Source organism: Chromobacterium sp. LK1 (assembly GCF_001043555.1).
GTDB lineage: Bacteria > Pseudomonadota > Gammaproteobacteria > Burkholderiales > Chromobacteriaceae > Chromobacterium > Chromobacterium aquaticum.
Genome location: NZ_LDUI01000009.1, coordinates 1 through 55,532 on the forward strand (window position 1 = coordinate 1; position 55,532 = coordinate 55,532).

56 protein-coding genes and 1 tRNA gene (1 of these 57 running past the window's edge) are annotated in these 55,532 nt (G+C 64.8%); 26 read left to right on the top strand and 31 right to left on the bottom strand.

Going from position 1 to position 55,532, the window contains the following annotated elements:
- Positions 1-123: 123 nt before the first annotated feature.
- The 6 genes from VI26_RS05240 to purM all read right to left on the bottom strand — a co-directional run bounded on the left by VI26_RS05240 (position 124) and on the right by purM (position 5,891).
- The gene (locus VI26_RS05240; protein ID WP_053074239.1) at positions 124-1,503 is read right to left on the bottom strand and encodes a chloride channel protein; all 1,380 of its coding nucleotides are present in this window, start codon (positions 1,501-1,503) and stop codon (positions 124-126) included.
- Positions 1,504-1,614: 111 nt separating this feature from the next.
- Complete coding sequence (locus tag VI26_RS05245; protein WP_048408761.1) at positions 1,615-2,865, bottom strand: RsmB/NOP family class I SAM-dependent RNA methyltransferase; 1,251 nt, start codon at positions 2,863-2,865, stop codon at positions 1,615-1,617.
- Complete coding sequence (locus VI26_RS05250) at positions 2,861-4,027, bottom strand: DUF3108 domain-containing protein (protein WP_048408711.1); 1,167 nt, start codon at positions 4,025-4,027, stop codon at positions 2,861-2,863. The genes VI26_RS05245 and VI26_RS05250 overlap by 5 nt, the downstream gene beginning before the upstream one ends.
- Positions 4,028-4,031: 4 nt before the next feature.
- On the bottom strand, positions 4,032-4,661 hold the full coding sequence (gene purN / locus VI26_RS05255) for a phosphoribosylglycinamide formyltransferase (RefSeq protein ID WP_048408712.1): 630 nt from the start codon (positions 4,659-4,661) through the stop codon (positions 4,032-4,034).
- Entirely contained in the window at positions 4,658-4,840 is a 183-nt protein-coding gene (locus VI26_RS05260; RefSeq protein ID WP_048408713.1) for a hypothetical protein, read from the bottom strand. Before VI26_RS05260 ends, purN begins: the two co-directional genes overlap by 4 nt.
- A 13-nt stretch (positions 4,841-4,853) precedes the next feature.
- Positions 4,854-5,891 carry a phosphoribosylformylglycinamidine cyclo-ligase gene (gene purM, locus VI26_RS05265; protein WP_048408714.1) on the bottom strand — a complete coding sequence of 346 codons (1,038 nt, stop codon included), beginning with the start codon at positions 5,889-5,891 and terminating at the stop codon, positions 4,854-4,856.
- 85 nt (positions 5,892-5,976) lie between these two features.
- On the opposite strand from purM, the gene VI26_RS05270 reads away from it, so the two are divergent.
- The 10 genes from VI26_RS05270 to VI26_RS05315 all read left to right on the top strand — a co-directional run bounded on the left by VI26_RS05270 (position 5,977) and on the right by VI26_RS05315 (position 13,390).
- Positions 5,977-7,071 carry an AI-2E family transporter gene (locus VI26_RS05270; RefSeq protein WP_048408715.1) on the top strand — a complete coding sequence of 365 codons (1,095 nt, stop codon included), beginning with the start codon at positions 5,977-5,979 and terminating at the stop codon, positions 7,069-7,071.
- 10 nt (positions 7,072-7,081) lie between these two features.
- Positions 7,082-7,756 (top strand): DnaA regulatory inactivator Hda, encoded by a 675-nt coding sequence (gene hda, locus VI26_RS05275; RefSeq protein ID WP_043591991.1) that lies wholly within the window; start codon positions 7,082-7,084, stop codon positions 7,754-7,756.
- Entirely contained in the window at positions 7,753-8,442 is a 690-nt protein-coding gene (locus tag VI26_RS05280; protein ID WP_048408716.1) for an HAD family phosphatase, read from the top strand. Before hda ends, VI26_RS05280 begins: the two co-directional genes overlap by 4 nt.
- A 386-nt stretch (positions 8,443-8,828) precedes the next feature.
- Positions 8,829-9,443, top strand: a complete 615-nt coding sequence (locus VI26_RS05285; RefSeq protein ID WP_048408717.1) for a MotA/TolQ/ExbB proton channel family protein — start codon at positions 8,829-8,831, stop codon at positions 9,441-9,443.
- Positions 9,444-9,445: 2 nt separating this feature from the next.
- Positions 9,446-9,859 (top strand): biopolymer transporter ExbD, encoded by a 414-nt coding sequence (locus VI26_RS05290; protein ID WP_048408718.1) that lies wholly within the window; start codon positions 9,446-9,448, stop codon positions 9,857-9,859.
- A 4-nt stretch (positions 9,860-9,863) separates the two neighbouring features.
- The gene (lpxK, locus tag VI26_RS05295; RefSeq protein WP_048408719.1) at positions 9,864-10,886 is read left to right on the top strand and encodes a tetraacyldisaccharide 4'-kinase; all 1,023 of its coding nucleotides are present in this window, start codon (positions 9,864-9,866) and stop codon (positions 10,884-10,886) included.
- Positions 10,876-11,058: a Trm112 family protein gene (locus VI26_RS05300; RefSeq protein WP_048408720.1), complete on the top strand. Its 183-nt coding sequence runs from the start codon at positions 10,876-10,878 to the stop codon at positions 11,056-11,058. Before lpxK ends, VI26_RS05300 begins: the two co-directional genes overlap by 11 nt.
- Positions 11,055-11,828 (top strand): 3-deoxy-manno-octulosonate cytidylyltransferase, encoded by a 774-nt coding sequence (gene kdsB / locus VI26_RS05305; protein WP_048408721.1) that lies wholly within the window; start codon positions 11,055-11,057, stop codon positions 11,826-11,828. The genes VI26_RS05300 and kdsB overlap by 4 nt, the downstream gene beginning before the upstream one ends.
- A gap of 67 nt (positions 11,829-11,895) precedes the next feature.
- Complete coding sequence (gene adk, locus VI26_RS05310) at positions 11,896-12,552, top strand: adenylate kinase (protein WP_048408722.1); 657 nt, start codon at positions 11,896-11,898, stop codon at positions 12,550-12,552.
- A 220-nt stretch (positions 12,553-12,772) separates the two neighbouring features.
- Positions 12,773-13,390, top strand: a complete 618-nt coding sequence (locus VI26_RS05315; protein WP_019100472.1) for a hemolysin III family protein — start codon at positions 12,773-12,775, stop codon at positions 13,388-13,390.
- A 102-nt stretch (positions 13,391-13,492) separates the two neighbouring features.
- On the opposite strand, the gene VI26_RS05320 is transcribed toward VI26_RS05315, so the two are convergent.
- The 15 genes from VI26_RS05320 to VI26_RS05390 all read right to left on the bottom strand — a co-directional run bounded on the left by VI26_RS05320 (position 13,493) and on the right by VI26_RS05390 (position 27,729).
- Positions 13,493-15,082 carry a DUF3369 domain-containing protein gene (locus tag VI26_RS05320; RefSeq protein ID WP_048408723.1) on the bottom strand — a complete coding sequence of 530 codons (1,590 nt, stop codon included), beginning with the start codon at positions 15,080-15,082 and terminating at the stop codon, positions 13,493-13,495.
- Positions 15,079-16,623 carry a sensor histidine kinase gene (locus tag VI26_RS05325; protein WP_048408724.1) on the bottom strand — a complete coding sequence of 515 codons (1,545 nt, stop codon included), beginning with the start codon at positions 16,621-16,623 and terminating at the stop codon, positions 15,079-15,081. The genes VI26_RS05320 and VI26_RS05325 overlap by 4 nt, the downstream gene beginning before the upstream one ends.
- Positions 16,624-16,742: 119 nt before the next feature.
- Positions 16,743-17,663 carry a DMT family transporter gene (locus VI26_RS05330; protein WP_048408725.1) on the bottom strand — a complete coding sequence of 307 codons (921 nt, stop codon included), beginning with the start codon at positions 17,661-17,663 and terminating at the stop codon, positions 16,743-16,745.
- A 196-nt stretch (positions 17,664-17,859) separates the two neighbouring features.
- Positions 17,860-19,350 carry a bifunctional ADP-dependent NAD(P)H-hydrate dehydratase/NAD(P)H-hydrate epimerase gene (locus VI26_RS05335; protein WP_048408726.1) on the bottom strand — a complete coding sequence of 497 codons (1,491 nt, stop codon included), beginning with the start codon at positions 19,348-19,350 and terminating at the stop codon, positions 17,860-17,862.
- A gap of 196 nt (positions 19,351-19,546) precedes the next feature.
- Positions 19,547-20,182: a flavin prenyltransferase UbiX gene (locus tag VI26_RS05340; RefSeq protein ID WP_048408727.1), complete on the bottom strand. Its 636-nt coding sequence runs from the start codon at positions 20,180-20,182 to the stop codon at positions 19,547-19,549.
- Positions 20,183-20,201: 19 nt separating this feature from the next.
- On the bottom strand, positions 20,202-21,044 hold the full coding sequence (rapZ, locus tag VI26_RS05345; protein WP_048408728.1) for an RNase adapter RapZ: 843 nt from the start codon (positions 21,042-21,044) through the stop codon (positions 20,202-20,204).
- Complete coding sequence (gene hprK, locus VI26_RS05350; RefSeq protein WP_019104261.1) at positions 21,025-21,981, bottom strand: HPr(Ser) kinase/phosphatase; 957 nt, start codon at positions 21,979-21,981, stop codon at positions 21,025-21,027. Before hprK ends, rapZ begins: the two co-directional genes overlap by 20 nt.
- On the bottom strand, positions 21,974-22,435 hold the full coding sequence (gene ptsN, locus VI26_RS05355) for a PTS IIA-like nitrogen regulatory protein PtsN (protein ID WP_048408729.1): 462 nt from the start codon (positions 22,433-22,435) through the stop codon (positions 21,974-21,976). Before ptsN ends, hprK begins: the two co-directional genes overlap by 8 nt.
- A gap of 121 nt (positions 22,436-22,556) precedes the next feature.
- Positions 22,557-22,871, bottom strand: a complete 315-nt coding sequence (hpf, locus tag VI26_RS05360) for a ribosome hibernation-promoting factor, HPF/YfiA family (RefSeq protein ID WP_019104259.1) — start codon at positions 22,869-22,871, stop codon at positions 22,557-22,559.
- Between the two features lie 67 nt (positions 22,872-22,938).
- Positions 22,939-24,363, bottom strand: a complete 1,425-nt coding sequence (locus VI26_RS05365; RefSeq protein ID WP_048408730.1) for an RNA polymerase factor sigma-54 — start codon at positions 24,361-24,363, stop codon at positions 22,939-22,941.
- A 3-nt stretch (positions 24,364-24,366) separates the two neighbouring features.
- Complete coding sequence (lptB, locus tag VI26_RS05370) at positions 24,367-25,095, bottom strand: LPS export ABC transporter ATP-binding protein (RefSeq protein WP_048408731.1); 729 nt, start codon at positions 25,093-25,095, stop codon at positions 24,367-24,369.
- Positions 25,092-25,643, bottom strand: coding sequence for a lipopolysaccharide transport periplasmic protein LptA (gene lptA, locus VI26_RS05375; protein ID WP_048408732.1), 552 nt, complete (start codon positions 25,641-25,643; stop codon positions 25,092-25,094). The genes lptB and lptA overlap by 4 nt, the downstream gene beginning before the upstream one ends.
- Positions 25,633-26,202: an LPS export ABC transporter periplasmic protein LptC gene (lptC, locus tag VI26_RS05380; RefSeq protein WP_048408733.1), complete on the bottom strand. Its 570-nt coding sequence runs from the start codon at positions 26,200-26,202 to the stop codon at positions 25,633-25,635. Before lptC ends, lptA begins: the two co-directional genes overlap by 11 nt.
- The gene (gene kdsC / locus VI26_RS05385) at positions 26,199-26,723 is read right to left on the bottom strand and encodes a 3-deoxy-manno-octulosonate-8-phosphatase KdsC (RefSeq protein ID WP_048408734.1); all 525 of its coding nucleotides are present in this window, start codon (positions 26,721-26,723) and stop codon (positions 26,199-26,201) included. The genes lptC and kdsC overlap by 4 nt, the downstream gene beginning before the upstream one ends.
- A 25-nt stretch (positions 26,724-26,748) precedes the next feature.
- Positions 26,749-27,729, bottom strand: coding sequence for a KpsF/GutQ family sugar-phosphate isomerase (locus tag VI26_RS05390; protein ID WP_048408735.1), 981 nt, complete (start codon positions 27,727-27,729; stop codon positions 26,749-26,751).
- Positions 27,730-27,848: 119 nt separating this feature from the next.
- Here VI26_RS05390 and VI26_RS05395 point away from each other — a divergent pair, with 119 nt between their 5' ends.
- Positions 27,849-29,822, top strand: coding sequence for a cation:proton antiporter (locus VI26_RS05395; RefSeq protein ID WP_048408736.1), 1,974 nt, complete (start codon positions 27,849-27,851; stop codon positions 29,820-29,822).
- A gap of 77 nt (positions 29,823-29,899) precedes the next feature.
- Here VI26_RS05395 and VI26_RS05400 read toward each other — a convergent pair whose 3' ends face one another.
- The 4 genes from VI26_RS05400 to VI26_RS05415 all read right to left on the bottom strand — a co-directional run bounded on the left by VI26_RS05400 (position 29,900) and on the right by VI26_RS05415 (position 34,277).
- Positions 29,900-32,050, bottom strand: a complete 2,151-nt coding sequence (locus tag VI26_RS05400) for an AsmA family protein (protein ID WP_048408737.1) — start codon at positions 32,048-32,050, stop codon at positions 29,900-29,902.
- Positions 32,051-32,114: 64 nt separating this feature from the next.
- Positions 32,115-32,188, bottom strand: a tRNA-Gly gene (locus tag VI26_RS05405).
- 111 nt (positions 32,189-32,299) lie between these two features.
- A complete protein-coding gene (locus tag VI26_RS05410) occupies positions 32,300-32,779 on the bottom strand; it encodes an SRPBCC family protein (RefSeq protein ID WP_048408738.1) in 480 nt (159 codons plus the stop codon).
- A 43-nt stretch (positions 32,780-32,822) separates the two neighbouring features.
- Positions 32,823-34,277, bottom strand: coding sequence for a PLP-dependent aminotransferase family protein (locus VI26_RS05415; RefSeq protein ID WP_048408739.1), 1,455 nt, complete (start codon positions 34,275-34,277; stop codon positions 32,823-32,825).
- 117 nt (positions 34,278-34,394) lie between these two features.
- Between VI26_RS05415 and VI26_RS05420 the strand changes: the two genes are divergently transcribed.
- The gene (locus VI26_RS05420; RefSeq protein WP_053074240.1) at positions 34,395-35,459 is read left to right on the top strand and encodes an FAD-binding oxidoreductase; all 1,065 of its coding nucleotides are present in this window, start codon (positions 34,395-34,397) and stop codon (positions 35,457-35,459) included.
- Between the two features lie 37 nt (positions 35,460-35,496).
- Positions 35,497-36,189 (top strand): M24 family metallopeptidase, encoded by a 693-nt coding sequence (locus VI26_RS05425; RefSeq protein ID WP_048408740.1) that lies wholly within the window; start codon positions 35,497-35,499, stop codon positions 36,187-36,189.
- Positions 36,190-36,207: 18 nt separating this feature from the next.
- Here the strand turns inward: VI26_RS05425 and VI26_RS05430 are convergent, their stop codons facing one another.
- Positions 36,208-36,684, bottom strand: a complete 477-nt coding sequence (locus tag VI26_RS05430; protein ID WP_048408741.1) for a nuclear transport factor 2 family protein — start codon at positions 36,682-36,684, stop codon at positions 36,208-36,210.
- A gap of 189 nt (positions 36,685-36,873) precedes the next feature.
- Here VI26_RS05430 and treR point away from each other — a divergent pair, with 189 nt between their 5' ends.
- From treR to VI26_RS05465, 7 genes are all read left to right on the top strand, one after another.
- Entirely contained in the window at positions 36,874-37,581 is a 708-nt protein-coding gene (gene treR / locus VI26_RS05435) for a trehalose operon repressor (RefSeq protein ID WP_048408742.1), read from the top strand.
- Between the two features lie 278 nt (positions 37,582-37,859).
- Positions 37,860-39,308 (top strand): PTS system trehalose-specific EIIBC component, encoded by a 1,449-nt coding sequence (treP, locus tag VI26_RS05440; protein ID WP_048408743.1) that lies wholly within the window; start codon positions 37,860-37,862, stop codon positions 39,306-39,308.
- A complete protein-coding gene (treC, locus tag VI26_RS05445) occupies positions 39,308-40,960 on the top strand; it encodes an alpha,alpha-phosphotrehalase (protein WP_048408744.1) in 1,653 nt (550 codons plus the stop codon). Before treP ends, treC begins: the two co-directional genes overlap by 1 nt.
- 104 nt (positions 40,961-41,064) lie before the next feature.
- Positions 41,065-42,285 (top strand): carbohydrate porin, encoded by a 1,221-nt coding sequence (locus VI26_RS05450; protein ID WP_197081391.1) that lies wholly within the window; start codon positions 41,065-41,067, stop codon positions 42,283-42,285.
- Positions 42,286-42,409: 124 nt separating this feature from the next.
- Positions 42,410-43,201 (top strand): arylamine N-acetyltransferase, encoded by a 792-nt coding sequence (locus VI26_RS05455; protein WP_048408746.1) that lies wholly within the window; start codon positions 42,410-42,412, stop codon positions 43,199-43,201.
- A 73-nt stretch (positions 43,202-43,274) separates the two neighbouring features.
- On the top strand, positions 43,275-43,961 hold the full coding sequence (locus VI26_RS05460; protein ID WP_048408747.1) for a DUF1345 domain-containing protein: 687 nt from the start codon (positions 43,275-43,277) through the stop codon (positions 43,959-43,961).
- Positions 43,962-43,983: 22 nt separating this feature from the next.
- Positions 43,984-44,319 (top strand): YnfA family protein, encoded by a 336-nt coding sequence (locus tag VI26_RS05465; RefSeq protein WP_048408748.1) that lies wholly within the window; start codon positions 43,984-43,986, stop codon positions 44,317-44,319.
- 225 nt (positions 44,320-44,544) lie between these two features.
- On the opposite strand, the gene VI26_RS05470 is transcribed toward VI26_RS05465, so the two are convergent.
- From VI26_RS05470 to aceB, 4 genes are all read right to left on the bottom strand, one after another.
- A complete protein-coding gene (locus VI26_RS05470) occupies positions 44,545-45,156 on the bottom strand; it encodes a glutathione S-transferase (RefSeq protein WP_048408749.1) in 612 nt (203 codons plus the stop codon).
- 95 nt (positions 45,157-45,251) lie between these two features.
- A complete protein-coding gene (locus VI26_RS05475) occupies positions 45,252-45,941 on the bottom strand; it encodes an SIMPL domain-containing protein (RefSeq protein WP_048408750.1) in 690 nt (229 codons plus the stop codon).
- A 93-nt stretch (positions 45,942-46,034) separates the two neighbouring features.
- Entirely contained in the window at positions 46,035-47,198 is a 1,164-nt protein-coding gene (locus VI26_RS23130; protein ID WP_053074241.1) for a GGDEF domain-containing protein, read from the bottom strand.
- A 208-nt stretch (positions 47,199-47,406) separates the two neighbouring features.
- Complete coding sequence (gene aceB, locus VI26_RS05485; protein ID WP_048408751.1) at positions 47,407-49,002, bottom strand: malate synthase A; 1,596 nt, start codon at positions 49,000-49,002, stop codon at positions 47,407-47,409.
- A gap of 176 nt (positions 49,003-49,178) precedes the next feature.
- Between aceB and VI26_RS05490 the strand changes: the two genes are divergently transcribed.
- The 4 genes from VI26_RS05490 to VI26_RS05505 all read left to right on the top strand — a co-directional run bounded on the left by VI26_RS05490 (position 49,179) and on the right by VI26_RS05505 (position 52,868).
- Complete coding sequence (locus VI26_RS05490) at positions 49,179-50,069, top strand: LysR family transcriptional regulator (protein ID WP_048408752.1); 891 nt, start codon at positions 49,179-49,181, stop codon at positions 50,067-50,069.
- A gap of 4 nt (positions 50,070-50,073) precedes the next feature.
- Positions 50,074-50,538, top strand: a complete 465-nt coding sequence (locus VI26_RS05495) for a DUF4136 domain-containing protein (RefSeq protein WP_048408753.1) — start codon at positions 50,074-50,076, stop codon at positions 50,536-50,538.
- Between the two features lie 346 nt (positions 50,539-50,884).
- Positions 50,885-52,249 (top strand): amino acid permease, encoded by a 1,365-nt coding sequence (locus VI26_RS05500; RefSeq protein WP_269326035.1) that lies wholly within the window; start codon positions 50,885-50,887, stop codon positions 52,247-52,249.
- 94 nt (positions 52,250-52,343) lie between these two features.
- Positions 52,344-52,868: an O-acetyl-ADP-ribose deacetylase gene (locus VI26_RS05505; RefSeq protein WP_048408755.1), complete on the top strand. Its 525-nt coding sequence runs from the start codon at positions 52,344-52,346 to the stop codon at positions 52,866-52,868.
- On the opposite strand, the gene VI26_RS05510 is transcribed toward VI26_RS05505, so the two are convergent.
- Entirely contained in the window at positions 52,861-53,736 is an 876-nt protein-coding gene (locus tag VI26_RS05510; RefSeq protein ID WP_048408756.1) for an ion transporter, read from the bottom strand. The genes VI26_RS05505 and VI26_RS05510 overlap by 8 nt on opposite strands.
- 208 nt (positions 53,737-53,944) lie before the next feature.
- On the opposite strand from VI26_RS05510, the gene cysK reads away from it, so the two are divergent.
- Entirely contained in the window at positions 53,945-54,880 is a 936-nt protein-coding gene (gene cysK, locus VI26_RS05515) for a cysteine synthase A (protein WP_048408757.1), read from the top strand.
- Between the two features lie 85 nt (positions 54,881-54,965).
- Positions 54,966-55,532: the 5' portion of an ATP-binding protein gene (locus tag VI26_RS05520; RefSeq protein WP_048408758.1), read on the top strand. The gene runs 306 nt beyond the window's last position; 567 of the gene's 873 nt are visible here — the first part of the coding sequence; it begins with the start codon at positions 54,966-54,968; its stop codon lies off the right edge, out of view.

The following is a 55,532-nucleotide window of genomic DNA, read 5'->3' on the forward strand; positions in this document are numbered from 1 at the left end:
ATGCTCATGTACCACTTGTACATTCCGCTTCTTCAGCCGTTTTCGTCTTGTCTCGCCTTTGCTCACGAGACTTTGAACAGGCTCTGATAGCGGCGAAATACCCGAGCGTTTCAATGGGTTATTCTACTTTTCGTCCGCGCGCGGGTCAATTTGCTTGACCGCTTGCGGCTGGTTCGCGTGCCACTGGCGCAGGAAAATGTGTACCTGGCCGTCGTACAGCGCGCGGCGGGTGATCAGCCGCGACACATTGGACGCCAGCAGCGCGGTGGCCATCAGCGGAATGATCATTGCCGAGGAGTCGGTCATTTCCATCACGATGATGAAGCCGGTCATTGGTGCGCGGGTCATGCCGGCGAAAAAGCCCACCATGCCCAATAGCACGATCAAGGTTTGCGGCAGGAAGGGCAGCAGATTGGCCATGTTCAGGCCGAAGCCGGCGCCCACCGCCAGCGAGGGCGCGAACATGCCGCCGGGCACCGCGCTGATGAAGCTGATGAACATGCTGAGCAGCTTGAGCAGGCCGTAGCCCTGCATGCCGGCGCCGCTGCCCTCGATGATTTCGCGGGCGCGGAAATAGCCGGTGCCGAAGGTGATGCCGTCGCTGGCGATGCCTATCACCGCCAGCGCCAGGCCGCAGCCGGCGGCGAACAGCACTGGTTTTTGCAGGCGCCAGCCATGCAGCGGACCGGGCAGGCGCTGGGTCAGCGCCAGCATGATGCGGCAGCAGACGCCGCCAAGCAGGCCGCCGATGACGCCGCAGACTGGGATGGCCAGCCAGGACTGCTCCAGTTCCATATTCACCGACACCATGCCGAAATAGCTGTAATTGCCGAGGATGGCGGTGGCGGTGAGGCCGGACACGATCACGGAAAGCAGGATGGTGGAGCTGGCGCGCAAATCGAAAGTGCGGCCCATTTCCTCGATGGCGAACACGATGCCGGCCAGCGGCGCGTTGAAGGCGGCGGCCACGCCGGCGGCGCCGCCGGCCAGGATGAAGCTGCGCGCCGCGCCCTCGTGGCGCAGCGCCGCGTGGCGGTTCAGCGAATACTTGATCGCGGCGCCGACCTGCACGATGGGGCCTTCATAGCCGAAGGTGGCGCCGGAGCTGATGCCGATCAGGGTCAGCAGCATTTTGCCTATGGCGGCGCGTATGGTCAGGATGCGTTCGCGCAGCGCCTGCATGCCGCCTTCCAGCGCGGCGATGGATTGCGGGATGCCGCCGCCGGCGGAGCCTGGGAAATAATGGCGCATCAGCCAGATGGCCAGCGCCAGGCCGGCCGGGGTGATCAGCAGGCTCCAGTACGGCGAGTTGTCGTAGATGCGGGTGAAGATGGCGTGCGACAGATGGCTGCCGTTGGCGAAGACGCTGGCCATCAGGCCAATCAGAATGGCGGCGGTCCAGATCGGGATGTGGCGGCGCCACAGGACTGCGGACAAGTAGAGGTAACGCAGGCGGCGCTGGACGCGGCTGCGGACTTGTCTGGCAGTGGGAGAATCTGGCATGGAGCCGGCCTTTGCGGATGAATATGTGAGGTTTTGCTAATATTCAATGGTAAGGCGTATTGCCTGGAATGACAAACCCCGGCCGCATCAAGGGCCGGGGTTCTCGCATGCTCAGGCGGTTTTTTCCAGCACCGCGGCGAAGAAACCGTCGGTATTGTGCTGCTGCGGCTTCAGTTCCAGGTAGTCGCCCATTTGCAGCGGGATCTTCTGTTCCGCCAATACCTCGTCCATTTTCACCAGCTTGAACTCGGGATGGTCGGCCAGGAAGGCGGCGACGATATCCTGATTCTCCTGCGGCAGCAGGCTGCAAGTGGCGTAGACCAGGCGGCCGCCGGCGCGCACCAGCCGGCAGGCGGAGGCCAGGATGGACGCCTGCTTGGCGTTCAGCTCGGCCACGCTGTCCGGGCTCTGGCGGAATTTCAGGTCCGGGTTGCGGCGCAGCGTGCCCAGGCCGGAGCAGGGCGCGTCCACCAGCACGCGGTCGGCCTTGCCGGCCAGGCGCTTGACCTTGGTGTCGTTTTCCGAGGCCAGCAGCTGCGGATGGACATTGGACAGGCCGGAGCGCGCCTGGCGCGGCTTCAGCTTGGCCAAGCGCTTTTCCGAAACGTCGAAGGCGTACAAGCGGCCGCTGGAGGCCATCTGCGCGCCCAGCAGCAGGGTCTTGCCGCCGGCGCCGGCGCAGAAGTCGACGACCATTTCGCCGCGGCGAGCGCCGGTGATCAGGCCCAGCAGCTGGCTGCCTTCGTCCTGCACTTCGAACACGCCGGCCTTGAACAGCTCGTGCTTGGCCAGCGAGGGCTTGCCCTTAAGACGAATGCCCAGCGGCGAGTAGGGCGTGGCTTCGCATTCGAGGCCGTCGGCCTGCAGCCGGCCCAGCAATTCGTCGCGCTTCATTTTCATGGTGTTGACGCGCAGGTCCAGCGGCGCGCCTTCGGCCAGGCCCTTGCCCAGCGCGATCACTTGTTCCGGCGTCTGTTCGCCCAGGCGTTCTATCACCCACTGCGGCAGTTCGGCGTCCACTTCCAGGCTGGCCGGCAGCGTCTTGCCCTTGATCTGGCCCAGCCATTCCTTTTCGCCGGCGCTGGCGGCGTCGCCCAGTTCCTTGACGTTGAGCTTGTGGATCTTCAGCAGGGCCACCAGGGCCAGCCGGCGCGGGGTGGCCTTGTCCGGCGCGATCAGCGCGCGCAGCTGCAAGAGGCGGCGCAGCGCGCCGAAGGCGGTTTCGGCGATGATGTGACGGTCGTTGGCGCCCAGCTTGCTGTGTTCGCGGAAATAGGCCGACAGCACCGCGTCGGCCGGGCGGTCGAAGCGTATCATCTGGCCGATGACGGTTTCGATATGTTTCAGTTGATGGTGATTAATAGTCATTCTTGTGTTTTCTCGTGGGTTGCGGCGGCAGCTTCCATTGCGGCGCGCCGTTCACGTCGATGCGGAAAGCCCTGAGGTCGATCCGTTTATCCTTGTCGGTGCGCTTGATGCGCACCGGCAGATTGGAGAATTCCGGCGCCAGCCAGAATTCATTAATGTCGCCGTCGCCCTCGGCGCGGAACACGATGACCCGAATCTTGCCGGCGCCGGTGTCGTAAACGGCTTCGCCGCTGGGGCGCATCGGGTACTCGTACACTTTTTTGCCGGTGGTGATCTGGATGGGCGCGGGGCCCAGTTCACCGCCTTTCAGCCCCAGCTGGAAAGCCAGGCTGAACACGTCCTGTGCGCCGGGCTTCAGCTCCAGCAGTTTGTCGCTCTGGTCGCCGTAGCGCAGCTGACCCGCATTGTAGTCGAAATGCGCGGACTCTTTGGCTTGCTCGCCACGCCAGGCTTGCAGGCTGTCCGGCCGCAACCCGTTTTTTAGCTGGAAGCCACCCTCGGAAAGATAGCGCAGCTTCGGGCCGATGAAGGGGCTGGCGCTGATGTCCAGGCGGTAGCCGCCGTTGCCGCGGCTCCATTCCAGCGTGCCGGTGCCGGCCATGACCGAACCCCAGAACACTTGGTAGCCCAGTGTGGCCTGGCGCGGAAAGCCGCGCAGCGCGCCCTTGGGGTGAATGTAGCCGTCATCGGCGGCGGTTTCGGCCACCGGCGCGCTGGCCTCGTCCTTGTCGTTCACCGCCATCTCGTCCGCGACCGGCGCCGACGAGGCGATCTTGATGTCGGCGTCCGGCGCCGAAGCCTCGCGCTTGGCTTCCGCCTGCGGCGCGCTGCTGTCCTTGCTTGGCTGCGCCTGGGCGAGGATGGCCTCCGACGCCGCTAGCGGCGCCGATGCCTCCGCCTTCTTGGCGGCGGACTTGGGCTTGGCCGGCGCCGGCTTGGGCGTGGCCGGCCGCAGTTGCGCCACCGCGCCTTGCGGCTCCGGCTTGGCCGCCGGCTCATCGGCGTCCAGTGCCTGCATCTTGACGCTGATGCTGCGCAAGTCCTGATCCGGCGGCAGTTCCAGCTGCACTTCCGGCAGCAGGCCGGAACCCAGCACGCCAAGGTGAATGGCGAGCGACAGGGCCAGGGCCAGCAGGATCAGGCGACGGCTGCTCATGAACTCAGGGCGCGGGCGCCATCAGGCTGCCGGCAAGGGCGGCGCGGCTGGCGATCTTGCCGGCGACGATGTTCAGTTCCCCGGCGACGAAGCGGCGCACCGCGGCCGGGTAGAGCTGGTGTTCCAGTTGCAGCACGCGTTCGGCCAGGGTGTCGGCGCTGTCGCCGTCCAGCACTTCCACCACGCCCTGGGCGACGATGGGGCCGTGGTCCAGCTCGGCGGTGACGAAGTGCACGGTACAGCCGGCCACCTTGCAGCCCATCTCCAGCGCGCGCTGGTGGGTGTGGAGGCCGGTGAAGGCCGGCAGCAGGGACGGGTGCACGTTCAGCATGCGGCCTTCGTAGCGGCGGGTGAAGCCGGCGCTGAGAATGCGCATGAAGCCGGCAAGCACCACCAAGTCCGGCTGGTGGCTGTCTATCAGCTGCGCCAGCGCGGCGTCGAAGTCTTCGCGACTGGCGAAGGCCTTGTGGTCCAGCGCGGCGGTGGCGATGCCGCGCTCGGCCGCCCAGGCGAGCCCGGCGGCGTCGGGTCGGTTGGAGATCACCGCGGCGATGCGCGCGCCGGCGATCTTGGCGTCGACGATGGCCTGCATATTGGAGCCGCGGCCGGAAATCAGGATGACGATATTCTTCATGATGGAATCGACGGAGACGTTGCCAGATAGTGTTCCCAGTCGGCGGCATCGGTGATGCAGCGCAACTGCTGTTCGTGCCAGCCGCCGCCCAGGTCCAGGCAGCGGTCTAGCTCGGTCAGGATGACGGCCTCGCGATAAATGACAAACGCCGCCAGCAGGGCCAGCGGCGCCAGTAGCATCCAACGCAGCGCTTTAGGCGATCTGAGTTTGATGTTCGCCTCCATCGCGGGCGCGCACCGCGCCGATCCGGTACACGGTCTCGCCTTCGGCCTGCAGCAGCGCGGCGGCCTGTTCGGCGTGTTCCGCCGCCACGATCACCACCATGCCGATGCCGCAGTTGAAGGTGCGGTACATTTCCTGGCTGTCGACCTTGCCCTCTTGCTGCAGCCACTGGAACAGCTTGGGCTGCGGCCAGGCGGCGGCGTCGATCTGGGCGACGACATGTTCCGGCAGCACGCGCGGAGTGTTCTCGGTGATGCCGCCGCCGGTGATGTGGGCCATGCCCTTGACCGGCAGCGCCTGCATCAGCTTGAGCAGGGGCTTCACATAGATGCGGGTGGGCGCGATGATGGCGTCGCGCAGGCTGCGGCCGTCCTCGAACGGCGCGTCCAGCTCAGGCTGGGCGCGGTCTATGATCTTGCGCACCAGCGAGTAGCCGTTGGAGTGCACGCCGTTGGATTTCAGGCCCAGCACCACGTCGCCCGGGGCGATGTCGCGGCCGCTGATCACGGCGCTCTTCTCCACCACGCCGACGGCGAAACCCGCCAGATCGTATTCGCCGGTCGGGTACATGCCGGGCATTTCCGCGGTCTCGCCGCCGATCAGCGCGCAGCCGGCCTGTTCGCAACCAGCGGCGATGCCCTTGATCACGTCGGTGGCTTGAGGCACGTCCAGTTTGCCGCAGGCGAAGTAGTCGAGGAAGAACAGCGGTTCCGCCCCTTGCACCAGGATGTCGTTGACGCTCATTGCCACCAGGTCGATGCCCACGGTATCGTGACGATTCCAGTCGAAGGCCAGTTTCAGCTTGGTGCCGACGCCGTCGGTGCCGGAAACCAGCACCGGCTCCTTGTATTTCTTGGAAATCTCCACCAGTGCGCCGAAACCGCCGATGCCGCCGATCACCTCCGGGCGCATGGTGCGCTTGGCATAAGGCTTGATGTTCTCGACCAGCGCGTCGCCGGCATCAATGTCGACGCCGGCATCACGGTAACTGAGGGAAGTGGTGTTCAAGGTAAACTCGCTTTCTGCAAACTTGAAGTATTTTTACATCAAGCTTTCGCCGACGCGAAAGCAGCACATTTTAACTGAAGTCGAGATGAAACGCTCCCAAAACCGTCTGATTCCCTGGGTCATCGGCGCAACAGCGCTGCTGTTCGCCGGCTGGCTGCTGCAGCAGTTGGCGGCCGCGCTGACGCCGTTCGCGGTGGCCGCGGTGCTGGCCTATGTGCTCAATCCCGCGATGCGCTATCTGGCCGGCAAGGGCTTGCCGCGCGCCTTGGCCGCCGGCCTGCTGACGCTGGCCGGCATGGCCGCCACCATCGCCCTGTTGCTGGTGGTGGCGCCGATGCTGTTCAAGCAGACCCAGGGCCTGATCGACCGCCTGCCGGTGCTGGTCGATTTCGTCCAGGGACGGGTGCTGCCCTGGTTGCGCGCCGAGTTCTCCATCCAGCTGGAGCTGGACGTCGCCGGCTGGAAGCGCCTGCTGGCGGACAATGCCGGCGCCTTGAAGAGCGCGCTGTCTGCGGTGGCGCTGCGCGCGACCCAGAGCGGGGTCATGCTGGCCGGCCTGCTGTTCAATCTCTTGTTGCTGCCGGTGCTGCTGTTTTATTTCCTGCAGGACGGACCGCGCATGGCGGCGCTGCTGGCCCGGCTGGTGCCGCTGCGCTGGAGCGATCAGGTGGGCGGGCTGGCGCGCGAACTGGACCGGGTGCTGGGCGAGTTCCTGCGCGGCCAGCTGTCGGTGATGCTGATCATGGCCGTGATCTTCGCGTCCAGCCTGGCGCTTTTGGGCCTGGAGTCCGGCATCGCCATCGGCGTGGTGGCCGGCCTGCTGGTGTTCATCCCCTATCTGGGCACTTTTCTCGGCTTCGCGCTGGCAGGGCTGGCGGCGGTGCTGCAGTTCGACTCCGCCGGCGATGTGCTGCTGGTGCTGGCCGTGTTCGGCGCCGGGCAGTTGCTGGAGAGCCTGCTGATCACGCCCTGGCTTGTGGGGGAGCGGATAGGCCTGTCGCCGGTGGCGGTGATCTTTTCCCTACTCGCTTTCGGGCAGTTATTGGGCTTTGCCGGCCTGCTGCTGGCGCTGCCGATGGCGGCCGCAACCTTGGTGATCTGCCGCTTTCTGGCGCGCGCTTATTTCAACACTCGCTTTTATCAGCGTAAAATCAGGAATAGACATCAAAACCTAGTTTGATCGCCTTCACTTGGACCAGTTAATACTTGATTTGACGCCCACCCCCTTGCCGGCCTTCGACAACTTCCTGGCCGAACGCAATCGCGAGGTGATTACCGCGCTGACGGCCGAGGCCGGCGAGCGCTTCATCTATCTGTGGGGCGAGCCCGGCTGCGGCAAGACGCATCTGTTGCAGGCCTGGATCGCGCACGCCGAGCGGCTGGGCCGCGCGTCCATCTATCTGGACGGCAAGACCGAGCATCTGCCTGACTTCGCGCGCGAGGCCAGCTTCATCGCCGTCGACCATGTCGACGACCTGGCGCCGGACGACCAGATCACCCTGTTTTCCTTCTACAACTCGCTGAAAGAGAGCGGGGAGTCGCGGCTATTGATGGCCGGACGCCAGCCGCCTATGGCCTTGGCGGTGCGCGACGATCTGCGCACCCGGCTGGGCTGGGGCCTAGTGTTCGAGGTCAAGGCGCTGTCGGACGAGGACAAGCTGGCCGCCTTGCGCAGCCACGCCGCCAGCCGCCAGCTGTCGATTCCGGACGATGTCTACCGCTACCTGCTGACCCATTGGCGGCGTGACCTGTCCAGCCTGATCGGCATGATTGACATATTGGACCGCTATTCTCTGGCGATGCGGCGGCCTATCACCGTGCCGCTGGTGAAAAACGTTTTGCAAACCGCAAGCCCGGAACCATGACCCATACCTCTTCCCGACGCAATCTGGCGCTGTTCGACCTGGACCACACTCTGATCGCCGGCGATTCCGACTTCGAATGGCCGCGCTTCCTGATCCAGCGCGGCATTCTGGAACAGGCGCGCTACGATGAGCGCAATAATCACTTCTACGAGCAGTATCGACAGGGCACGCTGGACATCCACGAGTACCTGACGTTCGCGCTGGAACCCTTGAAGCGCTTCAGCCGCGCCGAACTGGACGCGCTGCACGCCGATTACCTGGAGCAGCACATCAAGCCCATCATCACCCGCAAGGCGCGCGAATTGCTGGCCGCGCACGCGGCCCAGGGCGACGAAATCATCATCATCACCGCCACCAACCGCTTCATCACCGGACCGATCGCGCGTGAACTGGGCGTGGAACATCTGATCGCCATCGAGCTGGAAGAAGAGGAAGATGGACGCTTCACCGGCCGCGTCAGCGGCGTGCCCAGCTTCCAGCAGGGCAAGATCACCCGTTTGCAGCAATGGCTGGATGAGCGCGGCCTGAGCATGGACAGCTACGAGCAGAGCTTTTTCTACAGTGATTCGCATAACGATCTGCCGCTGTTGAAGCTGGTGGATCAGCCGGTGGCGGTTGACCCGGACGACACCTTGCGCGCCCATGCCGAGCAACAGGGCTGGCGCGTGATTTCGCTGCGCGATTGAGCTCGGGCTTATCCACAGTCGTGGCGGAATAACCTTGTGGATAACTGTGTGGATTGCTTGCCCGGGCTTGGCTTTTGCTGGCGAAGGTTAAAAAAGCGGCAGTGACCAATCGTGGTCGCGGAATTGATAGATTTGCTTGAAAGCCTTGCCTGGCGCGGCTTTGACCGGGGCGGGCCTGAAATGGCTAGCGGTGGATTGCCGCAAAGATTCGAAAGTCTTTATAAAATACCGGCTTAGGCCGCTTTGTTGACAACTGTGCGCAACTTTCGCCGCTAAACGCCTGTTTGTGGCTGCCGTGGCCCGCGCGCGCAGCGGCGGCGGTTGCGGAGGCGGTGTCGAAACCGCTAAAGTTTGACGTTTGCCATCGTTTTTTGGAGAACTTCCTCGTGTGGTCAATCATTGAAGCGGCCGGCTGGCCGATCTGGACCATCATCACCGCCTCGGTGGTGTCGCTGGCGATCATCTTTGAACGGCTGTTCAGCCTGAGAAAAAGCGGCGTGGCGCCCGAGGGCCTGCTGGGCCAGGCCTTGCAGGAATACCGCCGCGCCGGCGCCAGCGATGAACTGCTGGGCAAGTTGCAGGCGCATTCGCCGCTGGGCCGCCTGTTCTGCGCCGGCCTGCGCAATGTCGGCGGCAATCGCGAAGTGATGAAAGAGGCGATAGAGGACGAGGGCCGCGTGGTGGCGCATCAGCTGGAGCGCTTCCTGACCACCTTGGGCACCATCGCCGCGATGGCGCCGCTATTGGGCCTGCTGGGCACGGTGATAGGCATGATCGAGATTTTCGGCTCGCAATCGCCGGCCGGCACCAATCCGCAAGCATTGGCACACGGCATTTCCGTCGCGCTGTACAACACCGCCTTCGGCCTGATCGTGGCGATTCCCAGTATGATGTTCTACCGCCATTTCCGCTCCAAGGTGGACGGCTTGCTGGTGGACATGGAATCGCAAGCAGTCAAGCTGGTGGAAGTGCTGCACGGCGAGCGCAAAAACGGGGGCTGAGCATGAATTTTCGCCGAGGCCGCAGCCGCGAAGAGCCGGAGATCAACTTCATCCCGCTGATCGACGTGCTGCTGGTGATCCTGATCTTCCTGATGGTCACCACCACCTATTCCAAGTTCGCCGAACTCAAGATCAATCTGCCGGCCGCCCAGGGCGAGCAGGCCAAGACCAAGTCGTCGGAAATCACCGTGGCGGTGTCCGCCAATGGCGAGATGGCGGTGGGCGAGGCCAAGCTGGCCGCCGGCGACAAGGCGGCGCTGCTGAACAAATTGAAGGACGAGGCGGCGGGCAAGAGCGATGTGATCGTCATCGTCAACGCCGACGCCAAGGCCACGCATCAATCGGTGGTGACGGTGATGGAGGCTGCGCGCGAGGCCGGCCTGAATCAGCTGACCTTCGCCACGCGCACGCAATAGCCGCATGCACTGGATAGAACGGCACTGGTATCGGCCGCGCTGGTGGCTGACAGCCCTTCTGGCTCCGCTGGAAGGGCTGTTTGTCCTGTTGGCGGCGGCCAGGCGGCTGGCTTACCGTCGCGGCTGGCTGAGCGCGGAGCGCCTGGCCGCGCCGGTGGTGGTGGTGGGCAATATCAATGTCGGCGGCGTCGGCAAGACGCCGTTGACGCTGAGCCTGCTGCGCGATTTGCAACAGCGCGGCGTCAAGGCGGGCGTGATCAGCCGCGGCTATGGCGGCAGCCACCGCCAGCCCACGCTGGTGCTGGCGGATAGTTCGCCGGAGGAGGTGGGCGACGAGCCCTTGTTGCTGGCCGCCAGCGGCGCGCCGGTGGTGGTGGGCCGTGACCGGGTCGCCGCCGGCCGCCATCTGCTGGCCTTGCATCCCGATTTGGAATTGATCCTGACCGACGATGGCCTGCAGCATTATCGCTTGCAGCGTGATCTGGAGATCGTGGTGCTGGACGGCGTGCGCGGCGGCGGCAACGGCCATCTGCTGCCGGCCGGCCCCTTGCGCGAGCCGTGGTCGCGGCTGGCCGCGGTCGGCGCGGTGGTGGTCAACGGCGGCGATGCGGTCGGCCTGAGCTTGCCGGCGGGGCCGCGGCGTTTCGCCATGCGTTTGCGCCCGGCGTCGCTGCAGCGCTTGGACCGGCCCGAGGAGACGCGGGCGGCGGCGGATTTCGCCGGCCTGAAGCTGGCGGCGATGGCCGGCATCGGCCACCCGCAGCGCTTTTTCGACACGCTGGCCGGCCTGGGCTTGCGGCCTGAGCTTTGCCTGGCCTGGCCCGACCACCATCAATTCAGCGCCGCCGACTTGCCGGCGGACGCGGAGGCGGTAATCGTCACCAGCAAGGACGCGGTCAAGCTGCGGCGGGTGATTCATGATGCAGCGCAGCGTGCTAGACTATGGGTTTTGCCGGTTCAGGCGGAGTTGGAGCCTGATCTGAGCGCTTGGATTCTGGATCGACTGAAGATAAGACATGGACGCTAAATTCCTGGACATCCTGGTGTGCCCGCTGTGCAAGGGCCCGCTGGTTTTCGACAAGGCCAAGCAGGAACTGGTCTGCAAGGGCGACCGCCTGGCCTACCCGATCAAGGACGGCATCCCGATGATGCTGGAAGCCGAGGCCCGCGAGCTGGCGCCGGAAGAAGAGATCAAATGAGTCGCGGCTTCTGCGTGGTGATCCCGGCGCGGCTGGCCTCCAGCCGGCTGCCGGGCAAGCCGCTAGCCGACATCGCCGGCAAGCCCATGGTGGCGCGCGTCGCCGCGCAGGCCGCCAACAGCGGCGCAAGCCGGGTGATCGTGGCCACCGACCACGCCGATGTGCTGGCCGCCTGTCGCGAACATGGCGTTGAGGCGGTGCTGACGCGCGCCGACCACGCCAGCGGTACCGACCGGCTGGCCGAAGTGGCGCAGACGCTAAACCTGGCCGACGATGAGATCGTGGTCAATGTCCAGGGCGACGAACCATTGATAGCGCCGGCGCTGATCGATCAGCTGGCCGCGCTCTTGGCCGTCGGCGACGCGCCGGTGGCGACCTTGGCGCATCCGTTTCACGATGCCGCCGATATGTTCAATCCCAACGTGGTCAAGGTAGTGCTGGACCACGCCGGCCGCGCGCTGTATTTCAGCCGCGCGCCGATTCCCTATGCCCGCGACGCGTTCGCACAGGATACGAGCGCGCTGCCCGCGGACCTACCGGTGCTGCGGCATATCGGCATGTACGCCTACCAGGCGGGTTTTCTGAAGACCTATAACCGTTTGGCCCCGGCGCCGCTGGAGCGTTTCGAAGCGCTGGAGCAGTTGCGGGTGTTGTGGCACGGCTTCGCCATCAAGGTGGCGGTGGTCGAGTCGGCGCCGCCGGCCGGCGTGGACACGCCGGAAGATCTGGAGCGAGTGCGCCGCTTGCTGGGCGCGGGACCCAAGCCATAAGCCGGACGCGCGCCGCGCGGCCCGGATTTCGATTTCAAAAACACATTAAATTGACGGAGCGATCTTCATGCGACTGATCCTGTTGGGGGCGCCTGGCGCCGGCAAAGGCACCCAGGCCAATTTCATCAAGGAAAAATTCGGCATCCCGCAAATCTCCACCGGCGACATGCTGCGCGCCGCGGTCAAGGCCGGCACGCCGCTGGGCCTGGAAGCCAAGGCGATCATGGACGCTGGCGGCCTGGTGCGCGACGACATCATCATCGGCCTGGTCAAGGAGCGCATCACCGACGCGGACTGTGCCAATGGCTTCCTGTTCGACGGCTTCCCGCGCACCATTCCGCAAGCCGAGGCGATGATCGCCGCCGGCGTGGACATCGATTACGTGGTGGAGATCGACGTGCCGGACGCGGCCATCATCGAGCGCATGGCCGGCCGTCGCGTGCACCTGGCCTCCGGCCGCACCTATCACATCAGCTTCAACCCGCCGAAAGTGGCCGGCAAGGACGATGTGACCGGCGAAGAACTGGTCCAGCGCGACGACGACCGCGAAGAAACCGTGAAGAAGCGCCTGGCGGTTTACCACGAACAGACCGCGGTGCTGGTGGGTTTCTACGGCGAACGCGCCGCCAGCGGCGACGCCAAGGCGCCGAAATACGTCAAGATCGACGGCACTCGCGCGGTGGATGTGGTGCGTGACGAGGTGCTGAAGGCGCTGGGCGCCTGAGGATGGAGCCGTTGACGATCCGTTGAGGAGTCGTCTCCAGAGGCTGGATTTTCGGTGTTGAAAGAAAGGCGGGCCCTGTGGCCCGCTTTTCTTTTGACGTGTAGAGAAAGGGCTGGCGCGGCGGCGGCAACAGGCGGACAATTGAACCCGGAGCCCGCGAGCGGCTCCAAAAGTTTTTGTGCGTCAAGCCGGCGCGATGCCGGCGCAAGGATAAAACCATATGTATCACGGGGAACGTTTCAACGGGATTTCCCATTTGATCGGCACCTTGCTGGCCATTACCGGCCTGGTGGTGCTGGTGACCATGGCCGCGCGCGAGGGCGACCCCTGGAAGGTGGTCAGCTTCAGCCTGTACGGCGCCACGCTGGTGGCCTTGTACCTGATCTCCACGCTGTATCACAGCTTCCGCGGCCGCGCCAAGGCGGTGCTGCAGAAGTGCGACCACTCGGCGATCTATCTATTGATCGCCGGCAGCTACACGCCGTTCGCGCTGGTGACCTTGCGCGGGGCCTGGGGCTGGAGCCTGTTCGGCGTCAGCTGGGGCCTGGCGGTGTTCGGCATCATCCAGGAACTGACGCTGGGGCGGCGCACCCGCTTGCTGTCGATGATTCTCTACGTGGTGATGGGCTGGCTGGTGCTGGTGGCCTTGCCGCCCTTGATCGAATCGCTGCCCAGCGGCGGCCTGTTCTGGCTGGCCTTGGGCGGGATTCTGTACAGCGTCGGCATTTATTGGTTTCTCAACGACGAGAAAATCCGCCACGGTCACGGCATCTGGCATTTGTTCGTGCTGGGCGGCAGCGTCTGCCAGTTTGTCAGCGTGTTGTTTTACGTGGCCTGAGCCGGAGCCGCAGTGCTGCGGCGGGTTGGAACTAATAGGGCGAAATCAGCTTGAAGCCAGCTGCTTTCGCCCTGTTTTATTGTGGCGTGGCTCCGCGCCCACTCACGCGTCCGGCAAATCCTGCAGCCGGCGTTCCTTGACCAGGGTTTCCAGCGCGCGCACCACTTCGGGATCGAACTGACTGCCGGAGCGGCCGGAAATGTATTCCATGGTGTCGTGCAGCGTCCACGGCTCCTTGTAGGGCCGCTTGTTCAGCAGGGCGTCGAACACGTCGACCACGGCGACGATGCGCGCCGACAGCGGAATTTCGTGCGCTTTCTGCTTCCTGGGGTAGCCGTTGCCGTCGAAGTGCTCGTGGTGGCCGCCGGCGATTTCCGAGCCCAGCGACAGATAACTCATGCCTTCCACCATGCTGGCCGATCTGGCTAGAATCTGCGCGCCTATGGTGGCGTGCTGCTCCATGATCACCCGCTCGTCCGGGTCCAGCCGGCCCGGCTTGAACAGGATGTGGTCCGGCGTGCCCACTTTGCCGACATCGTGCAGGATGCTGGCCATGCCCACCATGTCCATGAATTCCTTGCTCATCAGCTCCGGGTAGGCGCCGTTAGCGCGCATTTGTCCGGCGATGGCATCGGTCAGCCGCTGCACGCGCAGCACATGGTTGCCGGTGTCGGTGTCGCGGAATTCCGCCAGGTCGGCCAGCGCCACCACCGTGGCCTCTTGCGCGCTGCGCAGCTGGCTGTATAGATAGAGATTGTCGTAGGCGGCGGAAATGCGCTGGCAGAATACATCGAGCAGGTCGCGCTCCACTTCTTCCAGCGGCCACTGCGGCGTGAAGTGGATGATGAATTCGCGGCCATTGCGCGAGGAAATGTGGAGCACGTCGTAAGGGTGTTGGTAGATGCTGCGCTTCTCGGCGAAGGAGCGCAGGATGATTTGCTCCAGCACCGGGAAAGCGCTGAGATTGCCGCTCTGTCCCAGCGGCTCGTAGCTGCCGGAGGCGGCCAGGATTTCCAGCTCCGGCCGGCCGCTGCTGTTGTCGTTGCGCACGCACAGGATGCCGTCGGTGCCGATGTCCAGCAGCGCGCTGATCTGGCGCAGCACGCCGGAAGCGAATTCACGCAGCGAGTACAGTTGGTACAGATCGGAGGCGCTTTCCAGGATCTTGGACAGGCCCTGGCGGTTTTTCTCCAGCGACAGCAGGTTTTCGTAGGCGCGCAGCGAGGAGATGATGGTGGTGAACAGCTTTTGCACCGTCAGCTCGGTCTTGGTCTTGTAGTCGTTGATGTCGTAGTTGAGGATGACCTCCTGCTCCGGCGCCTGACCGGGCTGGCCAGTGCGCAGCACGATGCGCACCAGGCCGTTCTTCAGTTCCTGGCGGATCTGGTGCACCAGTTTCAGGCCTGCGTCCTCGCTTTCCATCACCACGTCCAGCATGATCAGCGCGATGTCCGGATGCTGGCGCATCACCTCGTAGGCTTCCTTTCCGGAGTAAGCGCTCAGCAGCTCCAGCGGCCTTTCCTTGTAGCGGATGTTGCGCAGCGCGATGCGAGTGGCGGTATGCACATCCTTCTCGTCGTCCACGATCAGGATTTTCCACGGATGGCGGCCATCGTTCACCGCGGTCGCGGGATCGGACGGAGCGTCATCGTCGAGCAGCCAGTCTTCTTCCTGGTTGGTGATGTCGCTCATATGATGTTCTCCTTGCTCTGATTGACCGGCGCGGAACAGGGCATGGTGATGGTGAAGGTGGTGCCCTTGTTGACTTCGCTGTGCACCTCGATCGACCCGCCCAGGCGTTGTCGCACGATGTTGTAGACGATGTTGAGCCCCAGGCCGCTGCCGCCGCTGCCGCGGCGGGTGGTGAAGAAGGGGTCGAATACCCGGCTCAGGTTTTCCGGCGGGATGCCCTTGCCGTCGTCGCTGAGCGTCAGTGTGATGTAATGCGGATTGTTGCGCCGGGCTTCGATGCTGATCTTGCCGCTGCTGCGGTTTTCGAAGCCGTGCACCAGGGAGTTGACCATCAGATTGGTGATCACCTGGGCGAAGGAGCCCGGATAGCTGTCCAGCAGGATGTCTTCCTCGCATTGCACGCTGATGGTGGTGTTGGCGTGCTTGAAGCGCGGCTTCAGGCTGGTGATCACTTCGTTCAGGTAGTCCTGCAGTTGGAAGCTGCGTCGCGCCTCGCTGGTCTGGTCCACCGCCACCTGCTTGAAGCTGTGGATCAGGTTGGCCGCGCGCTCGGCGTTGGACAGGATCAGGTCGCTGCATTCCTTGGCGGTGCCCAGATAGGCCTGGAAGTCGCTTTTCTTGACGGTGCCGCCGTCGACTTTTTCTATGATGTGGCTGGTGGCGGTGCCCAGGTGCGAGGCGGTGGTCAGCGTGATGCCGACCGGGGTGTTGATTTCGTGGGCGACGCCGGCCACCAGGCTGCCCAGCGAGGCCATCTTCTCGGTTTCCACCAGCGTCTGCTGCGCTTCCATCAACTGGCGGTAAGCTTCTTCCGCGCGGTCGCGCTCGGCGCGGGCGACGGCCTCGGCCTCGGTGCGCTTGGCCAGGTCGCCGGCGGTGCGGGCCACGATGCGGTTGAAGCCGTTGACGATGCCGCCGATCTCGTCGTCGGCGACGTGGGTGACTTGCGCGCCGCTGGCGTCCGGCGCGCGGATGGCGGTGTTCAAGGCCTGTTGCAGCCGCGCCAGCGGCAGGAACAGAAAGCGCTGCAGATTGAAGGACATGATCATGAAGATCAGCACGTCCAGCAGCAGGATCTGGGCGGACAATTCGATCAACTGGTCGCGCTGGTGCTTGGCCAGCGCCTGGCGCGACAGGTAGACGGTGGCGTTGCCCAGGCGCTCCTTGCCCTGATAGATGATGGGGATGTTCAGCATATCGTCGGAGTGCGGTTCCTCGGACGGCGGCATATCGCGCAGGCTGCCGTCGGCATCGTGGCTGCGGCCCAGGCTGAGCCCGGACTCCCCCTTGACGCTGATGGCGATGATGGATGGCCAACTCAATTCGCTGTCCAGCGTCAGCCTTACGTTCTCGTCGTCCAGTTGCCAGACGCTGTGCGGCAGCGACATCGCCAGCCTGGCCTTGACCGCTGCGCGCTGGGATTGGTAATCGGCCTCATTGCGCTCCTGGTTGTGCCAATAGGAAAACAGGCCCGTCGTCCCCAGAATGGCGGTGATCCAGGCCATCAGCCAGAACATCAATTTGGTTTTTATGCTTTTCATTGTGCTGACGGTTCCAAGTGCCCACACTGAATCCTAGGCAGTTCTGGCGCGAATACCAAATCCGCTTGCGGCGGCTAAGCGCGTGTTCGCAATCTTGCTCGCGCGGTGTTGAGCAGGTTCTAAGTACCGCCGTCCGCGCTCAAGGGCGTGGCGGATCGGGCGCGCGGCGCCAGCTTTTGCAGCGCCAAACCGCTCAGGATCAGGCCCAGGCCGATCAGGGTGGACGGCAGGATGGCTTCGCCGATGATGAAGTGGATCAGCGCCAGCGATAGCAGCGGCGACAGGAAAATCAGGTTGGCGATACGGGCGGTGCTGGGTGTCAGCTTCATCGCCGTCAGCCACAGGACGAAGGTGAAGCCCATCTCGAAGGCGCCGACATAGGCGGCGCCGGCCAGCCCCTGCCAGGCCACCGCGCCCAGCTGCCCGCTATAGGCGCACCAGGCCAGGCTCAGCGGCAAGGAGAAGGCGAAGTTCAGCGTCAGTCCGATGACGGGATCTCGCGCGTCGCGCGCGTTGAAGATCCAGTAAGCGGCCCACAGCAGGGTGGAGGCCAGCGCCAGCGCCACGCCCTGGCTATCGGAAAAATGCAGTTGCAGCAATTGGCCGCGAGTGCCTATCACCAGCACGCCCAGGTAGCAGACCAGCGCGGCGGCGATGTCGCGGCGCTGCAGCTTCTGCTTGAGCAGCGGCACCGCCAGCAGGCTCATGGTCAGCGCCCAGGTGTAATTGATGGCCTGGGCTTCCTGCGCCGGCAGCAGTGCATAGGCCTGGAACAGAATCAGATAGTACAGCGCCGGGTTGACCGCGCCGAAGATCAGCGAGCCGCGCCAGTGCCGGCGCAGCGCGGGCAGCAGCTCCGGCAGCCGGCCTTGCACGGCGAGCAGGCCCAGCAGGCAGAACAGGGAGGCGGCGCTGGCGTAGAGCACCAGTTGCGCCGGGCTGAGGTGGGCGAGGCTGATCTTGAACGCGCTGGCCACGGTGGACCAGGCGAGCACGGCGGCGAGACCGTAGGCATAGGCTTTCGATTGCGACTTCAACATGTTTCCCTTGGCGTGAACAGGCTCTGGACGGAGCGGCCCGCACGGCGTGATTTCACGGCCGGGCCGGCGCGATCCCATTCTAATGCAAACAGGGTGCGCCCGCGCGCGGGTGGGGGCGGGAATGAAAGGCTTGGAATCGGCGCGGCGCTGGGCGAGACGGTGGAGTGGATTCGCTCAGCGCCGCGGAGGGGGAGGGCTAGAGGGCCTGTTCCTGCGCGCCTTCCTGCAATAGCCGGTTCAGCATCAGGCTGGCGCGCCAGGCGGTGTCGGAGGCGGACAGGCCGATGGGGCCGCCGGTTTCCATTTCGAAATCGTCGCCGGCCAGGCCGTGGATGTGCACCGCCAGGCTGGCGGCTTCGAACGGCTCCATGTGCTGAGCCAGCAAGGCGGCGATGATGCCGGTCAGGACGTCGCCCTGGCCGGCCACCGCCAGCGCCGGGCCGCCGCTGGTGTTCAGATGATAGAAACCGTCCGGGCCGACGATCAGGCTGCCGGCGCCCTTGAGCACCACCACGCAGTTGAAGTGGTTGGCCAGCCGGCGCGCGGCCAGCAGCCTGTCCTTCTGCACCGCCTCGGTGCTTTGTCCCAGCAGGCGCGCGGCCTCCGCCGGGTGCGGAGTCAGCACGGTGCCGGCCTGGCGCTTGGCGATCAGCGCGGCGGCGGCATGGTCGTTGGCCAGCAGATTGAGCGCGTCGGCGTCCAGCACCAGCGCCTGCGGCCGCTGTATCGCTTCGCTCAGCAGGCGGCCGGCCGGTTCTTGCAGGCCCAGGCCGGGGCCGACGGCGAGCACGTCGGCGTCGGGCAGGGCGGCGGGATCATCCAGCGCGGAGATCATCAGTTCCGGCGCCACCGGATCCACGGCCAGCCGTCCATCCAGCGGGCAGACATGGACTTTGCCGGCGCCGCAGGCCAGCGCGCTGCGTCCGCTCAGCAGCGCCGCGCCCAGCATGCCCGGCGCGCCGCCGATCACGCAGACGGTGCCGAACAAGCCTTTGTGGCTGTTGCGCGGCCGCAGCAGCGCGCGGGCGTTCGGCTGGTTGATGCAGCCGTCCGCCGGCGGGATCAGCCGCGGCGGGCAGTCCAGCAGCTCCAGTTCCACATTGCCGGCCAGGTCGGCGCCGGCGGCACTGAACAGGCCGGGCTTCTGGCACAGAAAGGTCAGGGTGTGGCTGGCCTGTATCGAGGTGTTGGCCGGCACGCCGGAGTAGGCGTCCAGGCCGCTGGGGCAGTCCAGCGCCAGGATGGGGCTGCCCAATTGGTTGATGCGATCGATCAGCGTGGTCCATTCCAGATCGAAATCCCGGCTCAGGCCGACGCCGAACAGGCCGTCCACCACCAGTTGCGGCGCGCGGTAGTCGCGCGGCAGATCGAACATCACATGGCCTTGCGCCTGCTCCAGCTCGTGCAAGGCTTCCGAGGTGGCCGGGCTGGTGGGCTGGGTGGGCACCAGCACGTCGACGCGGAAGCGGCGGCGCATCAGTTCCAGCGCCGCGTACAGCGCGTCGCCGCCGTTATTGCCGGGACCGGCGCAGATCAGCAGCCGCGACGCGCTGGGCAGGTGGTGGCTGACCCAGTCGGCGGTGGCCATCGCCGCGCGCTGCATCAGATTGTAGCCGGCGTCGTTGGCCTGGCGCTCGAGTTGGCGCAGGGCGTCCAGGCTGAGAATGCTTTGGTCTTGTGTTGGCATCTCGATGCTCCTCCTTAGAACCTGTTCAAAGCCTGTTGCGCTTCGTGAGACGTGGCACGGTGAGTGCCACTTCGAAATGCTCATGTACCACGTGTACATTCGGCTTTCTCAGCGGCTTTCGCCTTGTCTCGCTCTTGCTCGCAAGATCGTGAACGGACTCTTAAAGACCGGGCCGCAAGCGGCGCGCGGTGGCTGGCTAGGGCGCCGTTGGGGTATTCGGGCTTGCTTCGCCCCAGCGCGGCGTCAATTGATTGTCGATGTGCAACTGGTCCAGGACGCGGGCCACGACGAAGTCGATCATGTCGTCCACGGTCTTGGGATTAGTATAGAAGCCTGGAGATGGTGGCAGGATGACAACGCCGAGACGCGCTAGCTTGAGCATGTTTTCCAGGTGGATGGCGGAGAACGGCGCCTCGCGCGGCACCAGCACCAGCTTGCGCTGTTCCTTGATGCTGACGTCGGCGGCGCGTTCGATCAGATTGTCGCTGCTGCCGTGGGCGATGGCGGCCAGCGTGCCCATCGAGCAGGGGCAGACCACCATGGCGTCGGCGGGGTTGGAGCCGGAGGCGACCGGCGCGAACCATTCTTCGCGGCCGAATACAGCCAGCTGGCCCTCGCGCGCGCCGCTGCGCCGCATCAGCCATTGCTGGGCCTCGGCCGGGCGCGACGGCAGGGTCAGATCCATTTCCTGCTTGGCCACGACTTGCGCGGCTTGCGAATACAGCACCCAGACGCGGATGCCGGCGGCGATCAGGCAGTCGATCAGCCGCAGCCCATAGGGTAGGCCGGAGGCGCCGGTCAGCGCGACGGTGACGGTCTTGATCGCACGCATGCGGGTCTCCTGTGAGCGCTCAGTTCTGGCGGTAGAGCTGGCGATGGCGCACCAATACCTGCTCGGCGGCGAATAGCCGCGACAATTGTTCGATGATGTAGACCGAGCGGTGCTGGCCGCCGGTGCAGCCTACGGCTATGGTCAGATAGCTGCGGTTTTCCATGCTGAAACAGGGCAGCCATTTGGCCACCATCTGCTGGATGTCGGTCACCATCTGCTGCACGGCCGGGGTGTGCTGGAAGAAGTCGATGATGGGCTGATCGCGACCGGTGAACGGGCGTAGCTGAGGGTCGTAATAGGGATTGGGCAGGCAGCGCACGTCGAACACGAAATCGGCGTCCTGCGGCAGGCCGTGCTTGAAGCCGAAGGATTCGAAGATCAGCGTTAGTCGGCTGCTGTCGGCGTCGACCAGTTCGCGCACCCAGCTGCGCAAGGCGTTGGCGGACAGCTCGCTGGTGTCGATGCGGGTGCCCAGCTCCATGATCTCGGCCAGCATCTCCTGTTCCAGGCCTATGCTTTCCTCCACCGTGACGTCGGCGCCGGACAGCGGGTGGCGGCGGCGGGTTTCGGAGAAGCGCTTGACCAGGGTGGCGGCGGTGGCTTCCAGGAACAGCAGACGCACGTCCACGCCCTGTGCCTTCAGCTTTTCCATTTCCGCCGGCAGCGCGCCCAGCGACGGACCGGAGCGGGTGTCCACGCTGATGGCGATCTGCTCATAGCCGTAGTCGGCGTACAGCGACATCGCCTCGTGCAGCATGGTGGCAGGCAGATTGTCCACGCAGTAGAAGCCGGCGTCTTCCAGCGCGCGTAGCGCCACCGACTTGCCGGAGCCGGACAGGCCGCTAATCAATATCAGGCGCATTTTCCTGGTCTCTGAGGAAGTTGGTGTGGCGTTCGATGAATTCGCGGGTGCTGTCGATGCCGCGCAGCTGCAGGATGTAGTTGCGCACCGCGGCCTCCACCAGCACCGCCAGGTTGCGGCCGGCGGCCACCGGCAGCACCACCTTGCGGATGGTGACGCCGATGATGTCCTGGGTTTCCGACTGGATATTCAGTCGGTCCAGCGCCTGCATCGCCTGGTCGTTGGCCTTGACCAGGTGGATGATCAGCCGCAGCACCTTCTTCGGCCGCACCGCGGTCTCGCCGAAGATGGTGCGGATATTGAGGATGCCCAGGCCGCGCACTTCCAGGAAGTCGCGCAGCAAGGGCGGGCAACGGCCTTCCAGCGTGTCCGGGCCGATGCGGTACAGCTCCACCGCGTCGTCGGCCACCATGCCGTGGCCGCGGGAAATCAGTTCCAGCGCCAATTCGCTCTTGCCCATCGCCGAATCGCCCATGATCAGCACGCCGATCTCGAACACGTCGAGAAACACGCCGTGCAGCACGGTGGACACCGCCAGCGCCCGCGCCAGATAGATGCGCAGCACATCCATCAGGTAGGGGCTTTCCAGCTTGGTGGTCATCAGCGGGACGTTGTGGGTGTGGCAGTAGTCGCGCAGCAGCTTGGGCACCGGCTGGTCGTTGGCCACCATCACCACCGACATGCTCTTGTGGAACAGCTGGTCCAGCGCGGTCTTGGCGGCGGATTGCTCCAGCCGGTTCAGATAGTCCACCTCGGCGAGGCCCAGCACCTGAACCCGGTTGGGGTGGATGAAATTGAGGTGGCCGACCAGCGCCTGCGTCGGGCGCTGCTCGTCGTTGCCTATCATATTGTCGGCGCCGCCGGTGCCCGCGACCCAGGTCAGGTTGAGCTTCTGCTGGTTTTCCTGGTACAGACGGCGGACGCTGATGCTAGGCATTGGGCACCCAATTATTGAGCAGCTGGTAGAGCTCGTCGCGCGCGGCGGTGCCCAGCATCTGCTCGCGCATCTGGCGGCTGGAGAATAGCTGGGCCAGTTCGGACAGCACTTGCAGATGCAGATCGGTCGCCTGTTCCGGCACCAGCAGCACGAACAGGCACTGCACCGGCTTGCCGTCGGGCGCGTCGAAGGGGATAGGGGTTTTCAGGCGAATGAACACGCCCATCGCGTCCTTCAGGCCGCGCGCGCGGCCGTGCGGAATCGCCACGCCCTGGCCCAGGCCAGTGGAGCCGAGTTTTTCGCGGGCGAACAGACAATCGAAGATTTCGCTGCGCGCGATGCCCCGGGTATTTTCAACCAAGAGGCCAACTTGCTCGAACACGCGTTTCTTGCTGGCGACATCGAGGTCGAGCAGCACGTGTTCGGGAGTCAGGATTTTGCCGATGAGGTTCATATTGGATTATGCATGCGGCTGAGAAAAACCCGGCAATTCTACGTTGCCTTGATAGTACTGAAAACGGGCAAGTGCAAAGAAAAGCGGGAACCCGCAGGCTCCCGCCTTCCAGATCAAGGAATTACAGGCTGGCTTCGGGGGCCGGAGCACGGTGTTCAGACTGCTTTTCCTTGTGTTTCAGCACTTGACGGTCCAGCTTGTCGATCAGCAGATCGATGGCGGCGTACATATCGGACTCGGTGGCTTCCACGTGGATGTCCTTGCCGGACAGATGCACGTTGACTTCAGCTTTTTGCACCAGTTTATCAACAGACAGAGTAACGGAAATGTCGATCACATGGTCGACATGTCGAGTAACGCGCTCCATTTTGGTTTCGACGTATTCGCGCAGGGCGGGAGTTACTTCCAGATGCAGTCCAGTTACTTTGAGGTTCATACCCTAGCTCCTTCTGGTGTTGACAGTCCGGTCGGGTCGGCCGGATCGCTGTATTCTGCCGCCGGGATCACAGCGTCTTGCGCTGGTTGACCGGCGGTATCTGCATGGCTTCACGATACTTGGCTATCGTGCGTCTGGCAACTTGTATTCCCTGCTTGGCCAGCGCTTCGACCAGGGCGCTGTCGGACAACGGTTTGCTTGGCGCTTCGGCGTCGATCAGGCTGCGGATATGGGCCTTGATCGCGGTGGCCGAGCACTCGCCGCCGCTGTCGGTTTCCAGTGAGCTGCCGAAGAAATACTTGAGCTCGAACAGCCCGCGCGGGCACAGCAGGTACTTTTGGGTGGTGACTCGGGAAACCGTGGATTCATGCAGGCCCAGCTCGTCCGCGATGTCGCGCAGAATCAGCGGGCGCATGGCCACTTCACCGTGTTCAAAGAACGATTGCTGCCTGTCAACGATAGCTTCCGCCACTTTCAGGATAGTGTCAAATCGCTGCTGGATGTTCTTCACCAGCCATTTTGCCTCCTGCAGCCGCGAGGACATTTCGCCGTTGCCGCCGCGGTTTTCCGCCAGCAAGCGCGCGTACATCTGGTTGACGCGCAAACGCGGCACGGCGCCGCCGTTGAGCGTCGCCACCCAGCGTCCCTTGCGTTTTTTGACCGAGACATCCGGAATCACGTACTGGGTGTCGCTGGCGCCGAAACCGGCGGTGGGGCGGGGGTTGAGGCGGGCGATCAGCGCCTGGGCTGCGCGCAGCGCGGCGTCGTCCACGCTCAGCAGTTTTTTCAGCCGGGTGTAGTCGCGGTTGCCGAGCAAGGCCAGGTGATCACGGACGATGGCCAGCGCCAGGCCGCGCTGCGGCTCGTCCGGGTCCAGCCGCTGCAGCTGCAGCGCCAGCGCTTCCGGCAGCGAGCGCGCGCCGACGCCGGGCGGATCGAACTGCTGCAGCAGGCGCAGGCCTATCATCAGCTCGTCGGTTTCGACTTCCAGCTCCAGCGGCAGATGGCTGGCGATGTCTTCCAGTTCCTGGCTCAGATAGCCGTCGTCGTCCAGTTCTTCGATCAGCAGCCGGACGATGGCGTGATCGCGCGTCGGCAGCGCCACCTCGCCCAGCTGCGCCAGCAGGTGTTCGCGCAGGCTGACCGGGCAGGGGACGTTGAGCATAGGGTCCAGCTCATCGTCGCCGTCGCCGCGGCGTGCGCCGCTGCCCCAGTCGCTCAGTTCACCGGCCTCGCCGCCGCGCTCGGCCTCGTCGCCGCCGCTTTCTTCGCGGCTTTCCGCCGGGCCGTCCTGCTCCTGACTGGCGGCGCTGTCCGGCGTCTCGCCCTGCGGCGCCTCGTCGCCGCGCTCAAGCAAGGGATTGTCCAGCAGGAAGCGTTCGACCTCGGTCTGCAGGTCGAGCGTGGACATCTGCAGCAGCTTGATCGACTGCTGCAGCTGCGGCGTCAGGGTCAGCTGCTGCGATACCTTGAGCTGAAGGGTCTGTTTCATCGCTTACAGGTGGAAGTGTTCGCCAAGATAGACTTCGCGCACCTTCTCGTTGTTGACCAGTTCTTCCGGCTCGCCGGAGGCGAGCACCGAGCCTTCGCTGATGATGTAGGCGCGGTCGCAGATGCGCAGGGTTTCGCGCACATTGTGGTCGGTGATCAGCACGCCGATGCCGCGCTCCTTCAGGAAGGAGATGATTTTCTGGATGTCGATCACCGCGATCGGGTCGACGCCGGCGAAGGGTTCGTCCAGCAGGATGAAGCGCGGCCGGGTGGCCAGCACGCGGGCGATCTCCACGCGGCGGCGCTCGCCGCCGGACAGCGATAGCGCGCTGCTGTCGCGCAGGTGGCCGATGTTGAGGTCGTCCAGCAGCAGGTCCAGCTCTTTTTCCAGTTCCTTGCCCTTGAGGCCGGACACTTCCAGGATGGCGGCGATGTTTTCCTCCACCGTCATGCGGCGGAAGATGGACGCTTCCTGCGGCAGATAGCCCAGGCCCAGCCGCGCGCGGTGGTGGATGGGATAGTGGGTGATCACCTGGTCGTCGAGGCGAATCTCGCCGTCGTCGGCGCCGATCAGGCCGACGATCATGTAGAAGCTGGTGGTCTTGCCGGCGCCGTTGGGGCCGAGCAGGCCCACCACTTCGCCGCTGGCGATTTCCAGCGCCACGTCCTTGACCACGGTGCGTTTCTTGAAGCGCTTGCGCAGGCGCTCTACCTTGAGCACGCTTGGCGTCATTTGGCGGCTCCGCTGGCGGGTTTGGCCGCGGCCGGCTGCGAGGCGGCGTTCTTGGGCTGCAGGATCACGGTGACGCGGCCCTTGTTGGGACCGGTGGCGGTGCCGCCGGTGACCTGGTAGGTCTCGTTCTGGGTGTTGTAGGTGATCACATTGCCCACCACCAGGTCGCCCTCGCGCTTGACGCGGGCATTGCCGGTCAGCACTGCGAGATTGGCGGCGCTGGTGTAGTCGAGGCGGCTGGACTGGCCTTCCACCCATTCGTTCTTGCCGTCCATCTTCTGGCGGAAGGTGACGATGCGGCCGGTGGCCACCAGGGTCTGGTTGCCTTGCTTGTCCTGGGTGGCGACGACTTTGTCGGCGTTCAGGCGCAGCGTGCCCTGGATCACCACCACATTGCCCTCGCAGGTGGACACGCCCTTGATCTGGTCCATGGTGCAGCCGTTGTCGCTGGTGATTTCCAGCGGCTTGGTGCGGTCGGCCTGCTCCGCGTGGGCGAAGGAGGCGGCCAGCGCCAGGCTGGCCAGCAGGAGACGGAACTTATTTTTCATAAACGATCTTGGTGTGAGACAGCAGGTTCAACAAGCCTGTCTGTTGCTGGTAAACGAAACCCACGGAATTGCCGTGCGACTTGCCATGATAGAACACGGTGGGCGCGGCGGAGCGGGCTATCTTTTTGGCGGTGTCGACATGCATGGCGCTGGTGACGACCTTGGTTTCCGGCTTGTCCGCCATCGGCGGCTGTATCATCACCGCCTTCTTGTCGAAATAGGCCTGCTGGGTCTTGTTGTTGTAGCGGCCGACATCGCCGGTCAGCTGGTATTGCAACACGCCCTGCTGGTACTGGTAGAGTTCGGGGTTTTCGAAGAAGGCGTCGTCCTTGCCCGGGTATTGCCACATGCGGGTGGCGATCAGCCGTTCGTTGAGCTTGCCTTGCGGGTCGAAGCGCGAGGCGGTCAGGTGCTCGGCCACGTATTCGGGCTTGTCCGGGTCCAGTTCGCGGCGATTGCTGTCCCAGCGCGACACCTGGTCCAGCCACACGGTCAACAGGCCGGTCAGGCCGACCAGCAACAGCGGGAACAGCCGGTGGGAGCGCAGCAGCCGGATCATGCCAGATACCTTGCCAGGATGGCGTCGAAGGTGCCTTGGGCTTGCATGATCAGTTCCGCCAGCTCGCGCACCGCGCCCTTGCCGCCGGAACTGCCGGTGACATAGTGGGCGCGCTGGCGCACCAGGGCCGGCGCTTCCGGCACCGCGACGGCCAGGCCGACGCGGGTGATGATGGGCAGGTCGATCAGGTCGTCGCCGATGAACGCGCATTCCTCGGGCTGTAGTTCCAGCCGCTCCAGCAACTCGTTCAACGCGACTTTCTTGTCATGCACGCCGCCATAGTAATGGTCGATCTGCAGCGCGCGGGCGCGGTGTTCCACGCAGCGGTCGGCGCGGCCGGAGATGATGGCCAACTGGACGCCGGTGGATTGCAGCAGGCGCAGGCCCAGGCCGTCCTGCACATTGAAGGATTTGCTTTCCTCGCCGTGGGCGTTGTAGTAGATGCGGCCGTCGGTCATCACGCCGTCCACGTCCATGATCAGCAGCTTGACCTTGCGGGCCTGCTCGAAAATGCTTTGCATGCTTGTCCTTGCTAATGTCGGCGACTCAGATCACGCCGGCCTTGAATAGATCGTGCAGATGCAGCGCGCCTATCAGCTTGTCGCCTTCATCTACGACCAGCAAGCTGGTGATCTTGTTCTGTTCCATCAGGAATACCGCCTCGGTGGCCAGTTTCTTCGGGCCTATGGTGCGCGGCGAGCGGCTCATCACCTGATCGATGCTCAGATCGTAAAGATTGGCGGAGCGCTCCAGCGTGCGGCGCAGGTCGCCGTCGGTGTAAACGCCCAGCAGGGTGTCGTCGTCGGCGCAGATGGCCAGCATGCCCAGGCGCTTGCGCGACAGCTCCAGCAGCGCGTCCTTCAGCGGGGTGCCCGGCGCCACCCGCGGCAATTCATCGCCGCTGTGCATGATGTCGGATACGTGGACCAGCAGCTTGCGCCCCAGGCTGCCGCCCGGGTGGGACAGCGCGAAATCGCCCTGGCCGAAGCCGCGCGCGTCCATCAGCGTCACCGCCAAGGCGTCGCCCAGCGCCATCTGCACCGTGGTGCTGGTGGTTGGGGCCAGGCCCAGCGGACAGGCTTCCTTCTCCACATGAGCGTCCAGATGGATGTCGGCCTCCTGCGCCATGGTGGAGCCTTCGCGGCCGGTCATGCAGATCAGGCGCACGCCCTTGCGTCGCAAGGCCGGCAGCAGCGCGATGATTTCGTCGCTCTCGCCGGAGTTGGACAGCGCCAGCACGATGTCCTGGGCGGTGATCATACCGAGGTCGCCGTGGGCGGCTTCGCCCGGGTGCACAAAGAAGGCCGGCGTGCCGGTGCTGGCCAGCGTGGCGGCGATCTTGCGCGCCACGTGGCCGGACTTGCCCATGCCGGTGATCACCAGGCGTCCGGCGCTGGCCAGGATCAGGTCCACGGCGGCGAGAAAATCGCCGTTCAGGCGGCGGGACAGCGTGGTGAGGGCTTCGGACTCGATCTGCAGGACTTCCCGGGCCAGTTGGAGCCGGGACGGAGCTTGTACTTTTTCCATAATTCGAAAGTATATCAAAGGTTATAATCGCTGAACGCAGGCTGGTGCATCTTTTGCTTGGCATGTGTTAAAAATTGCAGTCTTTTCCCTTTCTCTAGCTTCAGGAGCCCCGCCGCGCGATGCATTCGTCACTAGCCCCTATCGTCTTGGTTCTGCTGGCCGCGGTGCTGTCGGTGACCTTGTGCCGCAGCCTGAAAGTGCCGGCCATGCTCGGTTATCTGGTGGTGGGCTTTCTGACCGGCCCCGGCGTGATGAATCTGATCCCGCAAGGCGAGGAAACCGCCTTTCTCGGCGAAATCGGCATCGTTTTCATGATGTTCTCCATCGGCCTGGAGTTCTCCCTGCCCAAGCTGCGCGCGATGCGGCAGCTGGTGTTCGGCGTCGGCTTCGGCCAGGTGGCGGCCACCATGCTGCTGGTGGGCCTGGCGGTGGGCTGGCTCAGCGGTAGTCCGTTGACAGGCTTCGCCGTCGGCGGCGCGCTGGCGATGTCGTCCACCGCCATCGTCAGCAAGCTCTTGAACGAACGCCTGGAGTTGAACCAGGCCCACGGCCAGCTGGCCATCGGCGTGCTGCTGTTCCAGGACATCGCGGTGGTGCCCTTGCTGATCCTATTCCCGGCCTTCGCCGGCGGCAGCGATACCTTGTGGATGGACCTGGGCCTGGCGGCGCTGAAGGTGGTGGTGGTGCTGGCCTTGCTGCTGTTCTTCGGACAGCGCCTGCTGCGGCCGTGGTTCCATCTGGTGGCGCGCCAGCGCTCCGGCGAGCTGTTCATGATCAATGTGCTGCTGGTGACGCTGGGCGTGGCCTGGCTGACCGAGTTGTCCGGTCTGTCGCTGGCCTTGGGCGCCTTCGTCGCCGGCATGCTGATTTCGGAAACTGAATACCGCTATCAGGTGGAGGAGGACATCCGGCCGTTCCGCGACATCCTGCTGGGCTTCTTCTTCGTCACCGTCGGCATGAAGCTGGAACTGACGGTGCTGTTCGAGCGTTTCGGCGAAGTGCTGCTGATGCTGGCCCTGCTGCTGCCGATCAAGGTGGCGGTGGTGTTCGGCGTGGCGCGCGGCTTCCGCCACAAGTCCAATGAGTCCATGCGCGCCGCGCTGGCGCTGGCCCAGGGTGGCGAATTCGGCTTCGTGCTGCTGGCGCTGGCCCTTAACCTGCACCTGGTGCCGGCCGGCACCGCTCAGGCGGCGATCGCCGCGATTCTGATCTCGATGCTGATCGCGCCCTTCCTGATCCTGTACGGCGACAAGATCACCCGCCGCTTGATCAAGCAGGATTGGATGTTCCAGGCGCTGGACCTGCACCACATGCTGGTGGAGAGCATGTCCAAGAACGATCACGTGGTGATCTGCGGCTACGGCCGCAGCGGCCAGGCGCTGGCGCGCTTGCTGGAGGCGGAGGAGATTCCGTTCTTCGCGCTGGACATGGACCCGGAGCGGGTGCGCGAGGCCGGCGAGGCCGGAGATCCGGTGGTGTTCGGCGACGCCGGCAAGCACGAGGTGCTGGTGGCGGCCGGCTTGATGCGCGCCAAGGCGGTGGTGGTGACTTTCGCCGATACCCACGCGGCCTTGCGTATTTTGAGTTCGGTGGAGCATGCGCGGCCGGGGCTGCCGGTGATCGTGCGCACCGTGGACGATAGCGATATGGATCAGCTGCGCCACGCCGGAGCCGACGAGGTGGTGGCCGAGGTGATGGAGGGCAGCCTGATGCTGGCCTCGCAGGCGCTGTTGGTGGTCGGCGTGCCGCCGAGCCGGGTGGTGCGCCGCATCCGCGCGGTGCGCGAGGAGCGCTACGGTCTGTTCCGTGGCTTTTTCCGCGGCGCCAGCGACGAGGGCGAGGGCATGGACGAGGCGCTGGTGCCGCGGCTGCAGAGCGTTCAGGTCTGCACCGGCGCGGCGGCGGTGGGACAGCCTTTGGCCAGCCTGCATCTGCGGGATCTGGGCGTGGAATTGAAGGCGATCCGCCGCCAGCGGGTGCGGCGCACCGATTTCGACGACAGCTTCGAGGTGGAGCAGGGCGACGCGCTGGTGTTGCTGGGCACGCCGGAGCAGCTGGCGTTGGCCGAGTACCGGATTCTACAGGGGGAATAAGGTCCGGCGGGCGAACGTCGAACGGCCCTCGCGGCGTGAGCCGCGGGGGCCGTTCGTCTTGATGCTGTTGTCGGGCGTTAAGGCAGGATGGTGGTGATCTGCTTCTGCAACTGCTGCTTCAGCGCCTGCTGTTTTTCCACCTCGGTCTTCTTGCCCTTGACCATGGCGTTGAAGTCCAGCGCGTAGACCGGCGCGTTCAGCGGGCCGGTGATCTTCAGCGGCACGTTGACGCCCTTGAGGCGGGCGAAGGCCAGCGGGTTGGCCTGCACGTCCATGGTGTAGTCGACGATGCTCTGCTTCAGGTCTATCTTGCCGCCGCCGCCGACATTCATCAGTTGCGAGGCTAGTTTCAGGTCCTGGCTGCGCGCCACGCCCTTGTCCAGGCGGAAGCTGCTGGACAGTGTGGCGAAGGTGGTTTTCTGGTCGTTCTGCGCGGCGCTGTTCCACTCCTTCAGCTCGGCCGGCAGGTTCTTCAGCGCCGCCACCAGGTCGATGCCGGTCAGCGCGCCGTTGTTCAGGCTCATCTGCACATTGCCGCTCAGGGTGTTGCGTAGCTGAGCGAAGGATTTGCCGTCGGCGTTGATGTCTATCTTGCCGTTGCCCTTGCCGTCCAGGCGGCTGAAGTTGAACAGGTCCACCAGCAGGGGACGGATTTTCATGCCCTGCAGCGTCTGGTTCACCTTCAGCTGCGGCACGTCGCGGCGGCTGAGGCTGGCGTCGCCCTGCAAGCGGCCCTCGTAGATGTCGGCCGACATCTGGTCCAGTTCCAGTTCGCGAGGGTTGATGCGCACATTGCTGCTGATCTGCTTGACGCGGAAGCGCCCGACAGCCAGTTCGCCAATCGCCACCTTGCCGGTGAGGTCGAACAGGTCCAGCCAGTCCAACGGGATATCGCCGGTGTTCTGGAAGATGGCCACCGGATCGCCCTTGCTTTCCGGCAGGTAGCGGTTCAGGTCCAGCCGGCCCACCGATACCGTGGCCTCGTGGCGCGGCTTGATCAGGCCGTACTGGCTGACGGTGACCGCCAGGTCGGAACCGTCCATCTTGCCGGCGACGCGCAGATTGAAGCGCGGTTCGTCCAGATCGCCGTCGAGCGCGCCGTCCATGGTGGAGACCAGCTTGCCGCGCGGCAACAGCGGGGTGGTGATGGAGGAGGTCAGCGCCAAGGGCTGCATCCGCAATTGGTTCATGCCGGCCAGCGACAGCGGCGCGTTGAGCTTGACATTGACCTTGGTGGAGCCGGCAAGCCAGTTGAAATCGCCGTGCAGCTTGTCGGCGTACAGGCCGGCTTCGTTGAGCTTGAGGTTTTCCAGTGTGGCTTCCAGTTGGTACTGGCTGCGCGCGTAGCTGAGCTTGGCGCTCAACTGGCCGGAGGGCATGGTGAATTCGTCGAAGCTGGCGTTGATCTGCGGCAGGGTCAGATGGACTTCGCTGCTGGGGCGCTCGCTGCTGAAGGCGAGCGCCACATTGCTGCCGGTGGCTTGCAGCGTGGCGAAGTTGAGCTTGTACTGTCCGCTGATGGTGAGCTTGCTCTCGCCCAGGCCCGGCACCTGGGTCATCGCCACCGCGTCCAGTTCTTCCAGGCTGACCTGGTCGTCCTGGATGGACAGCGGGGTGTTGACCGCCAAGCGCACCGGGCGCGAACCCTGTTCCAGAATGGCCCCGGCGCTGAGGCTGGCGCCCCCCAGCAGGTTGTCGGCATCCAGGCTGATGCTGGCGACGCGGCTGTCGGTGCGGGTCATCTGGTCGGACAGCACCAGGGTGCCCTCGCGTATCTTCAGCGTGTCCAGCTTGATGGAGAAACTGCTCTGGCTGTGGCGCTGGAACAGATCGGCGATGGACAGCCGGCCTTCCTGGTCGCGACTGATATTGGCGCTGGGACCGTACAGCGCCACCGAGCGCACTTCGCGGTTGCCGAACAGCAGCGGCCACCAGCCCAGGCCGACACGGAGTTCCTCGACGCGGGCGAACGGCGTTTGTTGTCCCGGCTCGGAGACGGAAAGCTTCTCGATCTGCACGCCGGGGGATGGGAATAGAGTGGGGGTGACGCGGCCTTCTATGCTGATCACGCGACCGGTGTCTTGCAAGGCGTGCGACAGTGTGGTGCGCACCTGGGCTTCGTCGAATTGCCAATAGATCAGCGATTGCACCAAGACGGCCACCGCCAGTAGCGCGGTGAGGCTGTAAACAGCGATGCGTAGCCACAGCCGGCCGGAATTCAATTTCATTGGTGGGTGCTCGGATGGGCCATGCCGGCGGATTGATCTAGGTTACTTGATTGCGGAAGCGGACTGGAGCGGGTGAAGGGAATCGAACCCTCGTCGTAAGCTTGGGAAGCTTCTGCTCTACCATTGAGCTACACCCGCGCGTTTTCGGCTAGAGCGCCCGAATGTAGCGTTTTTTGCCCGGCTTGGCAAGGTTTGGCGGCGGCGCGCGGGCGTCGCCGCGCTAAGGGCTTGATAAAAAAGAGCACGGTTTCAAGCGCCGGCGCGCAGCCTGCCGAGCAAGGCTGCCAACTGGTCGGTGGCCTGGCCCCAGCCGCTGGCGAAGCCCATCGCCTCATGCTCGCGCAGATCGGCTTCGGTCCAGTGCAAGACCTCGGCATGATAATGGGTCTTGCCGTCGCAGGGTTGGAATTCCAGCGTCACGGTCATGAAGGGCTTGGCCGATGGCAGCCACGCTTCGGTGTAGGCGTCGGTGAACACCAGGCGGCGTCCAGGCTGCACTTCCAGATAGACGCCGCGGTTGGGAAACTCCTGCCCGTCGGGACTGCGCATCACCACCAGGCTGGAGCCGCCGGGCCGGACGTCCAGTTCGGCCGCCGTCACCGTCCATGGCCGCGGAGTGAACCATTGGCATAGCAATTCGGGGTCGGTCCAGGCGCGGTAGACCTGTTCCGGCGGGGCGTCGATCAAGCGTTCCAGCGTCAGTCGATAGGGGCCGTTGGCGTGGCTCATGACGTGCCTTTCGGGTGGGGTATCGGCTCAGATTAGTTCTTCGTCATGAGCTTCGCAATCCCGCAGCTGGAATTTGCCGGCGCAGCGCCCGCGCCAGCCGCGCGACGCCTTGCTCCAGTTGTTCCGCTTCCAGCGCGCCAAAGCCCAGGCGCAGCGCCGGAATGTCGCCGCCGTCGCCGCTGAAGGCGCCGCCGGGCAGCGCCTTGACGCCGGCTTCGGCGGCATCGGCCAGCAGGCGCCGCATATCGGTCCACGGCGGCAGTCGCAACCACAGCGCGAGCCCGCCTTCCGGCAGGGTGTAGTTGGCGAGGCCGGCCAGCTCCCGGTCCAACGCGGCGGCCAGCGTTTGCCGGCGCGTGGCGTAGACTCGCAGCGCGCGGCGGATGTGGCGTTTCAGTTCGCCGCTGTGCATCAGTTCCGCCACCGCCAGCTCGGTGACGGCGTTGCCCTGGCGGTCTATCAGCATGATGTCGGCGGCGCAGCGTTCGATGATGGCGGGCTCGGCCACCATATAACCGACGCGCAGGCCCGGCGCCAGCACCTTGGACAGCGAGCCGACATAGATGATGCGTTCGGCGGCGTCCAGGCTGGCCATCGGCAGCACCGGGCTGCGGCTGAAGTGGAATTCGTGGTCGTAGTCGTCTTCGATGATGGTGAAACCGTAATGGTACGACAGCGCCAGTAATTGCAGCCGGCGTTCGGCCGGCATCATCAAGGTGGTCGGATACTGGTGGTGCGGCGTCAGGTAGACGGCCTTGACCGGCTGGCTCAGACACAGCCGCTCCAGCGCGTCCGGCCGCATGCCGGCCGCGTCCTGCTCCACGTCCAGCGGCCGCGCGCCCAGGGAGCGGAAGGCCTCGCGCGCCGGCGGGTAGCTAAGCGCGTCCAGCGCCACCGCGTCGCCGGGGCGCAGCAGCGCGCGGCCGGCCAGATAGATGCCCATCTGGCTGCCGCGCACCACGCAGATGCGCTCGGCGTCGGCATTGAGGCCGCGTTCCATGTCCAGCATTTCCGCCAGCGCCTGGCGCAGCCCCAGCTCGCCGCGCGGGTCGCCGTACGCCAGCCGTCCGGCGCGGGCGGCGGCGATCAGCGCGCGGCGGTAGGCGCGACCCAGCACATCGAAGGGAATCAGCCGCGAATCCGGCACCCCGTCGCCAAAGTCGATGAAGCGGCTTTCGGCCCTTGTCGTGGCCTGAGCAATGCGCGCTACGGCCGGTGTCGGGCGCGGCGACAGCAGCGGCAGGGTCGGCGCGACGAAGGTGCCGCGCCGACCCTGCGTCAGCAGCCAGCCCTGCGCCGCCAGTTCCTCATAGGCCAGCACCGCGGTCTTGCGGTTGATCCCCAGTTGCGCCGCCAGTTCGCGGCTGCCCGGCAGCGACGCGCCCGGCGGCAAGCGGCCGCGCTGGATGTCGGCGCTGATCTGCTGAGCGATCTGCAGATGGGCCGGCAGGCCGCCGCTTCGATCCAGGCTTAATTGCAAATCCCATTTGCGCAGCATGCGTGTTCCCCTTGTCGCCGTTTTTATTTCTGGACCATCAATATTATCAAAACTGGATGTTTTTGCTGGTCCAGTGTCGGCTTAAAGTGGCCGGGACAGATATTCAAGGAGCGGCAAATGACACAACAGGCAAACAGCGGCGCGTGCCGCTACCGGCTGGCGGCGATAGAGCGACTGGGGCGCGAGGTGCGCGGCTTGCGGCTGGAATGCGCGGATGCGGCGCCGCTGCGCTTTCAGAGCGGACAGTTCGTCGCGGTGACCACGCCGGGTGGGCTGCGGCGCAGTTATTCAATGGCGGCCGCGCCCAGCGCCGATGGCGGCATCGAGTTGCATGTGCGTCTGCAGCCCGGCGGCGAGTTTTCCGAATGGCTGCGCTGCGACGCGCGGCCGGGCGACGCGCTATGGCTGGAGGGGCCGCACGGCGATTGCGTGTGGCGCGACGATGCCGGCGCGGCGCAAACGCTGATGTTGGCGACCGGCACCGGCATCGCGCCGTTGCGGGCGATGTTGCAGTCGGGGCCGGACAGGGTTGGGCGGCCGCCGATCGCGCTCTATTGGGGAGGGCGCACCGAGGATGAGCTGTATCTGTTCGACGAGCTGAGGGCCTGGGAGCGCGAGCGGCCGGATTTCCGTTTCGAGCCAGTGCTGTCCGAGGCCGGGCCGGGCTGGAACGGCCGGCGCGGTTTCGTGCAGCAGGCGGCGGCCGAGGATTTTCCCTGTTTGCGCGCGGCGGAGGTATACGCCTGCGGCGCGCCGGCGATGGTCGCCGCGGCCAGGCAATTGCTGACGCGGCAGCGCGGGCTGCCGGAACAGCGTTTCCTGGCCGACGCCTTCCTGGCGGCTGCGCCGGCGCCGGTCGCGACTGAATCGATGGCGCTGCGGGTGCGCGCCGCGGACGGAGAGGAGATGCGGCTGGAAGTGGCCGCCGCCGGCAGCCTGATGCAGGCGCTGGCCGCGGCTGGGCTGATGCGCGGCGTCTGCGGCGGGCAGGCCTCGTGCGGCACTTGCCTGGTTCGCGTCGAGCAAGACGGGCTGGCGCGCTTGCAGGCGATGGAGCGCGCGGAGCGTCGGCTGCTGGCGGCGCTGGAGCTGTCGGAGGCGGACGACGGCCGCTGCCGGCTGGCCTGCCAGATCGCCTTGCAACCGTGCTTGCACGGTTTGGCGGTGGAGATTTCCGGGTAGGCGATCGCCTGCCCGCATTCAAGCAAAGGAGCATGAAATGGAAGCAAGCATTGAACGATCGGCCTTGGAGGGCGTGGGCCCGGCCTTCGATCCGCAGCAATTGATGGCGGTGCGCGACATGACCCGGCAGGCGATCGCCTTGATCGCCGCGGCGATGCGGCCGGGCATGTTGGAAGAGGACGCGGTGGAGCTGGCCAAGGACATCCTGGCTGAGCGCGGCATGTTGCGCGGCTGGCACGATGTCTACGTGCGCTTTGGCCGTAATACGCTGAAGACTTTCGGCACGGCGTCCGATCCTGGCGTGCGCCTGGGCGAGGACGATATTTTCTTCATCGACATCGGCCCGGTATGGAAGCAGTGGGAGGGCGACGGCGGCGACAGTTTCGTCACCGGCTCCGATCCGGAAATGGCGCGTTGCGCCGGCGACGCCCGCGCCATTTTCCACGAGGTGAGGCGCAAATGGGCGAGCGAGGGCTGTAGCGGGCGCGAGCTGTACCGCTTTGCCGAGGCCTGCGCCGCCGGTCGTGGCTGGGAACTGAACCTGGACCTGTCCGGCCACCGGCTGGCGGACTTCCCGCACGCGGCCATCCATGAAGGGCCGTTGGCGGAGGTGGACTTCACGCCGGCGCGCATGCTGTGGGTGCTGGAAATCCACATCCGCCATCCATCGCGGCCCTTCGGCGCTTTCTTCGAGGACATGTTGTTGGAGGATGGCTGTTTCGCCGAGTGAGGGCTGCCTAGATCTTGTTTACAAGCCCAGCTCGCTCAGGCCGGGATGACCGTCCGGCCTGCGCCCCAGCGGCCAGTGGAACAGGCGCTCGTCCTCGCGGATGGGCAGATCGTTGATGCAGGCGTAGCGGCGCTGCATCAGGCCGTCGGCGGCGAACTCCCAGTTCTCGTTGCCGTAGGAGCGGAACCACTGGCCGCTCTCGTCCCGCCATTCGTAGGCGAAGCGCACCGCGATGCGCGCGCCGTCGTGGGCCCATAATTCCTTGATCAGCCGGTATTCGTGTTCGCGCCGCCATTTTCGGCTGAGGAACTCGATGATCTGCGCGCGGCCGCGCGGGAATTCGGCGCGGTTGCGCCACTGGCTGTCCTCGGTATAGGCCTGGGCCACGCGAGCTGGATCGCGGCTGTTCCAGCCGTCTTCGGCCAGGCGGACCTTGAGCATGGCGCTGTCGCGATCGAAGGGCGGCAGCGGCGGGCGGAGTTCTGGTGCGTGCATGAGGATGTTCCTGTCTGGTGAGGGAAGGCGGCCAGTGTGCGCCGCGCCGGTGGCCGGCGGAATCCCTGCGGCGGGTAATGCTGTGTTGCGCCTGGCGGAAGAATGGGCCGGGCGCGGGCTGGCGCGCCGCTCGCGCTTGAGGCAGACTGCCGGGCTGGGGCGCTCCGCCGATCTTGCCGAATCCACGCCGTGAACAAATACAGCCAAATCTTTTCCGACATCGTCGCCGACATCGACAACCAGCGTTATCAGCAGGGCGACCGCATTCCTTCCGAAACCGAGCTGATGCACAGCTACGAGGCCAGCCGCGGCACGGTGCGCAAGGCGGTGGACATGCTGCAGGAACGCGGCTATGTGCAGAAGATCCACGGCAAGGGCGTGTTCGTGCTGCGCTCCGGCAATATCGAGTTCCAGCTCAGCGGCATCGTCAGCTTCAAGGAGGCTCACCAGCATCTGGGCCGCCGAGTCAGCTCTCGAGTGGCGGAGATGGAGACGGTGCCGGCCGATGCGCAACTGGCGCGGCTGCTGGACGTGCGCGAGAAAACCCCGCTGCTCAAGATCAAGCGGGTGCGCAATATCGACAATGAAAACGTGATCCTGGACATCAATTACTTTGTCGCCAGCCTGGTGCCGGGCCTGGACCGCGAAGCCGCCGCCGGGTCTATCTACGACTTCATCGAGCGGCGGCTGGGCCTGAACATCAGCTATGCGCAGCGGGTGATAGAGGCGCAGCCATGCAGCGAGGATGACCGCCGCTACCTGGACCTGAACGGCATGGACCATGTGATCGTGGTCAAGAACCACACTCATCTCTACGATGGCCGTCAGTTCGAATACACCGAGTCTCGCCACCGGCTGGATAAATTCTTCTTTTCCGACGTGGCCCGCCGCAAATAAGCGGCCGGCGTCCCATTCCGCCGCGGCGTCCCGGCCGCGGCACGGCTTTGTGCCGTTCGCCATTCCCTCCCTTTTGCCGTTGGCCGCGCCATCGCCCTTGTTGCGTTGGCGCTGAGAATATTCTGATTTTCCGCAAACTCGTCTGTACGAGTGTTGACGCAACTTATCTGTACGAGTTAGGGTGCCGTCATGGTCGGCGCGCTTGCCAAAATCGGCGCCGGACTCGATAACAGGCGCTGCGGCACCGCCGCAGACCGGGAGACGCAGGGATTAAACAGATGAGCCACGATTACCACAGCATCGCCGCGCGGATACTCGCCGCGGTGGGCGGCCGCGACAACCTCCAGCAGGCCGCGCATTGCATTACCCGGCTGCGGCTGTCCTTGAAGGACGACAGCCGGGTGGACCTGGAGGCCTTGCGCCAGGTGGACTTGATCAAGGGACAGTTCAGCCATGGTGGCGTGTTCCAGATCGTGATCGGCTCCGGCGATGTGGACCGGGTGTATCAATCTTTGATCGAGCTGGCGGCGCTGCAGCGCGCCACCGTGGCCGAGGTCAAGGCCAGCGGCGATCAGAAGCAGGGCCGGCTGCAACAGCTGGTCAAGGTGTTCTCCGATGTGTTCATGCCCATCCTGCCCGCCATCATCGTGGCCGGCCTGCTGATGGGCTTGAACAATCTGCTGGGCGCCAAGGGCATGTTCATCGAAGGCAAGAGCCTGCTGGATGCCTATCCGGGCCTGAGCGGGGTGTGGGGATTGTTGAATATGATGGCCAACACCTCCTTCGTGTTCCTGCCGGCGCTGGTGGGCTGGTCGGCGGCCAAGCGCTTCGGCGGCAGCGAGGTGCTGGGCATCGTGCTGGGCCTGCTGCTGGTGCATCCGGACCTGCTCAACGCCTGGAACTACGGCCAGGCCGCCGCTGGCCTGGGCGGCGCCAGCGTGCCGTATTTCGACGTGCTGGGCTGGTTCCGCGTCGAGAAGGTGGGCTATCAGGGCCAGATCCTGCCCATCCTGGCCGCCACCTGGGTGATGTGCCGGGTGGAGCTGTGGCTGCGGCCGCGGGTGCCCAACGCCATCCAGCTGCTGGTGGTGCCCATCGTCACCATCGTGATCAGCGGCGCGCTGGCGCTGGCGGTGATCGGCCCTGTGGCGCGCCATCTGGGCATCGCCATCACCGATGGCCTGGTCTATGTGTTCAACCTGGCGCCGCTGCTGGGCGCGATGCTGTTCGGCGCTCTGTACGCGCCGCTGGTGTTGACCGGCATGCACCATATGTTCATCGCGGTGGATCTGCAATTGATCGCCAATCAGGGCGGCACCTTCATCTGGCCGATGATCGCGCTGTCCAATATCGCCCAGGGCAGCGCCGCGCTGGCGATGTTCTGGCAGGCGCGCACCGCCAATGAGCAGAATATGGCGTCGACCTCGGCGGTTTCCGCCTTCTTCGGCATCACCGAGCCGGCGATGTTCGGCGTCAATCTGCGTTACAAGCTGCCGTTCTACGCGGCGCTGGCCGGCTCGGCGCTGGCGGCGGCCACCATCACCCTCAGCCATGTGCGCGCGTCGGCGATAGGGGTGGGAGGCTTGCCGGCCTTCATTTCCATCATTCCGCAGCAGATACCGATGTTCCTGGTCGGCACCGTGGTGGCCCTGGTAGCGCCGTTCGCGCTGACATGGGCGCTGGCGCGCCGCCAGCCGCATGCGGTGCTGAGCGAGAAAGCCCTGTGATGAACAAGAATTTGAAATCCGCGGTGGTGTATCAGATCTATCCCAAGAGTTTCCACAGCCATGGCGGCGGTGCCACCGGTGACCTGCTGGGCGTCGCCGACAAGCTGGACTACCTGGCCTGGCTGGGGGTGGACTATCTGTGGCTGACGCCGTTCTACCGCTCGCCGCAGCACGACAACGGCTATGACGTCAGCGACTACTATTCCATCGATCCCGCCTACGGCAGCATGGCCGACTTCGAACTATTGCTGGCCGAGGCGCGGCTGCGCGGCATCGGCGTGATGCTGGACATCGTGGTCAATCACACTTCCACCGATCATCCGTGGTTCCGTCAGGCCTTGCAGGGCCGGGATAATCCCTACCGCGATTTTTACATCTGGCGCGACCAGCCCAATAACTGGGGCTCCAAGTTCGGCGGCTCGGCTTGGGAGCTGGACCCGGCCAGCGGCCAGTATTATCTGCACCTGTTCGATAAGACTCAGGCGGACCTGAATTGGGACAATCCGGAGGTGCGGCGGGCGGTGTTCGAAATGATGAATTTCTGGGCGGACAAGGGCGTGGCCGGCTTCCGGCTGGACGTGATCAATCTGATCTCCAAGGACCCGGCTTTCTCCGAGGACGATAGCGACGGTCGCCATTTCTACACCGACGGCCCGCGCGTGCACGAATATCTGCAGCAGATGCACCGCGAAGTCTTCGCCGGCCGCGATTTGATGACGGTGGGCGAGATGTCGTCCACCTCGCTGGAACACTGCGTCGCCTATTCGCACCCCGAGCGGCGCGAGTTGTCGATGACCTTCAACTTCCATCATCTGAAAGTGGACTACCCTGGCGGCGAGAAGTGGCGCGCGGCGCGTTTCGATTTCATCGCGCTCAAGCGCATCCTCTCTGATTGGCAGAGCGGCATGCACGCCGGCGGCGGCTGGAACGCGCTGTTCTGGTGCAATCACGATCAGCCGCGGGTGGTGTCGCGCTTTGGCGACGACGGCCGCTACCGCGTGGAGTCCGCCAAGATGCTGGCCACCGCGCTGCATGCCTTGCAGGGCACGCCCTATATCTACCAGGGCGAGGAGATCGGCATGGCCAACCCTGGCTTCGCCGACATCGACGCCTACCGCGACGTGGAAACGCGCAATGCCTACCATCGGCTGCGCGCCGGTGGCCTGGGCGAGGCCGAGACGATGGCTGCGATCCGGCAGAAATCGCGCGACAACTCGCGCACGCCCATGCAATGGGACGACAGCCGCCACGCTGGCTTCTCGCGTGGCGTGCCGTGGATAGGACTGGCGCCGGACGCGGCGACGGTCAACGTCGCCGCCGCGCGCCGCGACCCGGACTCGGTGCTGCATCACTATCGGCGCCTGATCGCGCTGCGCAAGCGCTACCCGGTGTTCCGCGATGGGGATTACCGCTGCCTGACGCCGGACGATCCGGCGCTGTGGGTCTACGCGCGCGCGGTGGAGCAGGAAAAACTGCTGGTGATCTGCAATTTCAGCGCCGAGGAGCGCGACTACTCGCCGCCGGCCGAATACCTGACGGCAGATCATGGCTGGCAGCTGCTGTGCGCCAATTACGCCGACGCGGCGGCGAACCCGGCCCGGGCGCGCCTGCGGCCTTACGAATCCTTGCTCTACCGCGCCGAATTGTTCTGAGAACTGTGCTGATCCGTGGGCTCCGGCCCGCTTGCGGCCTGCCGGCATTCCCGGCCGGTAGGCCACGCTTTGCCCAAAACACAAGGGAAATGGAGAGAGATGCAATGACGCGATTCACATCCCGCGGCCTAGTCCTGCTGGGCTTGGCCGTTCCCTTGCTGGCGGCCCCCGCCGCCCAGGCGCTGGATTTCCACGGCTATCTCCGCCTCGGCGCCGGCGGCGCCGACAGCGGCGGCAAGCAGAGCTGCTTCCAACTGGCCGGCGCCGAAACCAAGTACCGGCTTGGCAATGAGTGCGAGCAGTACGCCGAGCTGGAGCTGGGCCAGCAGCTGTTCCAGGCCGAAAACGGCAGCAAGATCAGCGTGGTGGGCATGGCCAGCTTGTACAATAGTTATGGCCGCGCGCCGACCTTCCAGGGCGACAACGGCAATGTCCGCTTGCCGCAGGCCTATGCCAAATGGAGCGATATCCCACAGTTGAACGGGGCCACGCTGTGGGCCGGCCGCCGCTATTACAAGCGCCACGACGTGCATATCGCCGATTTCTATTTCTGGAACCCCAGCGGCACCGGCTTCGGCCTGGAGGACTACCGCCTGGGCGGCGATCTCAAGCTCAGCTACGCCTTCTCGCGCAACGACAACTGGGGGCAGGAGGACCAGGCCAATAAGCACGATCTGCAACTGGGTGGCATCGCCGTCAATCCCGGCGGCGAATTGAGCCTGGGCCTCAGCTACATCCAGCGCGCCGGCCAGGTGGCGGACGCGCACAGTGGCTGGTCGCTGAGCGCGCTGCATGAGCAAAAAGGCGTGCTGGGCGGCCGCAATCTGTTTGCGCTGCAATATGGCGTCGGGCCGGGAACCGGCCTGGGCGGCACCGGCGGCCTCGTCAGCGATAGCGGCACACGCCGCAGCCGGCTGGTGGAAGCGCTGGACTGGCAAGCGACGCGGGAATTCGGCGGCCAGCTGATGCTGGCCTGGCAGCGCGACGCGCGGCCGGACGGCGGGCAGACCTGGTGGTCGGCCGGCGCGCGCCCGGCCTATGCCTTTGGCGAGCGCTTCAAACTGCTCGCCGAGCTGGGCGTGGACCGGGTCAAGGCCGCCGATGGCCAGGTCCGCACCTTGAGCAAATTCACCATCGCGCCGACGCTGGCCTTGGATAAGGCGTTCTGGAGTCGGCCGGAACTGCGTTTCTACTATACCTATGCGCGCTGGAACCGCGCCGCCCAGCAAGCGGCCGTGCCCGGCTCGGCGCTGGCCGGAGATGGCGCCTTTGGGGGCGCGCTCAGCGGTTCCAGCTTCGGCGTGCAGTTGGAACATTGGTGGTGAGCGGCGTGTGAGCGCAGCGGGCACAGGCATTCAAATTTTTTGAATGTCTCGCCCGGATAATTGATCTGTCGATCCTGTCCGGCGGCTGTTAGATTGGCCTGTCTGACGCTAGACGGGAGGGACTATGCCGGACATCGATGCCTTGTTTCGAGCCCGTATCGGCTGGGACGCGCGGCGCCCCTTGCAGTTCGACGAGATCGACGCCCTATTGCGCGAAGTGGCGCTGAGCCTGCCGTTCGAAAACTTGAAGTTGTTCGACGGCGAGCCGGAGGCGCTCAGCGAGCGAGCGCTGTTGGAGAAAATCGCGCTGCGCGACGAAGGCGGCCTGTGCTACGAGCTCAATCCCTTGCTCTATCTATTCCTGCGCCGCAACGGCCTGGAAGCCAGCCTGATCCGCGCCACGGTGTTCGATGAAGACAAGCAGGACTGGTTGCCGCTGGTCGGCACTCACGTCGCCATCCTGCTGTGGCATCAGGAGCAGGGCTATCTGCTCGATTGCGGTTTCGGCCTCAAACAGCCTATGCGCATGGTGCCCTTGTGCGGCGAGGCCGTGGTGTCCGCCAACGGCGCCTACCGGGTGGCGTGGCCGGCCGGCGCCGGCTTCGCGCAGCTGGAACGGCGGCCGGCGGCCGAGGAGCGCTGGCAGATCGCCTACGGCTTCGATCTGGACGACGAGATTGCCGATTGCGGCGCACTGAGCGAGATCCAGCGCCGCATCGCCGAGGACCCGCGCTCGCCGTTCAACAAGAGCCGGCTAATGGTGCTGCTGACCGCCGAAGGCAGCCGAGTGCTGACCGAGGAGACCTTGACCGAGACGCGGAACGGCAAGCAATGCCGGCTGGCCTTGCGGCCAGGGGAGTTCGAGGTGTTCCGCCGCCTGTTCGTCCGCCGCTTCGTCCCCATCTCCATGGCCTGAAGCCGGGGGCTTGCCGTCCCCGCCCGGATGGGTACACTGGGCGCTGGTCCACTCTCAAGAGAGCTTAGCCGCCATGTCCGCCCTGTTACGCGCTGCTCGTCGTTTCGCCCCTGCCCGCATGCTGCTGGTCCGCCCGCGACTGGTGGGCGCCGCCGTTGTCGGCCTGCTGGCCCTGCAGGCATTGCCGTGGTTGATGCCGCTGCAGGATATCACTCGCTACATCGTGGCGTGGAATGTCGGCGTGCTGCTTTATCTGGCCTTGGTGGGCTGGATGATGTTCAGCGGGGGCAGGCAGCAGATCCGGCACTGGGCCAAGCTGGAAGACGAGGGGCAGGCGCTGGTGATGACGCTGGTGATACTGGCGGCGCTGGCCAGCCTGGCCGCCATCGTGATGGAGCTGGCGGTGGTGAAGGACCTGCACGGCTGGCGCCGCGGCGGCCACATTCTGCTGGCCATCCTGACCATCTTTTCTTCCTGGGCCTTCATCCACGTGATGTTCGCGCTGCATTATGCGCGCAGCTATTACGCCTCCCATGCGCGCGGCCTGCCGCCGGGCCTGGAGTTTCCCGGCAAGGAAGAGCCGGATTACGGCGATTTCCTCTATTTCGCCTGCATCATCGGCACCTCCGGCCAGACCGCCGATGTCAGCTACACCACCAGCGCGCTACGCAAGGTGGGCACGCTGCATTGCGTACTGTCCTTTTTCTTCAACGCCACGGTGCTGGCCTTGATGATCAATATCGCCGCCGGCCTGATTTGAAGCCGGCGCGCAGCGAGACCTCATGTTGAATGTCGTGAAATTATTGTTGTTGTTCGGTCTGACCGCGGTGGCGGAAATCGTCGGCTGTTACTTGCCCTGGTTGTGGCTGCGCAAGGAGGGGCCGTGGTGGCTGTTGTTGCCGGCGGCGCTGGCCTTGATGCTGTTTGTCTGGCTGCTCAGCCTGCATCCGGCGGCGGCGGGCCGGGTCTATGCCGCTTACGGCGGCGTCTATGTGGCGGTGGCCTTGTTGTGGTTGTGGCTGGTGGACGGCATGCGGCCCAGCGCCTGGGATATCGCCGGCGCGGCGGTGGCCTTGTGCGGGATGGCCATCATCATGCTGGCGCCGCGGCCGGTCTGAGAACCTGTTCAAAGTCTGCTGCGCTTCGGCGATACGGCGTTGAAAACCGCTTCGAAATGCTCATGTACCGAATGTACACTCCGCTTTCTCAGCCGTTTTCGCCTTGTCTCGCTCTTGCTCGCGAGACTTTGAACAGACTCTGAGAGCGGATTGCCGATCCAGCGCGCGGCGAAGTGACATGAAGAAACCGGGCCTAAGCCCGGTTTTTCTTGACGGCTGCGCGATTCAAGCGGCCGGCGGCAGGGTGTCGGCGAAGGACGGCCGCGTCATCAGCCGTTCCAGCAGGCTGGCCAGATTGGGGTGGCTGTCGCGCCAGTCTATTTCCGGGAAGCGGAAGTCCAGATAGCCCAGGCAGGCGCCGACGGCGATGTCGGCCAGGCTGTAGCCGACGCCGTTGCACCACTGGCGGTCGGCCAGGTCGGCGGCGAGCGCGGCCAGGCCGCGATCAATCTTGCCGCGCTGGCGCGCGATCACCTCGGGCATCTGTTTGTCGTCCGGGCGGCGTTTTTCCAGCACGATGGCCACCGCGGCATCGACGATGCCGTCGGCCAACGCCTCCCAGCGCCGGGTGGCGATCAGCAGGCGGTTTTCCTGCGGCAGGATGCGCGACACCGGTGAGATATTGTCCAGATACTCGGCGATGACGCGCGAGTCGTACAGCGTCGAGCCGTCATCCAGTTCCAGAACCGGCACCTTGCCCAGAGGATTGTAGTCGCCGACGCGGGTATCCGCGTTCCACGGCACGTCCTCCTCAAGCGGGCAGTCTATTTTCTTTTCGGCCAGCACGATGCGCACCTTACGGGCGTAGGGGCTGGTCAAGGAGACGATGAGTTTCATGTTTCGGATCGATCTGGATGATGGCAGGCGAAGTGCTCGCCGGATGCGATCCGGCGAGCGACTACTTTAGCGCAATGCCGAGGCGGCTGGAAGGCTTACTTCAACTCCACCTTGCCGCTGACTTGCAGCTGCAGTTGGGACTGTCCAGGCTGCAGATCGGGCTGCGCCACTTCCGCGTTGGCGTCCATGGCGGCGGCCTTCATCATCATCGGCGGACGGAAGATGGGTGATTGGCTGCCAATGTCCAATTCTTTGATATTGCTAACATTTTTTCCGATTGCCTTGGCGGCGATCTTGGCCTGGGATTCCAGGTTGGCGATGGCTTCCGGCAGCATGCTTTGCTCGGCTTCCTTGCGCGCCTGATCGGACACGCTGAATTGCAGACCCTGCAGCAGCAGATTCTGTTGCAGTTTGGCCATCAATTCCGCGGCCTGGGCGAAGTCGCGGCTCTTCAGCTGGATTTCCACCCGGCCTTGCCAGCTTTGGATCTTGCCGTTCTTGTCGTAATTGGGCCAGGTGTTGTAGCCGCCGCTGGACAGCTGCACCTTGGCGTAATTGCGGCCTAGCGCGATGCCTTGGGCGGCGGCCTTGTTAAGCCTATCGGCCAGCACCGCCGGCTGGGTGTTGCTCATTTGCTGGTAGAAGGTGGCGCTGATTTGATCATTGGCCACTTCGCGCTGCGCGCTGGCTGACAGATTGAGCTGGGTGCTCTCGGCCAGCGCCGGGGCGGCGCTGACGGCGAACAGGGTTCCAAGGCTGGCAAGCAAGAGAGTTGGTTTGTTCATGTGTTCATTCCCATGAAATTGTTGTCTTGATCGGAAAAGTCCGATTTGCAGTGTGTAGGCCCATCATGCCCGAGAAAAGTTTCCGACGGCATACTACCCTTCGGCCAGTTCTATCCGGTTGCGGCCATTGCGTTTGGCCTGGTACAGCCGGCTGTCCGCCGCCAGGAACAAGCTGGACAGGCTGTCGTAGGGCTGCTGGCTGGTGCTGGCGATGCCTATGCTGGCGCTGATGCGCAGCGGCGCCGCCGCGGCCGAGGGCTGCGGGCTCAGTTCGGCGATCGCGTGCATGATGCGCTGCGCGGCTTCGTGAGCGGCGTGCAGGCCAGTGCGCGGCAGCAGCATCACGAATTCCTCGCCGCCGTAGCGGCCGACGATATCGTCGGCGCGCGCCTGGCGGCGCAGGCAGTCCGCCAATTGCCGCAGCACCAGGTCGCCGCTTTGATGGCCGTAGCGGTCGTTGATGCTTTTGAAGTGGTCCACGTCCAAGAGCAGCAGCGCCAGCGGCTTGCGCTCGCGCCAGGAGCGCCGGTAGGCGGCCTCGGCCAGTTCGCGAAAGCCGCGCTGATTGAGCAGATTGGTCAGGCCGTCGTGGCTGGCCTGGTGCTGAGTATGCTCCAGCGCGCGCTCGTAGCAGATGTACAGCGCGCACAGGATGAAGCTGAAGCTGAGCCAGTGCATGCCCAGCGAGCTGAACATGGAGAAGCGCATCGCGGCGGCGTCATAAACGGCGCCGGCCCAGCCGGCGTGGACGATGCGCGCCAGCGCCAGCAAGGCGTAAAGCAGGCAGACCGCCAGCGCCATCTTGCGGCCGGCGCCGGCGATGCGCGAATGGCCGGGCCACAGCTCGCGCGCGGTCAGCAACCAGGCGATCAGGTAGACCAAGCAGACCGCGGTGGTGCGCTGTCCCATATCGGCCGGGCCGGCCTGCAGATAGGCGGCCATGCCGGCGGCCACCAGCAGCAGGCTTTGCCAGACGCGCGGATTTTTGCCGTTGAGCTGACGGATGCCGCAGAGCGCGAGGGGATGGAATAGCATCCACAGTAGATTGTTGAACACCAGTTGCGGCCACGGCGGCAAGCCGATGGGCAAGAGACTGAACATGCCGCCCAGGCTGATGCAGCCGCCGGCGATGCCGAAATAGAGAAAGGCGCGCTCGCCGCGCTTGCGCAGCCAGAACATCGTGGTGACGGCGGTCAATACGATGCCGTAGCCGGTGGTGCTGAGCACGGTGGCCTGGAAGTCGAGGATGCTTTGCATGTAGGAGTCTGTTCAAAAGCCACCGCGCGACGGATGCGCGCGTGGGCGCAAGCCAGAGCTTGAACAGGCTCCGAGGCGGATGCGCTTTGCAGTGTGAATTATGACAAACGGCCCATCATAGGGCCGTTGTCCATGGGCTTCAATCCGCAAAGCTACGCAGCCAGCCTGACAAATCCCGACAATATGTCGTCGGGATTCCTGCCTGGCATCAAGCCAGGTATTCGTAACCGGGCAGCGTCAGGAACTCGACGAAATCGTCCGAGGTGGTCAGCAGGTCGAACATCGCGGCCGCGTCGTCGTATTGGCGGGTCCAGCGCGCGCCGTATTCGGCCTTGAGCTTGGCCACCTCCGCCGCGTGCAGTTGGCGGAACAGCTCGACGGTGACTTTGCGGCCGTCGTCCAGCACGCCCTTGGGGCTGCGTATCCATTGCCAGATCTGCGAACGGGAGATTTCGGCGGTGGCGGCGTCTTCCATCAGATTGTGGATGGGCACGCAGCCGTTGCCGGAAATCCAGGCGCCCAGGTACTGGATGCCGACGTTGATGTTCATCGCCAGTCCGGCCTCGGTGATCGGCGCATCCGGGCGGAAGTCCAGCAGTTCGGCGGCGCCGACCTGAACGTCCGGCCGCTGCTTGGCGATCTGGTTGGGCGCGTCGCCAAGCACCTTGCCGAAGGCCTCGGCGGCGATGGGCACCAGGCCGGGGTGGGCCACCCAGCCGCCGTCGTAGCCGTCGGCGGCGTCGCGTTCCTTGTCCGCGCGGACGCCGGCCAGCGCCTTCTCATTGGCCGCCGGATCGTTCTTGATCGGAATCAGCGCCGCCATGCCGCCTATCGCCGGTGCCGCGCGGTGGTGGCAGGTCTTCAGCAGCAGCAGGGCATAAGCGCGCATGAAGGGCACCGTCATGGTGATCTGGGCGCGGTTGGCCAGGCAGAAGTCGCGGTTCTGGCGGAATTTCTTGATGCAGCTGAAGATATAGTCCCAGCGGCCGGCGTTGAGGCCGGCGCTGTGCTCGCGCAATTCGTACAGGATCTCGTCCATTTCAAAGGCGGCGAGTATGGTTTCGATCAGCACCGTGGCCTTGATCGTGCCTTGCGGGATGGACAGCTCGTTCTGGGCGAACACGAACACCTCGTTCCACAAGCGCGCTTCCAGATGGCTTTCCATCTTGGGCAGATAGTAATAAGTGGCGCTGCCCACGCTGCGCAGATAGGCAATGTTGTGGAAGAAGGACAGGGCGAAGTCGAACAGCGCGCCGGAGACGATGTCGCCGTCCACCTTGACGTGCTTTTCCATCAAATGCCAGCCGCGCGGGCGCAGCAGCAGGGTGGCGGTGTCGGCGTTGAGCCGGTATTGCTTGCCGTCCGGGTTGGCGAAGGAGATGGTTTTGCGGTAGGCGTCGCGGACATTGATCTGACCGTTGATCTGGTTGTCCCAGCTCGGGCAGTTGGAGTCCTCGAAATCCGCCATGAAACTCTTGGCGCCGGAATTGAGCGCGTTGATCATCATCTTGCGGTCCACCGGGCCGGTGATTTCCACGCGGCGGTCCAGCAGGTCGTCCGGCAGCGGCGAGATCTTCCAGTCGCCGGCGCGGATGGCGGCGGTATCCGGCAGGAAGTCCGGCAGCTTGCCCGCGTCCAGCTCGTTCTGGCGCGCGGCGCGGGCGGCCATCAGCTCGCGGCGGCGCGGTTCGAAGTGGCGGTGCAGCTTGGCGACGAAGGCCAGCGCGTCGTGGCTGAGGATGTCGGCGTAGGCCGGGGTGAGCGTAGCGAGGATTTCCATCCCCTGGGGAAGCGTTGCTGCCATGGCGGGACTCCTTGAAGATTCGGGTGGCGCGGATGCGCCGGGACAGGCGCTCCCGCGTCCGGGCCTGGGACGGTGAAACGGGACCAGGCTAGTCTAGCTAGGCAAAGCGTAAAAAAAAATGCATATATAGACATATCATCTTTTACTTTTTGTTAGCTAATCGTGGGGCGGCTCGGATGTTGAAACAGTTGGAGACCTTTGTCGCGGTGGTGACGCAGGGCAGCTTGTCGGCGGCCGCGCGCCAGGAGGGGGTGGTGCCGGCCATCGTCGGCCGCCGCATCGACGCCCTGGAGGAGAGGCTGGGGGTCAAGCTCTTGACCCGCAGCACGCGCAGCCTGGCGCTGACCCAGGAGGGCGCGGCGTTTTACGAGGATTGCCAGCGCATCCTCGCCGATCTGGCGGACGCCGAGGCGGCGGTGGCTTCCGGCAGCGGCCGCGCGCGCGGCCATTTGCGGGTGTCGGCACCGGCCGGTTTCGGCCGCAAGCACGTGGCGCCGCATATCGCCGGCTTTCAATTACGCCATCCGGACGTCAAGGTGACGCTGGATCTGTCGGACCGGCTGGTGGACCTGCAGCGCGACCGCATCGATTGCGCGATTCGCATCTCGGACCTGGCCGATTCCTCGCTGGTGGCGATCCGGCTGGCGGAAAACCGCCGCGTGGTGGTGGCGGCGCCGGCCTATCTGGCGCGCCACGGCCTGCCGCGCCGGCTGGAGGACCTGGCTGAGCACAACTGCCTGTCCTTGGGCGAGAGCCAGAGCCGCGGCTGGGCGTTCCGCCGCGACGGCGAGGCGGTGAACCTGCGCGTCGGCGGCCGGCTGGAGTGTAACGACGGCGCGGTGCTGCATGACTGGGCGCTGCAGGGCCTGGGCCTGGCCTGGCGTTCGCTGTGGGAGGTGAAGGACGATCTGTCCGACGGCCGGCTGGTGACGGTGTTGGACGAATTCTCCACGCCGGACTATCCCGTGTGCGCGGTGGTGCCGCAGCGCCGCTTGCTGCCGGCGCGAGTGCGGCACTTCGTCGATTATTTACGGTCAGTCTATGCTGATGAGGCTTATTGGAATTGACATCATGAAATGGAAAAATTGGGGCGTCGCGGCCTTGTTGGCCGGCTTGGCGGCCGTTCCGGCCTGGGCCGGCGCGAGCACGGTGGGGCTGAGCTGCCTGCCATCGGCCGGCGCCGGCGTGGACATGCGCGAGTGGCTGCTGGACCGCTTGGTGTTGAAGGGGGCGGCGGTGGACGAGGCGCGGCCGCAATGGAAGCTGTGCTTCAAGCAAGGCCAGCAGCGCCAGGTGTATTGGCCGGCGGACGGCTGGTACGCCGGCGGCTGGCGCGATTGGCGCTACGGCGGCGGCATGTACTGGTCGCCGGACTATCAGGTGCGCACCGTGCGCACGCTGGCGCTGGAGGTGGTCAATAGCGCCGACGGCGCGGTGCTGTGGCAGGGCCAGCAGGAATTGGACGACGGCGACAACGGCCGTCAGCAATTGGAGAACGCCGCGCGCAAATTGATAGATTTGATGCCATTGCCATGATTTGTTTTGCGCTATGATGACATGCAGGGTTTGATAATGGCGGGCTATATGGGGTTTCCCGCATTGCCGACGGCCGGCCCTGCGGTACTATCGCATTCTTCCCCGGCATGAACTGCGTGGATCGGTGGCTTAAGCACCGCGCTCGACAATGGCAAGTCCTTGTTATGGCGTCTAATTTAAAGCCAGCGGCGGACAGGACAGCGGGGGAGAGGACACAACAGATCATACAGGCCCCATCCGAGTATGAAGCGCCCGCCGGGACAGCGGGCGCTTTGTCGTTGTACCGGACGGCCGTTACGGGACAGTGAAACAAATGAGTTTGATGCGCAAAAAGAGCGTCCAGGGAATGCTGGCTACCGCTCAGACCTCGCGTGGGCTTCGCAAGGAGCTTTCCGCTTTCGACCTTACCATGCTCGGCATCGGCGCCATCATCGGCACCGGCATCTTCGTGCTGACCGGCACCGGCGCCACGGTGGCCGGCCCCGGACTGGTGCTTTCCTTCGTGATCAGCGCCTTCGCCTGCGGTTTCGCCGCGCTGTGCTATGCCGAGTTCGCTTCCATGCTGCCGGTTTCCGGCTCCACTTACACCTATGCCTATGCGACGCTGGGCGAGATGATAGCCTGGATCATAGGCTGGGACTTGCTGCTGGAATATCTGCTGGCCTCGTCGGCGGTGTCGGTGGGCTGGTCCGGTTATTTCCAGAGCCTGCTGTCCGGCTTCGGCGTGACCCTGCCTGAATACCTGACCGCCGCCGCCGGCTCGCTGCCGGGCAAGCAGACGCTGTTCAATCTGCCGGCCTTCTGCGTGGCGATGGTGATCACCGCCTTGCTGGCCTTCGGCATCAAGGAATCCAAGCGCGTCAACAATGTGGTGGTGCTGATCAAGGTGGGCGTGGTGTTGCTGTTCATCGGCATCGGCGTGTGGCACGTCAAGCCGGTGAACTGGCAGCCGGCGCTGCCCTTCGGCTTCTCCGGCGTGTTCCACGGCGCCGCCATCGTGTTCTTCAGCTTCATCGGCTTCGACGCGGTGACCTGCGCCGCCGAGGAAGTGAAGAACCCGGCCAAGGACATCCCGCGCGGGGTGATCTGGTCGCTGGGCGTGTGCTCGCTGCTTTACGTGGTGGTGGCCGCCATCATGACCGGCATCGTGCCTTATATGCAGTTCGCCGGCGTAGACCATCCGGTGTCGCTGGCGCTGCAAGTGGCCAAGCTGGACTGGTTCGCCGGCTTTGTCGACCTGGGCGCCATTCTCGGCATGATGACGGTGATCCTGGTGATGACTTACGGCCAGACCCGCATCCTGTTCGCGATGTCGCGCGACGGCCTGCTGCCCAAGATCTTCTCCGAAGTGAATCCCAAGTACGGCACCCCGTACAAGGCCACTTGGCTGATCGGCACCATTATCGCCTTGCTGGCCGGCTTCGTGCCGCTGCACACCCTGGCCGAGCTGGTGAATATCGGCACCCTGGCCGCCTTCACCCTGATCGCCTTGTCGGTGATCGTGCTGCGCAAGCGCGAGCCCGATCTGCCGCGCAAATTCGTCTGCCCAGGCGTGCCCTACATCCCGACGCTGGCCATCTTGTGCTGCGGCTTCCTGATGACTCAGCTGTCGTTGCTGACCTGGTTGTGCTTCATGGCCTGGCTGCTGATCGGCCTGGTGGTGTACTTTGGCTATTCGCGGCGCAATTCGCTGTTGAACAACCCTGCTTAAAGGCAGAAAAGGACAAAGCCGGCATCCGCCGGCTTTTTTTGCGCCTGGCGTCGGCGGGCGGATAATGGCGGCATGGATAAATAAGGGGGAAGCGATGGAAGCGAAGACCGAATTGTCGGCATGGCAGGGCGACATCACCACGCTGGCGCTGGACGCCATCGTCAACGCCGCCAACACCAGCCTGTTGGGCGGCGGCGGCGTGGACGGCGCCATCCACCGCGCCGCCGGGCCGGAACTGCTGGCGGAATGCCGGAATTTGCACGGCTGCCGCGTCGGCGAGGCCAAGCTGACCGCCGGCCATCGACTGCCGGCACGGCATGTGATCCACACCGTGGGCCCGGTGTGGCAGGGCGGCGCCCACGGCGAGGCGGAGCTGCTGGCCGCCTGCTACCGCAACAGCCTGGAACTGGCGGCGCGTCATGGTTTGGACAGCATCGCCTTCCCGGCGATCAGTTGCGGCGTTTACGGCTATCCGCAGCGGCAGGCCGCCATCATCGCGGTGGACACGGTGCGCGCTTGGCTGGCGCGCGAGCCGCATGGCTTGCGGCGGGTGTTGCTGGTGGCTTTCGATGACGCGATGGCTGGCCGTTATCGGCAGTTGCTGGCCGGCGCTAGCTGACCTCGCCCTTGGACGGGCGCGGCAACTGTCCGCCGCAGTGCTTGCAGAAGCGCGCGTCCCAGTCGTGGCCCTCGGTGAAGCAGTGCGGACACAGCCGGGTGCCGGACACCGCCTCCGCTGTCTTGCTCTTGGCGCCGCTGCCGCGCGCGATTTCGGCGGTGACGATGCCGGTGGGCACCGCGATGATGCCGTAGCCGGTGATCATCACCACGCTGGCCAGCGCCTGGCCCAGCGGCGTCTTGGGCGTGATGTCGCCAAAGCCCACCGTGGTCAGGGTGACGATGGCCCAGTAAATGCTGACCGGGATGCTGGTGTAGCCGTGCTCCGGCCCTTCGATCACGAACATCAGCGTGCCCAGGATCACCACCAGCAGCACCACGGTGACCAGGAACACCGTGATCTTGCGGCGGCTGGCCAGCATTGCCCGTTTTAGCTCGCTGGCCTCGCCGATATAGCGCGTCAGCTTGAGGATGCGGAACATGCGCAGCAGCCGCAGGATGCGGATATCGGCCAGGAAGCGGCTCTCCGGGATGAACAATCCCAGATAGAGCGGCAGCACCGCCATCAAGTCGATGACGCCGAAGAAGCTTTTCACATAGCGCATCGGCTTGTGGATACAGATCAGCCGCAATGCGTATTCGATAGTGAACAGAATGGTGAAACACCAGTCTAGAATCTTGAGCTGGGCGCCCCAGGCGGCCTGTATGCTTTGCACGCTTTCCAGAATCACTGTCAGCACCGACAACAGGATGGCGATGATCAGCGCCAGGTCGAAGATGCGCCCCAGCCGGGTATCGGCCTCGTAAATGATGATGTAGAGCTTGCGGCGCCAGCCGGTGAGCGGGATCAGCGTTTCCTGTGTCGGCATAAGTGGGGAGTGGACCTCGGTCTGCGGGTGATGGGCACTGGTTTCAGTGTAGCGGTTTTGCCGTCGCGGCCATGGCGGTGCCAGGGCGCGGCCGGCTGAGACTGCCAAGTTTGCCGATTATAAGCAAACAATATTTAGCATCGCCGTACGGCTTGTTTATGATGCTGGGTAATATGGTTTTCTTCAAAACTGTCTGTGGAGAATAAAGATGCGAATTGCCAATGCAGTGACGGATTTGATCGGCAACACCCCGCTGGTGCGGCTGAACCGGGTGAGCGATGGTTGCGGCGCCACCGTGGTGGCCAAGCTGGAGTTCTTCAACCCGGCTCACAGCGTCAAGGACCGCATCGCGGTGGCGATGATAGACGCCGCCGAACAGGCCGGCAAGATCGGCCCGGACACCACCATCGTTGAACCCACTTCCGGCAATACCGGCATCGGTCTGGCCATGGTCTGCGCCGCGCGCGGCTACAAGCTGGTGATCACCATGCCGGAAACCATGAGCCGCGAACGCCGCCAGCTGCTGCGCGCCTATGGCGCCGAACTGATCCTGACCCCGGGCCCCGATGGCATGGGCGGCGCCATCGCCAAGGCGCGCGAGCTAGTGGAGCAGAATCCGGACAGCCATTTCATGCCGCAGCAGTTTGAGAACCCGGCCAACCCGGCCATCCACCGCAACACCACCGCCGAGGAAGTGTGGAACGACACCGACGGCCAGGTCGACATCTTCGTCGCCGGCGTCGGCACCGGCGGCACCATCACCGGTGTGGGCGAAGTGCTGAAGGCGCGCAAGCCCGGGGTGCAGATCGTGGCGGTGGAGCCGGACGCCTCGCCGGTGCTGTCCGGCGGCCCCAAGGGCCCGCACCCTATCCAGGGCATAGGCGCCGGCTTCGTGCCCGCCATCCTCAATACCGATATTTACGATGAAATCATCCGCGTGAAGAACGAGGACGCGATGGAAACCGCGCGCGCGGTGGCCGCGCGCGAAGGCTTGCTGGTGGGCATTTCCTCCGGCGCGGCGGTGTGGGCGGCGCTGGAACTGGCCAAGCGTTCGGAAAACGCCGGCAAGCTGATCGTGGTGGTGATTCCCTCCTTTGGCGAGCGTTATCTGTCCACGCCCTTGTTCCAACATCTGGCGGACTGAGTCCGGCCGCGTCCGCGAGCATCGACAGCCTGGCGGCTTTCTGCCAGGCTGTTTGTTTTTGTCGTTTCGCATCGAGGGGGAAATCATGGAGCAGTTGCAAGCCTTCCTGGCCCGGGCCGAAGCCATGCTGGCGCGCCTGGAGCCCTTGCTGCCGCCGGCGCGGCCGGAGCCGGATTGGAACGCATTGGCTTTCCGCTGGCAGCGCCAGGGCATGGCCGGCTGGCTGGAAGCGGTGGCGGAGCCGCACGCGCCGGAACTGGAACGGCTGACCCATATCGACGCCCAGCGCGCGCAGTTGCTGCGCAACACCCGCCAATTCGTCAAGGGCCGGCCGGCCAACAATGTGCTGCTCACCGGCGCGCGCGGCACCGGTAAATCCTCGCTGGTCAAGGCGCTGCTGCCGGAGTTCGCCGCCAAGGGCCTGCGCATCATCGAGGTGGACAAGGCGCAGCTGGGCGATCTGAACCGCATCGTCGAGATGGTGGCCGGACGCAAGGAGCGCTTCATCCTGTTCTGCGACGATTTGTCCTTCGAGCAGGGCGACGACGCCTACAAGGCGCTGAAGACCGCGCTGGACGGCGGCCTGGCACGCCGCGTCGACAATGTCTTGGTGTACGCGACGTCCAACCGCCGTCATCTGATGCCGGAGAAA

Coding starts and splice junctions, on each gene's coding strand:
- VI26_RS05240 (WP_053074239.1), bottom strand. CDS start 1,503: ATGCCAGATTCTCCCACTGCCAGACAAGTCCGCAGCCGCGTCCAGCGC.
- VI26_RS05250 (WP_048408711.1), bottom strand. CDS start 4,027: ATGAGCAGCCGTCGCCTGATCCTGCTGGCCCTGGCCCTGTCGCTCGCC.
- purN (WP_048408712.1), bottom strand. CDS start 4,661: ATGAAGAATATCGTCATCCTGATTTCCGGCCGCGGCTCCAATATGCAG.
- VI26_RS05260 (WP_048408713.1), bottom strand. CDS start 4,840: ATGCTACTGGCGCCGCTGGCCCTGCTGGCGGCGTTTGTCATTTATCGC.
- VI26_RS05270 (WP_048408715.1), top strand. CDS start 5,977: ATGAAACGCTCCCAAAACCGTCTGATTCCCTGGGTCATCGGCGCAACA.
- VI26_RS05280 (WP_048408716.1), top strand. CDS start 7,753: ATGACCCATACCTCTTCCCGACGCAATCTGGCGCTGTTCGACCTGGAC.
- VI26_RS05290 (WP_048408718.1), top strand. CDS start 9,446: ATGAATTTTCGCCGAGGCCGCAGCCGCGAAGAGCCGGAGATCAACTTC.
- lpxK (WP_048408719.1), top strand. CDS start 9,864: ATGCACTGGATAGAACGGCACTGGTATCGGCCGCGCTGGTGGCTGACA.
- VI26_RS05300 (WP_048408720.1), top strand. CDS start 10,876: ATGGACGCTAAATTCCTGGACATCCTGGTGTGCCCGCTGTGCAAGGGC.
- kdsB (WP_048408721.1), top strand. CDS start 11,055: ATGAGTCGCGGCTTCTGCGTGGTGATCCCGGCGCGGCTGGCCTCCAGC.
- adk (WP_048408722.1), top strand. CDS start 11,896: ATGCGACTGATCCTGTTGGGGGCGCCTGGCGCCGGCAAAGGCACCCAG.
- VI26_RS05315 (WP_019100472.1), top strand. CDS start 12,773: ATGTATCACGGGGAACGTTTCAACGGGATTTCCCATTTGATCGGCACC.
- VI26_RS05320 (WP_048408723.1), bottom strand. CDS start 15,082: ATGAGCGACATCACCAACCAGGAAGAAGACTGGCTGCTCGACGATGAC.
- VI26_RS05325 (WP_048408724.1), bottom strand. CDS start 16,623: ATGAAAAGCATAAAAACCAAATTGATGTTCTGGCTGATGGCCTGGATC.
- VI26_RS05330 (WP_048408725.1), bottom strand. CDS start 17,663: ATGTTGAAGTCGCAATCGAAAGCCTATGCCTACGGTCTCGCCGCCGTG.
- VI26_RS05335 (WP_048408726.1), bottom strand. CDS start 19,350: ATGCCAACACAAGACCAAAGCATTCTCAGCCTGGACGCCCTGCGCCAA.
- VI26_RS05340 (WP_048408727.1), bottom strand. CDS start 20,182: ATGCGTGCGATCAAGACCGTCACCGTCGCGCTGACCGGCGCCTCCGGC.
- rapZ (WP_048408728.1), bottom strand. CDS start 21,044: ATGCGCCTGATATTGATTAGCGGCCTGTCCGGCTCCGGCAAGTCGGTG.
- hprK (WP_019104261.1), bottom strand. CDS start 21,981: ATGCCTAGCATCAGCGTCCGCCGTCTGTACCAGGAAAACCAGCAGAAG.
- ptsN (WP_048408729.1), bottom strand. CDS start 22,435: ATGAACCTCATCGGCAAAATCCTGACTCCCGAACACGTGCTGCTCGAC.
- hpf (WP_019104259.1), bottom strand. CDS start 22,871: ATGAACCTCAAAGTAACTGGACTGCATCTGGAAGTAACTCCCGCCCTG.
- VI26_RS05365 (WP_048408730.1), bottom strand. CDS start 24,363: ATGAAACAGACCCTTCAGCTCAAGGTATCGCAGCAGCTGACCCTGACG.
- lptB (WP_048408731.1), bottom strand. CDS start 25,095: ATGACGCCAAGCGTGCTCAAGGTAGAGCGCCTGCGCAAGCGCTTCAAG.
- lptA (WP_048408732.1), bottom strand. CDS start 25,643: ATGAAAAATAAGTTCCGTCTCCTGCTGGCCAGCCTGGCGCTGGCCGCC.
- lptC (WP_048408733.1), bottom strand. CDS start 26,202: ATGATCCGGCTGCTGCGCTCCCACCGGCTGTTCCCGCTGTTGCTGGTC.
- kdsC (WP_048408734.1), bottom strand. CDS start 26,723: ATGCAAAGCATTTTCGAGCAGGCCCGCAAGGTCAAGCTGCTGATCATG.
- VI26_RS05390 (WP_048408735.1), bottom strand. CDS start 27,729: ATGGAAAAAGTACAAGCTCCGTCCCGGCTCCAACTGGCCCGGGAAGTC.
- VI26_RS05395 (WP_048408736.1), top strand. CDS start 27,849: ATGCATTCGTCACTAGCCCCTATCGTCTTGGTTCTGCTGGCCGCGGTG.
- VI26_RS05400 (WP_048408737.1), bottom strand. CDS start 32,050: ATGAAATTGAATTCCGGCCGGCTGTGGCTACGCATCGCTGTTTACAGC.
- VI26_RS05410 (WP_048408738.1), bottom strand. CDS start 32,779: ATGAGCCACGCCAACGGCCCCTATCGACTGACGCTGGAACGCTTGATC.
- VI26_RS05415 (WP_048408739.1), bottom strand. CDS start 34,277: ATGCTGCGCAAATGGGATTTGCAATTAAGCCTGGATCGAAGCGGCGGC.
- VI26_RS05420 (WP_053074240.1), top strand. CDS start 34,395: ATGACACAACAGGCAAACAGCGGCGCGTGCCGCTACCGGCTGGCGGCG.
- VI26_RS05425 (WP_048408740.1), top strand. CDS start 35,497: ATGGAAGCAAGCATTGAACGATCGGCCTTGGAGGGCGTGGGCCCGGCC.
- VI26_RS05430 (WP_048408741.1), bottom strand. CDS start 36,684: ATGCACGCACCAGAACTCCGCCCGCCGCTGCCGCCCTTCGATCGCGAC.
- treP (WP_048408743.1), top strand. CDS start 37,860: ATGAGCCACGATTACCACAGCATCGCCGCGCGGATACTCGCCGCGGTG.
- treC (WP_048408744.1), top strand. CDS start 39,308: ATGAACAAGAATTTGAAATCCGCGGTGGTGTATCAGATCTATCCCAAG.
- VI26_RS05450 (WP_197081391.1), top strand. CDS start 41,065: ATGACGCGATTCACATCCCGCGGCCTAGTCCTGCTGGGCTTGGCCGTT.
- VI26_RS05455 (WP_048408746.1), top strand. CDS start 42,410: ATGCCGGACATCGATGCCTTGTTTCGAGCCCGTATCGGCTGGGACGCG.
- VI26_RS05460 (WP_048408747.1), top strand. CDS start 43,275: ATGTCCGCCCTGTTACGCGCTGCTCGTCGTTTCGCCCCTGCCCGCATG.
- VI26_RS05465 (WP_048408748.1), top strand. CDS start 43,984: ATGTTGAATGTCGTGAAATTATTGTTGTTGTTCGGTCTGACCGCGGTG.
- VI26_RS05470 (WP_048408749.1), bottom strand. CDS start 45,156: ATGAAACTCATCGTCTCCTTGACCAGCCCCTACGCCCGTAAGGTGCGC.
- VI26_RS05475 (WP_048408750.1), bottom strand. CDS start 45,941: ATGAACAAACCAACTCTCTTGCTTGCCAGCCTTGGAACCCTGTTCGCC.
- VI26_RS23130 (WP_053074241.1), bottom strand. CDS start 47,198: ATGCAAAGCATCCTCGACTTCCAGGCCACCGTGCTCAGCACCACCGGC.
- aceB (WP_048408751.1), bottom strand. CDS start 49,002: ATGGCAGCAACGCTTCCCCAGGGGATGGAAATCCTCGCTACGCTCACC.
- VI26_RS05490 (WP_048408752.1), top strand. CDS start 49,179: ATGTTGAAACAGTTGGAGACCTTTGTCGCGGTGGTGACGCAGGGCAGC.
- VI26_RS05495 (WP_048408753.1), top strand. CDS start 50,074: ATGAAATGGAAAAATTGGGGCGTCGCGGCCTTGTTGGCCGGCTTGGCG.
- VI26_RS05500 (WP_269326035.1), top strand. CDS start 50,885: ATGCTGGCTACCGCTCAGACCTCGCGTGGGCTTCGCAAGGAGCTTTCC.
- VI26_RS05505 (WP_048408755.1), top strand. CDS start 52,344: ATGGAAGCGAAGACCGAATTGTCGGCATGGCAGGGCGACATCACCACG.
- VI26_RS05510 (WP_048408756.1), bottom strand. CDS start 53,736: ATGCCGACACAGGAAACGCTGATCCCGCTCACCGGCTGGCGCCGCAAG.
- cysK (WP_048408757.1), top strand. CDS start 53,945: ATGCGAATTGCCAATGCAGTGACGGATTTGATCGGCAACACCCCGCTG.